We start from the raw sequence: 56,189 nt of genomic DNA, 5'->3' as shown, positions 1-56,189 counted from the left end.
ACCGCCGTGAAAGGGCGGTGTCCTAGGCCACTAGACGAAGGGGACGCAAACCTTCGAGCAGGCCCGCCGCAGCAGGCCCTGGCAAATTGGTGGAGCTAAACGGGATCGAACCGTTGACCTCTTGCATGCCATGCAAGCGCTCTCCCAGCTGAGCTATAGCCCCAATTTTACGCCTGGCGGCGCGCACGGCAGTTGCCGATGCGATTTGGCGTCCCCTAGGGGACTCGAACCCCTGTTACCGCCGTGAAAGGGCGGTGTCCTAGGCCACTAGACGAAGGGGACGAACCTTCTACCACACTGACCAGCTTGGCTGCTGATCCCGTTGAAGTCAAAACAACCGACTGCAACCTGTGAAATTTGGTGGAGCTAAACGGGATCGAACCGTTGACCTCTTGCATGCCATGCAAGCGCTCTCCCAGCTGAGCTATAGCCCCACTAGCGTGGCACCGTTTGATTTGGCGCCTTGTCGTGGACGGGGCGCATATTAAGGGCCGCCCCCTACCCTGTCAAACGAATTTTCAAAAAAAGCCGAAAATTTTTCCAAAGCCTTTCAAGGGCTTAGGGGTGGCGCGCGCTGCGGCCACCCGTGAAAAGCGACAGCCGGCCGGTTACAGCCCGTTGAACAGCTTCTCCCACTCCTTGTTTTCCTTCTTCGATACCCCCCCCAGCAGGTCCAGTGCCTGGCGCAGGCGGAAGCGCGTGAGGTCGGGCCCGAGGATTTCCATTGCATCGAGCACCGACACGGAACTGGCCTGGCCGGTGATGGCCGCGAACATCAGCGGCATGGCATCTCGCAGCTTCAGGCCCAACGCCTCGGCCACCTGCTGGATGCATTCGGTGATGCGGTCTTTTTCCCACTGGCGCAGGCTCTCCAGCTTCCACAGGATCAACTGCATCAGCTGCCGCACTTGGTCCGGCGACAGCTTCTTGTGGGCGAACAGGCCCGCATCGGGCGACACGCCCCCTTCGAAGAAAAAGCCCGCCAGCGGTGCTATCTGCGAGAAGGTTTCGACACGGCCTTGAACGTGCGGCGCAATGCGCATGAGGTAGTCGCTGTTGAACGCCCACTCCCGGGCACGCGCGGCAAATTGCTCCACCGGCAACTCACGCAGCCACTGGCCGTTGAGCCATGACAGCTTTTCGATGTCGAAGATCGGGCCACCCAGGGAGATGCGCGACAGGTCGAAGTGCTCGACCATCTCATCGAGCGAGAACTTTTCGCGCTCATCGGGCATCGACCATCCCATGCGACCTAGGTAGTTGAGCATGGCCTCGGGCAGGAACCCCATGCGCTCGTAGAAAGTCACCGACGTCGGGTTCTTGCGCTTGGAGAGCTTGCTCTTGTCAGGGTTGCGCAGCAGCGGCATGTAGCAGAGCTTGGGCTGCTCCCAGCCGAAGTATTCGTAGAGCTTGATCAGTTTGGGCGCCGATGGCAGCCATTCCTCGCCACGCAACACGTGGGTGATGCCCATCAGGTGATCGTCGACCACGTTGGCCAGGAAGTAGGTGGGCAGGCCATCGGCCTTCATCAGCACCTGCATGTCCATGCGGTCCCACGGAATTTCCACGTCGCCTCGCAGCATGTCAGGCACGACACACACGCCTTCGCTGGGCACCTTCATACGAATGACGTGCGGCTCCCCTGCGGCCAGCCGGCGCTGCACCTCTTCGGGGCTGAGCAGTAGCGCACGGCCGTCATAGCGTGGGGTTTCGCCCCGGGCCATTTGCTCGGCGCGCATCTGGTCGAGCTCTTCTGCGGTACAAAAGCATGGGAAGGCATGGCCTGCGTCGACCAGTTGCTGGGTGTAACGCTTGTAGATCTCGCTGCGCTCGCTCTGGCGGTACGGGCCATGGGGGCCACCGACATCCGGGCCTTCGTTCCACTCGATACCCAGCCAACGCAAGGCATCGAAGATCTGTTGTTCGGATTCACGCGTAGAACGCAGTTGGTCAGTGTCTTCGATACGCAGGATGAATTCGCCGCCATGCTGTTTGGCGAAGCAGTAGTTGAACAGGGCGATGTAGGCCGTGCCAACGTGGGGGTCGCCGGTAGGCGATGGCGCGATGCGGGTGCGAACAGTGGTCATGGCGATCTCGGAAAGCAAGGTGATGGCGCGAAGCTCGAGCGAGGCCTGCTACAACAGCCCCGACGCAAACCTGGGATTCTAGCCAAACTACTCCCTGGCGGGCCACCACCGCTTCACCCTGCCATCAGTCGCTCACGCAACTTGGCGATCTCGTCACGGGTGTTGGCCGCCGCTTCGAATTCCAGTTCCCGAGCCTGGCGGAGCATCTGTTCCTCGAGTACGCCGATACGCTTGGCAACCTCCTCCGGCGTGCGCAGCTGGGTTTGCGTGGCGGCCTGCTCGGCCTTGGCAGCGGCCTTGCGCTTTTTGCTACGCCCGCCCGGCACGTTGGCGCCTTCGAGTATGTCGGCGATGTCCCGCACCACGCCCTTGGGCACGATGCCGTGAGCCTGGTTGAACGCCAGCTGCTTTTCTCGACGCCGTTCGGTTTCGTTGATCGCGCGCTCCATGGAGCCGGTCATGTTGTCGGCGTAGAGGATCGCCTTTCCGTGCAGGTTACGCGCCGCACGGCCAATGGTTTGAATCAGTGAGCGCTCCGAACGCAGGAAGCCTTCCTTGTCGGCGTCCAGAATAGCGACCAGCGACACCTCCGGCATGTCGAGGCCTTCACGCAGCAGGTTGATCCCCACAAGCACGTCGAAGGTGCCCAGGCGCAGGTCGCGAATGATTTCCACACGCTCGACGGTGTCGATGTCAGAGTGCAAGTAGCGAACCCGCACGTCATGGTCGGCCAGGTAGTCGGTAAGGTCTTCGGACATCCGCTTGGTGAGCGTGGTGACCAGCACACGCTGGTCCAGCGCCACGCGCTGGCGGATCTGCGAGAGCAGGTCGTCGACCTGGGTGCTGGCGGGGCGCACTTCGATCTGCGGGTCGACCAACCCGGTGGGGCGCACCACCTGCTCGACAATGCGGCCGGCGTGGTCGGCCTCATAGGGCCCGGGCGTAGCCGACACGAAGATGGTTTGCGGGCAAGCCGATTCCCATTCCTCGAAACGCATGGGCCGGTTATCCAGCGCCGAAGGCAAGCGAAACCCGTACTCCACCAAGGTCTCTTTGCGCGACCGGTCGCCTTTATACATTGCACCGACTTGCGGCACGCTGACGTGCGATTCGTCGATGACCAGCAGCGCATCGGCCGGCAGGTAGTCGTACAGCGTGGGTGGCGGCGCACCTGCCGGGCGACCTGAGAGGTAGCGGGAATAGTTCTCGATGCCGTTGCAGTAGCCCAGCTCCAGCATCATCTCCAGGTCGAAGCGGGTGCGTTGCTCAAGGCGCTGGGCTTCCACCAACTTGTTGGCACCGCGCAGGTACTCGAGCCGTTCCTGCAGCTCGACCTTGATGTTTTCCACCGCCCCCAGCAGCGTTTCGCGTGGGGTGACATAGTGGCTCTTCGGGTAGAAGGTGAAACGCGGCAGCCGGCGGATCACCTCGCCCGTCAGTGGGTCGAAGGCGGAGATGGTTTCCACCTCGTCGTCGAACAGCTCGATGCGAATGGCTTCGAGGTCGGACTCTGCCGGGAAGATATCGACCACGTCGCCGCGCACCCGGAACGTGGCACGAGCGAAGTCCATTTCGTTGCGGGTGTACTGCAGCTCGGCCAAGCGCCGCAGCAGCTCACGCTGGTCCATGCGGTCGCCACGGTCGACATGCAGCACCATGCGCAGGTAGGTTTCCGGGCTGCCCAGGCCGTAGATGCACGACACGGTCGTCACGATGATGGTGTCGGGCCGCTCAAGCAGTGCCTTGGTGGCCGACAGGCGCATTTGCTCGATGTGGTCGTTGATCGAGGCATCCTTCTCGATGAAGGTGTCCGATGACGGCACGTACGCCTCGGGCTGGTAGTAGTCGTAGTAGGAAACGAAGTACTCGACCGAATTGTTGGGGAAAAACGCCTTGAATTCGCCATACAGCTGCGCGGCGAGGGTCTTGTTCGGCGCCAGCACCAGGGTGGGGCGCTGCACCTGGGCAATGACGTTGGCCACGCTGAAAGTCTTGCCGGAGCCGGTGACGCCCAGCAGCGTCTGGTGGGCAAGGCCTGCATCGATGCCTTCGACCAGCTGGCGGATGGCCTCGGGCTGATCACCTGCGGGCTTGTATTGCGTAACCAGCTCGAATTTCGACATCAAGACCTCGTCGGCGCCCCAGGGGCGGCACGGTTTAAAAACTGTATCCATGAACAGTACTCACCCACAATGGACAGCGTCAACCGCCCAACTGCTTCATGGACTTTCGCCCTACGCGCCGGGCTGGTGAAAAAAACCTGGTAAAACCAAGTGCTACCGGTCGCGCACCCCCCTGCCCCACTCTATACTCTTGCACCGTTCGCGCGCGCTGCGCACCTGTTTACCCACACGAGCCACGGTCACTCAAATGAGCCTGTTTTCCGCTGTCGAATTGGCACCCCGCGATCCTATTCTGGGCCTTAACGAAGCATTCAACGCCGATACCCGCACCGACAAGGTCAATCTCGGCGTGGGCGTATACTGCAATGAAGAGGGGAAGATCCCCCTGCTGCGCGCCGTGAGCCAGGCCGAGCAGGCACGTGTGGCGCAACAGGCCGCTCGTGGCTACCTGCCGATCGATGGCATCCCAGCCTATGACCAGGCGGTGCAGAAGCTGCTGTTCGGCGCTGGCTCCCCGCTGCTGGCCGAAGGCCGCGTGGTCACCACCCAGGCAGTGGGCGGGACCGGGGCACTCAAGACCGGGGCAGACTTCCTCAAGCGCCTGAGCCCCGACGCCGTGGTAGCCATCAGCGACCCAAGCTGGGAAAACCACCGTGCACTGTTCGAAAGCGCAGGTTTCCCGGTGCGCGAATACCGCTACTACGATGCGGCCAGCCATGACGTGAACCGCTCGGGCATGCTCGAAGACCTCCAGGCTCTGCCGGCCGGCTCGATCATCGTGCTGCACGCCTGCTGCCATAACCCCACCGGGGTCGACCTTTCGCCTGCAGACTGGGAAGCCGTGCTGCAGGTCATCAAGGCCAAAGGGCACATCCCGTTTCTCGACATGGCCTATCAGGGGTTCGGCGAAGGTATCTACGAAGACGCCGCAGCCCTGCGCCTGTTCGCCGATTCGGGCCTGGAGTTTTTCGTTTCCAGCTCTTTCTCCAAATCGTTCTCGCTGTATGGCGAGCGCGTAGGTGCACTGTCGATCGTCACCGAATCCCGTGAGGCCGCGGGCCGGGTGCTCAGCCAGGTCAAGCGAGTGATTCGCACCAACTATTCCAACCCACCTACCCACGGTGCCACCATCGTTGCGAGCGTGCTCAATTCTCCCGAGTTGCGCGCCCTGTGGGAGCAGGAGCTGGGCGAGATGCGCCAGCGCATTCGGGGCATGCGTGCGGCATTGGTGGAGCGCCTGGCCGCTCATGGCGACTTCAGTTTCGTTGCGCGCCAGGCCGGTATGTTCTCCTATTCCGGCTTGAACGCCGCCCAGGCCCAGCGCCTGCGCAGCGAGTTCGGCATCTACGCGCTCGACACCGGCCGTATCTGCGTTGCCGCGCTGAACAACCGCAACATTGATGCCGTCACCCAGGCCATCGCCAAGGTTCTGTAAGTGGGGCGTGGCGAGGGGGAGTGCGGTTGACTTCCCCTTGCCAATCAGTAAGATAGCCACCGTTGTTCCGCGATAGCTCAGTCGGTAGAGCAAATGACTGTTAATCATTGGGTCCCTGGTTCGAGTCCAGGTCGCGGAGCCATCTTCCTTCCTCCTGTTTGTCCTCCTGTTGTCTTTTTGCTGTGCGAACTTGCCAAACTGGCGAGGGCGTTCCACAGTTGTTCGAGCAAACCGTTCCTACTCAACCGCTCGCAAGGCTTCGCTTCAGAGCCTGCTCAAGAGGCATGAGCCTGCGCCCGTACGTGCGGCCAGTTACCCCGCAGCGCAGCCTGAACCCGTTTTTGTGGTAGATCACAATGCATAACAGTCGCCAGGCAGGCATCAGTTTCGCCAAGCGGGTCTTCATGCCTCGCGCGCTGGGTTGCTTGCTCAGCTTCGTCTACATCGCTGTAGTCATTCAGGGCACCAGCCCCCCGGAATGGGTATGGGGCGCCATGCTGATCAATGGTTTTGTCTGGCCATGGGTAGCGCAGTCGTTGGCGCTGCGCTCGCAACACCCCTACCGTGCCGAGATGCGCAATCTGATGCTGGATTCGCTGTTCGCGGGGGCCTGGGTTGCGGTAATGCGCTTCAACCTTCTGCCAACTGCGCTTCTTCTCTCGATGATCGCGATGAACAACGTGGCAGCCGCAGGATTCGGCTTCCTGTTGCGCGGGCTCGTTGCCAAGACGCTCGGTGCCCTGGCCATGTGCGGGCTAATCGGTCTGGAGGTGAGATGGCGCACCAGCCTGGAGGTGATGATCGCCAGCCTGCCGATGCTGGTGATCTACCCTCTCACGGTGGGCTGGACCAGCCATGCTCTGGCCGTGAAGTTGTTCCAGCGCCGCAAGGCATTCGACATCATCAACAGTTACGGCGACAACAGCAGGCTATTGGCCTACAACCCGTGGATGAGCGAGTTGGCGGCGGATCACCAGCGGTGCCGGCGCAGCAACGGCCACTCCACGGTGGCGATCATCAGCATCAACGGCCTGGCTGACCTGCACCGGCGCCATGGCCACTGGGTAGCCCAGGCCATCAGCGGGCGGCTGGGGCATATCGTGCTGGCTGAAACCCGCGGTGCCGATGTGGTCGGCAGCAACGGGGCTGACGAGTTCTTCATCCTGTTCCCGGGCTTGCGGGAGCGAGCGGCCGCCCAATGCCTGAATCGCATCCGCGAGCAGTTTTCCCGCTTCGGCCATGCCGATGCCGAGCTACCCTTGTTGTCAACGAGCGCGGGGCTGGCCGAATACAGCTACCTTCAAACGGGCGAGTGGGAGTGGTTCGACAGCGCCCGCCAGGCAATGGAGGCAGCACGCCAGCTACCTTTGGCTGCCCCCTTGGCTGCTGGTTGACGAATCAGAACTAGACCAGAACCGTACCAGACCTGGAATGAACATCGCCGGTAGGCGTCTGACAGGTGGCCAGGTGAACGCCGCGGCCTCTTTCTCGACAAAAACACGGAGTTGCCATGAAATCATTGTCTCGCATTGCGCTGTTATCCCTTGCCCTGGCCGCCACCCATGCCATGGCAGCACCTGCCACGGTTGGAAAGACCGACAAAGGTGACGTGCTGGCCGACCCCCAGGGCATGACGCTGTACACCTTCGATAACGATATGCAGGGCATGTCGATGTGCGACGGCCAGTGCGCAACGAATTGGCCGCCGTTGAAGGCCCAGAGCGGCAGCCAACCCGAGGGCGATTGGTCGACCATCAAGCGCAGCGATGGCAGCCTGCAGTGGGCCTACAAGGGCAAACCGCTGTACACCTGGGCCAAGGACACCAAGGCGGGCGATACCACGGGCGACAACGTCAAGAACGTCTGGCACGTAGCCAAGCCGTGATGCACGGGGCCCGGCTATCGTCAGCTGGCCGGGCCCAACGCGAAGAAACAACCGCCGCTCCATACGCCAAGGCAGTCAAGGCCATTTGAGCGGCCGGGCACTGCCAGCTCCACCAGCTCATAGAACACATTGCGATGAATTAACGCGTCGAACTCGCCCCGAACCCGCACATAGGGTGATGGCTCACCGGTAAGGGGGTCGGTCTCGACACGTACCGGGTGTTCGGGGCCTGCCTCGAAGACGTTGTCGCAATTGTCGGTAAAACGCAGCGTTTGCGCTTCCCCCTGGCCCATCACCTCCACCCCTATCGCAACGAAGGGTGCATCCTCGACCTGGATACCGACCTTTTCGACCGGCGTAACCAAGTACCACTGCTCGCCTTCACGCTTGAGAATGGTGGAGAACAGCCTCACCATCGCCTTGCGACCGATGGGTGAGCCCAGGTAATACCAGGTGCCATCCCGGGCAATACGCATGTCGATCTGGCCGCAGAAATCGGGATTCCACAAATGCACTGGAGGCAGCCCGCGCTCGGCGGTGGGAATTTGCCCCAGCAAATCATTGGCCTTGGCCGGGCCGCTCATGGTGCCTCCTTCTATCGGCTGATACCCAGAAGGCTACGAGCGTAATCCTCCATCGGCGGCCCGAGCAAATCGGCTGGCTTGTGATTGTACAGCGTCAGCAAACCACCCCGGGCGCGAATGGTCGCCGTATCGATCAGGTAGCGGGTATTGGTCTCGATGACCATCATCTGCACGACGCCGTGGTCCACGCCGAGACGATCGACCGCCTCCTGGTCTTGCCATTCATCCGTGTTGCCGATGCGATCGTCAGCTGCGGCGAAACGTGTGTAGAGCAGGTAGTTGGCACCGAAGCTACGCGCTTCGGCAAGGGCCTGTTCAAGGCCCAGGGGCTGGGCAGAGCGGCGCACCATTGGGAAGTACTGGACGAAACCTGTGAAGGCCTCCTCGGCCACCACGTTGGGGCGTGGGTAATTGCTGCCGGGTGGGGCGAAGGGGCCTTGGGCGATGTAGATAAATGAGTCGGGCTGTAGCCGGAAATTGTTGATGCGCCGGGTCTGGCTGTGATCGAGCACACCCGCATCGCTGAGTTGATCCTTGGCCACCTGCCCCATGTCGCTTACGCTCATGCAGCCGCCCAGTGCCAATACCGCTACCATCACCCACGCCGTGCGCATCGTTCCTCCCGAGGCCGGTGTCGGAAAACCGGCGAATGCCCCGAGGATGCAGCTTTCAAGCCAATGCGCTAAACGCTCGGCTCACCGTCTCGGCGGCGGCGGTTGCCCATCCGCACGCCGATGTCCATCAGAAACTGGAAAAAGCCATCCTGGTCTTCCAGCACATTGCTCCAGAACGGCGAGTGATACAGGGCTACCGCACCGTGCACCAGCGCCCACGCCGCGCAGTAGTGATAATACGGCGGGACATCCTCGAGCTTGCCTTCGTCGATGCGCCCTTTGATGAGTTGGGTCAGGCGATCGAAGTTGGAGGCGCGGATAGTGTGCAATTGCTCGACGAGGTCGGGCACTTGATTGGCCTTGACCACCTTTTCTTCGAGGCGGTCGAACAACCGATATCGCTGGGGGTCGCGCATGCGAAATTCGAAATACGCCCGCGACAGTGCTTCACGGTCACGGTCGACGTCCGCTGAATGCAGCAATGCATTGAGATCACGTTCGTAGTCGAGCATCAGCCGCAGGTAAACCTCGGCTTTGGAGCGAAAGTGCTTGTAGATGGTACCTTTGCCGATCCCGACGGCATCGGCGATCATCTCGACGGTGACGCTGTCTTCTCCCTGTTCGAGGAAGAGTTTGAGCGCGGCATCAAGGATTTCTTGCTCACGGCGGCGAAATTCACGGACTTTACGCGTTTCTTTCTGCATCGGCTGCATAACGGGACTGTTCACGTTAGAAGCCGCCATTATGCCTGCTTGGCGCTAAATTGCACGGGTGTTACATATGTCGACCTTTTTAGAAGAATTCCCCCAGGCCGAAGGCTTGCTGTACCTGAACCATGCGGCCGTCGCCCCTTGGCCGCGGCGCAGCGCCGAAGCCATCAGCCGATTTGCCCAGCAGAATGTTGCCTTGGGCGCCCGTGATTACCCCCAATGGGTCAGCGTCGAGGATCGCCTGCGCGCGCGGTTTCAACGCCTTCTGAACGCACCGTCCGTGGATGACATCGCGCTGGTGAAGAACACCTCCGAAGCGCTCTCGTTTGTTGCTCAAGGATTGAACTGGGCAGCGGGCGACCAAGTGGTGATCAGCGACGAAGAGTTTCCTTCGAACCGCATCGTATGGGAGGCACTCCAGCCCCTTGGCGTCGAGGTAGTGAAGGTCAGCCTGACGGTGGAAGACCCTGAAGCAGCGCTGCTCGCAGCATGCGGGCCCCGCACTCGCCTGTTGGCAGTCAGCTGTGTGCAGTATGCAAGCGGCCTGAAGCTGGACATGGCGCGCCTCGGGGCAGGCCTGAAGGCCCAGGGCATCCTGTTTTGCATCGATGCCATCCAGCAGTTGGGCGCGCAACCCTTCGACGTGCAGGCCTACGATTGCGATTTCGCCATGGCCGATGGCCATAAGTGGCTCCTTGGCCCGGAAGGGCTGGGCGTCTTCTATTGCCGCGAACGGGTGCGCCCTACCCTGGCCTTGCGCGAGTTCGGCTGGCACATGGTCGAGCGCATGGGCGACTACAGCCGCACTGACTGGGAACCTGCACGCAGTGCGCGACGGTTCGAATGCGGCAGCCCCAACATGCTGGGGACAATGGGCCTGGAAGCCAGCCTTGGCCTGTTGGAAGAAGTCGGCATGCCCGAAGTGGCGCGGTTGATCGAGGCGCGTATCCAACAGCTCAGCGAGGGGTTGTCGGCCATCCCCGGCGTGCAGCAACACCAGCCGGCGGACCCCGCACGACGTGCCGGCATCCTGACATTCAGCGCCGCTGGCAAAGACCACCAAGCCTTGTGGCGTCAGCTGATGGATGCTGGCGTCGTGTGCATCCCACGGGGCAAAGGCATCCGCTTATCACCGCATTTCTATACGAGCCCGGCGATCATTGACCAGGCCTTGGGGATCATCGACAAGCTTGCGCGTCAATGAGTGCTCAAAAACCCCGGGCTGATTCCGAAACTGTTTAAAAAACGTACAGCGGCGGGGATGAAAACGGCCCAAGGCTGGCCATACTCAAGATGTTGGCCACCTTCCCCCCAAAGGGTTGGCCGATAAAGGTGACGACGGACCGCGCACCTTTGCACTACTCCTAATGGTCTTAACCCGGACTCCTCCCCCAGACTCCGGGTTTTTTTTGCCCGCTCAGGTCAGCCGTGCCAGAGGAAAAAGCCGCTTGAAATTCTCGGACGTCTGCTCGGCCAGGTGTTCGAACCGAACCCCGCGCAGCATCGCCAGGTACTCGGCTACCTCACGCACGTATTGGGGCATGTTGGGCTTGCCGCGGTAGGGGATCGGGGCGAGATACGGCGAGTCGGTTTCCACCAGCAGGCGGTCCGCTGGCACCTGCCGCGCGACGTCCCGGAGGGCATCGGCATTGCGGAACGTCACGATTCCCGACAGTGAAATGTAGTAACCCATGTCCAGTGCGGCCTTGGCCATGTCCCAGTCTTCGGTGAAGCAGTGCAGCACACCAGCCTGAGGCAATGCGGCCTCTCTTAGCAGCGCAAGGGTGTCGGCGCGCGCAGCCCGGGTGTGGATGACCACCGGTTTGCCCGTAACGGCCGCTGCTTCCAGATGCAGTCGAAACGAGGCCTGCTGCACTTGGGCCGCTTCAGGTTCGTAATGATAATCCAGGCCGGTCTCACCGATCGCGATCGCATGCGGGTGGTTCAAGGCATCGAGCAGCCAGTCCAATGTGGGCAGGCCGCCCGGGTTCACGTCCAGAGGATGAACGCCCACTGAGCAATCCACATCGGCGTACCGCTCGGCCAGCGCCTTGACTACCGACGCGTTGCTGGCACTGACGCCAATGCAAAGAAAGTGGCTCACACCCCTCTGGCGCGCCGCCTCAAGGGCAGCATCGAGGGAACCGGCATGGGCGGTGAGGTCGAGACGATCCAGGTGGCAGTGTGAGTCCACCAGGCGAAAAGCGGTGTCAGGCATTGATCTCTTACATCGTATGGGTGGGCCGATCGGACTTCAGTGCCCCGGCCAGATAGGTTTCGATTTTGCTGCGGGCCGTATCGTCCCCGTCATTGAACTGCACACCGACGCCTGCCGCGCGATTACCTTGCGCGCCTCTTGGCGTGATCCAGGCGACCTTGCCGGCGACGGGAATTTTTTCTGGCTCGTCCATCAGGTTGAGCAACATAAAGAGTTCGTCGCCAAGCTTGTAGCTCTTGCTGGTAGGAATGAAGAGGCCGCCGTTGCGAAGAAACGGCATATAGGCAGCGTATAACACGGCCTTGTCTCTTATGGTCAACGACAGGATACCGTTGCGAGGCCCTGGCGAAGCTGGTTGATTCATGAGGATCCCTTGGTTGACGACCCACTAACCCTGGCGCGGCAAACCGGCCCATTGAACCAGAAGGGCCTCCAGCAGCAAGGCTCGGTTCAGGTTGGCCTTGGCCAAAACCTTCTGGCGGTGTTGCAACAGCCAATCCTGCATTTGCATCACACCGGCCTGGGGGCTTTTCTGCGCTAGATATTGCAGTACCTTGCGCATATCGCTCAAGCCTAGCCCCTGCTCGTCTTCCGTTAATTGATAGCACAGGATACGGTGCGCCCAATCGCAGAACCAATCGAACAGCAGCAACAGTGGCACATTGCCCCAACTCTCGGCCAATTGGCTAGCCCCTTGCTGTTGCTTGAGCAGCTTCTTAATGCCTTCGACCACCAAAGCGCGCATTTCGCGCACTTTTTCGTGATGCATGCGCAGCGCTACCAAAGGTGAACCCGCTGCCAGCGCCAAGAGCACTTCACGCTCCTCTGCCGGCTCGTCGGGCAAACGCTCGGCCAGCCAGGCCTGGCTATGCGCCTGGCCGGGCAAAGGGCAAGCCTGTTGAACGCAACGGCTGCGCACCGTAGGCAACAGGCGGCTAGGCTGGTGGCTCACCAGAATCATCACCGTATCGCCTGAAGGCTCTTCAAGGCTCTTGAGCAGGGCATTGGAGGCATTGATATTCATGGCCTCGACTGGCTCGATCAGCACTACCTTGCGGCCGCCCAGCTGAGCGGTCTGCGCCACGAATGCGACCAGCTCCCGCACCTGGTCGACGCGAATGGCCTTGTCGGCTTCTTCCGGCTGGAGCAGGAAATGATCTGGATGTGTGCCAGCGGCAAGCAACAGGCACCCTTTGCACTGGCCACAGGCCTGGCCTTGAGGTCGCTGGCAGAGCAGTAACCCGAGCAACCGCTCGGCGAAGGCACGCTTGCCGATCCCTGCCGGCCCATGCAACAGATAGGCATGGGCGTGCTGGCTGCGGCCAGCATATTGGTGCCACAACGTTTCCTGCCAGGGGAACGCCTCAGCCACGGGCACGCTCCAGTATGCCCGCAAGCAACCCCATGAGGCTGGCCTGCACCTGGGCCAGCGGCTGGGCTGCGTCTATCAGCTGATACCGTTCAGGGCTTGCCTGGGCCCGGTCGAGGTAGGCTTGGCGCACGGCGTCGAAAAATGACCGCCCTTCTTGTTCGAATCGATCCAGCCGGCCCCGGGCAGCGGCACGTGCGAGGCCGATGTCGACAGGCAGATCGAACACCAACGTAAGATCTGGCTGCAAGCCCTGCTGCACGAACTGCTCTAGAGTAGCGATGCGCTCGAGCGCTACGCCACGGCCGCCGCCCTGATAGGCATAGGTTGCGTCGGTGAACCGGTCACACAGCACGATGGCCCCGTTGGCCAGCGCGGGCCGGATAACCTGCGCCAGATGCTGGGAACGCGCGGCGAACATCAGCAGCAGCTCGGCGTCGGTCGCCATGACCTCATCGCTAGGCGCCAGCAACAGCTCACGGATGCGCTCCGCCAGCGGCGTGCCTCCCGGCTCGCGGGTCAGCACAACCTCATGCCCTGCCTCACGCAGATGCTGGGCCAGAAACTCGCGGTTGGTGGTTTTGCCGGCACCCTCGGGGCCTTCCAGGGTAATGAACAGGCCAGTCACGTGGGCATCCTCATGGTTGTTTCGCAGGGTTTGCAGGCTCGCCTGTTTCCCCAGGTTGTTCGTCGTTGCTCGGGCCCGTGCTTGGCGAACCGGCATCGGGCGCCTCGGCGGGAGCCAATGGTGCGGGGCTGGACCGGTAGCCGGCTCGGCGCTTCAACTGGTACTCGCGCACCGCATCATTGTGATCGTCAAGCGTTTCAGAAAACACATGGCTGCCATCGCCTCGGGCGACGAAGTACAGGCTGCGCCCTGCGGTCGGGTTGAGCGCGGCATGCAACGCCTCGCGGCCGACCATGGCTATCGGGGTGGGCGGCAGGCCAGGGTTGAGGTAAGTGTTGTAGGCTGACGGTGCCCTGAGATCGGCGCGGGTGATCTTCCCGTTGTAGCGCTCACCCATGCCGTAGATCACGGTAGGGTCGGTCTGAAGCAGCATGCCGGCCTGCAGGCGCCGGATGAACACACCGGCGATTTCGCCGCGCTCCTGCGGTACACCGGTTTCTTTCTCGACCAGTGATGCCAGGATCAAGGCCTGATAGGGGTCGGCCAGCGGCACATCGCTGGCGCGATTCTGCCACTCCTGGGCGAGCACAGTATCAAGCCGGTCATAAGCCTGGCCTAGCAGCTCCAAATCGCTGGTACCTTTGACGTAGCGGTAGGTGTCGGGGAAGAAGCGGCCTTCGGGAAACACCGACGGATGGCCGAGCTTTTCCATGACCTGCTCGTCGCTCAAGCCCACGAGGGTTTGCCGCAGTTTTTCCTGTTTGGCCAGTGCCGCCCTGACCTGGCGAAAAGTCCAGCCCTCGACCAGGGTGAGGTTGTACTGCACCACTTCGCCCCGTTGCCACAGGCCGATCAGGTCGCGCACCGTCATGCCAGGGGTAAGGCGATACTCGCCGGTGTGCAGGGTCATGCCGTCGGCATTGAAGCGCCAGTACCAGCGCAGCCAGAAAGCATCGTTCAACGTGCCGCTGCTTTCAAGGCGGCGAAACATACCCACTGGCGAAGCACCTGCGGGTACGTCGATCAATTGTTCGGCAGTTAGCTGCAAGGGTTGGTCGACCGATGACTTGACCTTCCATGCCGCGCCACCCAGCGCGAGGGCCACCAGTAAAAGGATACCCTCGAGCACCATCAGCAATTTACGAATCACGAATCAACTATCCAGAAGGGTGTGGGTCAGGCGTTGCAGTTTACGAGTCACGCCTCCGACCGGCCATCGATTGTCACCACAGGCAACAACTGGCCATATGCCGTAGACGCCATTGCAGACGAACACCTCATCTGCCGTTTGCAGGTCGGCCAGGGTGAGGTCAGCCACATGGGCCTGCAGGCCTTGGGCAGGCGCCTGGGCCAGGAGTTCGTCGCGCAGCGTGCCGCAGACCCCGCACCGGGAAAGGTCGGGGGTCAGCAGCGAACCGTTGCTGACCAGAAACAGATTGCTGAATACGCCTTCGACGATTCGGCCATCGGTATCACGCATCAGCCCTTCGGCGAATTCACCGCCCTGCCATTCGGCACGCGCCAGCACCTGTTCAAGGCGGTTGAGGTGCTTCAGGCCCGCCAGGGCCGGTTGCAGGGCCAGCCGGGTGGTGCACTCGAAGAGACGAACGCCACGCTCGGCATGGCTGGCAGGCCACGCCGGCAAGGGTGAAGCTTGCAGGATGCGCACAACCGGGGCGTCGGGCGCCACTGCGTAACCGCGCGGGCTTTCGCCACGGGTAAGAATCAGTTTGAGCACGCCCTCGCCCATTGCCTGGGCGTAAGCCAGCAGCTCACGCTCGATGAGCGCCAAATCAGCCGGCAACCCCAGGCGAGCGACACCTCTGGCCAAGCGTGCGAAGTGCCGCGCCAGCAAGTGGGGTCGGCCACCGGTAACCTTGATGGTTTCGAACAGCCCGTCGCCATAGGCCAGGCCGCGATTGCCCAACCCCAGGGTAGCCTGGGGTTGGCCGTCGACCCAAGCGTGCATCAGCCCTCGAACCGCCGGAACACCAGCGTGCCGTTGGTGCCACCGAAACCGAAGGAGTTCGACACGGCGACCTCGATTGGCATCTTGCGTGCTTCGTGAGGCACGAAGTCCAGATCGCAACCTACGTCGGGCTCATCAAGGTTGATGGTGGGCGGAGCCACCTGATCACGCAATGCGAGCACCGTAAAGATTGCCTCGACCGCGCCAGCCGCGCCCAGCAGGTGGCCGGTCATCGACTTGGTGGAGCTCACCGCCAGGCGCTGGGCATGATCGCCAAACACCGACTTGATTGCATTTACCTCAGCCAGGTCTCCGGCAGAGGTGGAGGTGCCGTGGGCGTTGATGTACTGCACGCTGTCGGGGGCCAGCTGTGCATCGCGCAGGGCATTTGCCATGCATCGGGCTGCTCCAGCACCGTCTTCTGGCGGAGAGGTCATGTGGAAGGCGTCGCCACTGGTGCCGAAACCGACCAGCTCCGCGAGAATGATCGCGCCACGGGCACGAGCGTGCTCCAGCTCTTCAAGCACCAGAGCGCCTGCACCGTCGGAGAGCACGAAGCCATCACGGCTCTTGTCCCAAGGCCGGCTGGCACGTGCTGGCTCGTCGTTACGGGTCGACAACGCACGCGCAGCACCGAACCCGCCCATGCCCAGCCCGCAGGCCGCCATTTCGGCGCCACCGGCGATCATCACATCCGCCTCGCCATAAGCGATGTTGCGTGCCGCCATGCCGATGCAATGGGTGCCTGTGGTGCAGGCGGTGGAGATCGCGTAGTTGGGACCTTGGACGCCCAGGTGGATCGAGAGGAAACCGGAGATCATGTTGATGATCGAGCCAGGCACGAAAAACGGCGAAATACGCCGAGGCCCCTGCGCATGCAGTGTGCGGCAGGTGTCTTCGATATTGGTCAGGCCACCGATGCCCGACCCCATGGCCACACCGATACGCTCCCGGTTGGCGTCGGTGATTTCCAGGCCTGCATCGCGCACGGCCTGGAAGCCCGCCGCCAAGCCGTACTGAATGAACAGATCGAGCTTGCGCGCTTCTTTCGCGGAAATATATTGCTCGACGTCAAACCCTTTGACCGAGCCGCCAAAACGGGTTGAAAAGGCAGAAAGGTCCGTATGTTCGATCGGACCGATGCCACTGCGGCCTTCCAGAATGCCCTGCCAACTGCTGGCCACATCAGTGCCCAACGGCGACAGCATGCCCATCCCGGTTACCACGACGCGTCTACGCGACACAGTGCTCTCCTTCAAAAACAAAAAGGCTACGCCTTTCAAAGAAAAAACCGCACGCCGGATCGGCAGTGCGGTTTTTTCCGACAGAAAGCGTCAGCGACCAACTATCAGCCCTGGTGGGCGTTCACGTAGTCGATAGCGGCTTGAACGGTCGTGATCTTCTCGGCTTCTTCGTCTGGAATTTCGGTTTCGAATTCTTCTTCCAGAGCCATCACCAGCTCAACGGTATCAAGAGAGTCGGCGCCCAGGTCTTCAACGAAGCTCTTTTCCGGGGTTACTTCGTCTTCTTTGACGCCCAGTTGCTCGGCGACGATTTTCTTGACACGTTCTTCGATGCTGCTCATACCTAATTTTCACTCCTAATGGACACTATGTCAGGCAACTGGCCGGGGGTAATTTTATAGGAAGAAGGCGGCTTTTCAAGTTCAAAGCGCTTCTGCCTAACCCCTTGGAACCAATGGCCCAAAATTTGGGTTCAGCTTTATAACGGATTTCAGGCGATAGGTGGGACATTTTTTCGAACGCCTGTTCTCCGAACGCTACATGTACATACCACCATTGACGGGAATGGTCGCACCTGTGACGTAGCCTGCACCTTCGGATGCCAGGAAGGCAACCACGCTGGCGATTTCCTGCGCCTGGCCCAGACGACCGGCAGGAATCTGCGTCAGCAGTGCTTGGCGCTGGGCCTCTGGCAGCTCGCGGGTCATGTCGGTGTCGATGAAGCCAGGGGCTACTGAGTTAACGGTGATGTTACGCGAGCCTACTTCACGAGCCAGGGCACGGCCGAAGCCTTCGAGGCCAGCTTTGGCAGCGGCGTAGTTGGCCTGGCCAGCATTACCCATGGCACCGACCACCGATCCGATGTTGATGATGCGGCCCCAGCGCGCCTTGGTCATGCCACGCAACACGCCTTTGGACAGGCGGAACAGGCTATTGAGGTTGGTCTCGATGACATCGGTCCACTCATCGTCTTTCATGCGCAGCATGATGTTGTCGCGAGTGATGCCCGCGTTATTGACGAGGATTGCCGGTGCGCCGAAACGCTCTGAAATGGTGGCGAGCACCGCCTCGACCGAGGCTGCGTCGGTGACGTTCAGCGCAAGGCCGGTGCCTTCGATGCCGTTTTCCTTGAGGCCGGCGGCGATTCGCTCGGCGCCGGATTCCGTCGTGGCGGTACCGATCACGATGGCGCCCTGACGGCCCAGCTCATGCGCGATCGCCTGGCCGATGCCACGGCTGGCGCCGGTAACCAGTGCCACTTTACCTTGCAGGCTCATGCCCGTTTCTCCTGTATCAGGCCAGCGCCGCGCGGGCGGCGGCGAAGGCGTCTGGGGTGTCGAGGTTGAACGTGTTGACGCCTTCGGCGCAACGTTTGTTGAGGCCTGCCAGAACCTTGCCGGGGCCGCATTCGACCAGCTGGGTGGCACCTTGGCCGGCCAGCCAGGCCACCGATTCGACCCAGCGTACCGGCATGTACAGCTGAGCCAGCAAGTTCTGCTTGAGGGCCTCCAGATCACCTGGCACTTGCGCGGTAACGTTCTGCACCACGGCAATTGCAGGGGGCTGCCAGGCCAGGGCTTCGATGGCGGCTGCGAATTTCTCCGCCGCAGGCTTCATCAGCGCGCAGTGCGAAGGAACGCTGACCGGCAACGGCAACGCACGCTTGGCCCCTTTGGCCTTGCACGCCTCCATGGCCCGCGCTACTGCCGAAGCGGACCCGGCGATCACCACCTGGCCGGGGGAGTTGAAGTTCACTGCGCTGACCACCTCACCCGCTTCGCTGGCGGCACAGGCGGCGATCACGTCTTCATCGCTGAGCCCGAGAATCGCGGCCATTGCGCCCTGCCCGGCCGGCACGGCTTCCTGCATCAGTTGCCCACGGCGCTCGACCAGTTTCACCGCATCGGCCAGGCCAATGCTGCCGGCAGCGACCAATGCGCTGTACTCGCCCAGGCTGTGCCCAGCGACGTACGCAGGTTGTGCACCGCCCTGAGCCAGCCAGAGACGCCACAAGGCGATGGAGGCGGTGAGAATGGCCGGCTGGGTTTTGTCGGTCTGGTTGAGCAGCTCGCCGGGCCCGTGCTGGCATAGAGCCCAAAGGTCGTAGCCCAGCGCGCTGGAAGCTTCCTGGAAGGTGTCGGTCACCAGGCTGTGTTGCTCGCCGAGGTCGGCCAGCATGCGCAGCGCCTGGGAGCCCTGCCCGGGGAAAACGAATGCGATGGATGCAGACATTGAAACAGGCCTTTGTTGGAATTCATTGGCTCGCGCAGGCTCTTGGCCATGCCCGAAAAACGATGTTTGGATGCAAGCTTCGAGTCGCCGGTCACAATTGAAGCACGCCCCCGCCCAGACGCTAAAGCAAAAACCCACCGATACTGTGGCGCAGCCGCTCCGGCAGGTTGTCGCGCACCTGCACCTGCGCTCGCGCAATAGCGCTGCGCAAGCCCTCTACACCTGCCGCACCATGGCTCTTGACCACGATGCCTTGCAGCCCGAGAAAGCTCGCGCCGTTGTGCCGGGCAGGCGCAAGATCCTGGCGCAGCCGCTTGAGCAGCGGCAACGCCATTGCACCCGCCAAGCGAGCGATCAGGCCATCGGTGAACAGCCCCTCGATACGGGCACTGATCATCGAGGCCAGGCCCTCGCTCGCCTTGAGCATCACATTGCCAACAAACCCGTCGCACACCACCACATCGGCTTCGCCGCGGTACAGCCCGTCCCCTTCCACGAACCCGATGTAATTGAGCGCTGTAGCCTGTTGCAACAGCGCAGCCGCAGCCTTGACCTGCTGGTTACCCTTGATGTCTTCGGTACCGACGTTCAGTAGTGCTACCCGCGGCCGCGCGACACCTGCCGCCTCGGCCGCTACCGCGCCCATCACTGCGAACTGGTACAGGTGCTCGGCGCTGCAATCGACATTGGCGCCCAGATCCAGCAGGTGGCACATGCCACTGCGGGTGGGAATGGCGGCGACCATTGCCGGGCGATCTACCCCCGGAACCGTCTTGAGCACATGCCGCGAAAGCGCCATGAGCGCCCCTGTGTTGCCGGCACTGACCACCGCGTGCACCTTGGCATCACGCAACAGTTGCAGCGCTACACGCATCGAAGAGTCAGGCTTGCCACGCAGGGCTTGAGCAGGTTTGTCGTCCATACCGATCACTTCGCTGGCAGGTACGACATGCAGGCGAGAACGATCAACCCCCCGGTGGGTGGCGATCAGGGACTCGAGCAATTGAGGTTGACCGACAAGGGTCAGATAAAGCGAGGGAGAATCAGAAAGGCAGGCGACACAAGCCTCGACAATGTTGCGGGGACCGAAGTCCCCGCCCATTGCGTCGATCGCGATGATCTGAGCGGACAAGGATTACTCGTCGGCGCCCTTGTCGATCACTTTGCGGCCACGGTATACGCCTTCAGGCGATACGTGGTGACGCAGGTGCACTTCGCCAGTGGTCTTTTCGACCGACAGAGCGTTTGCAGTGAGGGCGTCGTGCGAACGGCGCATGTCACGTGCAGAGCGGGATTTTTTGTTCTGCTGAACAGCCATAGTGATTAACTCCTAAACGTTTGGGTCACGCTTTAACTGCGCCAAGACACTGAACGGGTTGGACCGTGGTACCTCGTCCTCGCCAGGCTCGGGCTCGTCGGCGCCCGCCGGCTGCTGGCATTCTTCCGGATGATGAGCGGGAACGATCGGGAGGGCGAGCAACAGCTCGTCTTCCATCACACCCCGCAGATCCAAAGGATCCTCGCCCAGTTCCAGCACGTCGTAGCCTGACGGCAGCGACTGTGTATTCGCCCCAGCCTTGACCACAGCGTAGGTACACTCGCTATCGACAGGCAGGGTGACCTGCTCGAGACAACGCTGGCAAACCATTTTGACCTCGGTATGGAGGTCGCTGTGGATCACCAAGGTACCGTCTTCGTCTCGATCGAAAACGAATCGGGCCTGCACCGTACCGACAGCGTCGGACAGCGGTTCGCAGAGTCTCTTCAAATCAGCCAGCGGAACACTACCTTCGACGGTGGCGTTTCGATCGGCCAATTTGCGCGGATCAACGTGAGGTGGAATCGGGTCATTCAACATAGGCGCGCCATTCTAGGGATGCCCCTTGCGGGTGTCAAAGGAAATTCGGCCATCGGCGCTACGCCGGGCGAAGTGTAGAATCTTTCCTTTTATATAAGGAGGCTAGCATGCCACCGATCGTACTGGCGTCCAGCTCGCCCTATCGGCGCGAGCTGCTGGCGCGACTGGGGCTGCCCTTTCAGTGCCACTCCCCGGACATCGACGAAAGCCCTTTGGCAGGCGAACCGGCGCTGGCACTGGCGCTGCGCCTGGCCGAGGCCAAGGCGCGAGCACTGGTGGCAAGCTATCCACACCACCTGATCATCGGCTCAGACCAAGTCGCCGTGGTTGGCGAGCGGATACTGGGCAAACCGGGCAACCACGCCGCGGCAACCGAGCAGCTACTCGCCTGCAGCGGCAAGCCGGTACGTTTCTTGACTGGCCTGGCACTGCTCGACAGCCGTCACGGTGAATGCCAGCTAGACTGTGTGAGCTTTACCGTGCATCTGCGCATGCTCGATGCAGCAGCTGTAGAGCGCTACCTACACGCCGAGCAGCCTTACGACTGCGCCGGCAGTTTCAAGGCCGAAGGGCTAGGTGTGAGCCTCTTCGCGCGCACCGAGGGGGAAGACGCCACCAGCCTGATCGGCTTGCCGCTGATACGGCTGGTCGACATGCTCACCCACCACGGCGTGCAGGTACCCTGAGTCAGCGCAGCGCAGGCCCCTGGAAGCCAGCCCACAACGCAATGCGTTCAGCCACGCTGGCGCCAAGCTTCTTGGAGAAGCGGTCCAGCGGCGACTCTTCCTTGGTGAAGTCGACGATATCCTTGGCCTTGATCAGGTCGCGAGCCACGTAACTACTGCTACCCAGCCCGTCGATCAGCCCCAGCGGAAGAGCCTGCTCACCCGACCAGATCAAGCCAGAGAACAGCTCGGGGTGGTCCTTGTCTTTCAGGCGATCGCCTCGCCCTTTTCTGACCTGCGCGATGAACTGCTGGTGAGTGGTATCGAGCACACCTTGCCAGAAGCGAGTTTCGTCCTCCCGTGCGGGCTGGAAAGGGTCGAGAAAGGCCTTGTGCTCGCCCGAGGTATAAGCGCGGCGCTCGACGCCCAGCTTTTCCATGGTACCGACAAAGCCGTAGCCGGCGGCGGTCACGCCGATGGAGCCGACCAAGCTTGCCTTGTCGGCGTAGATCTCGTCAGCGGCGCTGGCGATGTAATAGGCGCCCGAGGCGCCCAGGTCGGTGATTACCGCATACACCTTGAGTTCCGGCCGCTGCGCACGCAGCCGGCGGATCTCGTCATAGATGTAGCCTGCCTGCACCGGGCTTCCACCTGGGCTGTTGATGCGCAGGATCACGCCCTGCACCTTGCTGTCTTCGAAGGCCTTGCGCAGGCTGCCAATGATATTGTCGGCACTGGCCTCCTCTTTGTCGGCGATCACGCCCCGCACATTGATCAGCGCGGTGTAGCCGGCAGCGCTGGAGGCGCCGCTGTCGATCTTGCTCCAGGGCGAGAACAGCGCCAGCATTCCCAGCAGGTAAACGAACGTCAGCAACTTGAAGAAGATCCCCCAGCGCCGGGACCGCCGCTGCTCTTGCACACTGGCCAGCACTGCTTTTTCCAACAGCTTCCAGCTGCGGTCATCCTGGGGAGGGGTGGCGCCATCCTCGGCGCGTGGAGCTTTCCATTCGTCGGCCATTGCGTTGCCTGTTCAGGTGAAGATAATCAATGCCGCCCGGCCAGCCAGGGTTCCAGTGCCTGGAACACCTCGATGGCGTGAGTTGGCTCGTATTGGCGCAGGGTATCGAGCTCAATGGCGCCATAGCCGACCGCCACACTGGCAACCCCGGCGTTGTGGGCCATCTGGATGTCGAACGCGGAGTCTCCGACCATCACCGCTCGAGCCGGTTCTACCCCGCAATGCTCCAGAATCTCGTACAGCATACGCGGCGCCGGCTTGCTAAGGGTCTCGTCGGCAGCACGAGTAATGTCGAAGAACGTTGCGAGGCCATGTGCACGCAGCACCCTGTCCAGCCCGCGACGCGCCTTGCCGGTGGCGACAGCCAGTTTGTAACCCTGCTCGCGAAATTGCTGCAAGCCATGTGCAACCCCTGGAAACAGCGGAGACGGCACGGCGTCCATGGCCATATACCGCTCCGCGTAGCGCTGGCGAAAGGCATGCAGTGCAGCATCGTCGAGCATCGGATGCAGCTGCCCGATCGCCTCGCTGAGTTCAAGCCCGATGATGCCCTTGATGGCTGAAGCCGTGCACGGCTGCAGGCCGCCGGCTACCGCGGCATGCTCCATGGCGTCGACGATGCGGCCGATCGAATCGGCCAGCGTGCCATCCCAGTCGAAGATGATCAGGTCGTATTCACGCACCGGCCAGTTTCTCCACAGTGCCATGCCACATTTCGTCCACCGGCGCCTCCAGGCGCAACACCTGGCCATCAGGCATGGGCACGTTCAGCGCATAGGCATGCAGGAACAAGCGCTTGCCGCCCAGCTCGCGGATTTCACGGCTGAAGGCTTCGTCGCCGTACTTGGGGTCTCCGGCGATGCAATGGCCGGCATGCAGGCTGTGCACGCGGATCTGGTGGGTACGCCCGGTGACGGGGCGCGCCTCGACCAAGGTGGCGAAATCGCCGAAACGGCGCAGCACCTTGAACAACGTCAGCGCTTCCTTGCCTTCGGGGTTGACCTCGACCATGCGCTCACCGGAACGCAAGTTGCTCTTGAGCAGCGGGGCATTGATCTGCTTCTTCGCTGTTGGCCAATGCCCACGAACGAGTGCCATGTACCGCTTGTCGACGCCATCTCCGCGCAACGCCTGGTGCAAGTGGCGCAGCATGCTGCGCTTCTTGGCGATCATCAGCAGGCCCGACGTGTCGCGGTCGAGGCGATGCACCAGCTCCAGCTCGTCAGCCTGCTGCGGTCGCAGTTGGCGAAAGGCTTCGATCACACCGAAGCTCAGCCCGCTTCCGCCATGCACGGCGATACCGGCAGGTTTGTTCAGTACGATCAGGGCTTTGTCTTCGTGGACGATAGCGGCTTCCAGGCGCTGCAACAGCCCCTGTGCCACTGGTACGGGCTCATCCTTTTCCGGCAGGCGCAGCGGCGGTACGCGGATGATGTCGCCGGCCTGAAGTTTGTACTCGGGCTTGATACGCCCCTTGTTGACGCGCACTTCACCTTTGCGCAGGATGCGGTACACCAATGTCTTGGGAACGCCCTTGAGTGCGGTGAACAGAAAGTTGTCGATGCGCTGGCCGGCAAGTTCGGCTGGAACTTCAAGCAGTTGCACGCTGGAAGTGGGAGTCGGGGTCGTATTCATGCGGCGCATCATAGCAATTTTTCATGCAATTGAAGCACTTAAACATTGCTGATATAGTCGCGAACGCCGCCTGTTGCGGCCGAAGAGTAAAGTGAGGCCAAAAGCCTGCGATCTCTTCATGTTACGTAAGGACGTAAGGCCGTCCCACGGGGCTTGATCCGGTTGCGAACCCATGGCTCGCCCGGCCCCGCGAAAGCCCGGAAACGCCAGCACGCATGTGGCTCACGCATATCGTCGCCCGCCGCTGGCAGCTGTCTCCGGTCCAAGCAGGTTCAAGTTTCGGAAAATGCAAAGCCTTGGTTTTTCCAGAGCGCGAACCCACTGATTCTGGTTTCGCGATAAATACCACCCCGTTGCGGATTCAGCGCGCGGTAGCACCCGAATTATCAGGGATACGTGTAGGGTGGAGATGTACAAGCGTGGAGCGAATGCCTCGCCCCGCCAGGAAGCGGCCAATTGGTCCTCCGGCGGCGAGCCGGGCAAGTTCTGGCACCTGGGGTGCCCGCGTTCCACGGTTTGATTCCTCCTCCTGGCTGAGTGCTTTTTGCGAACACACAAGCAGGACGCGTCATTCCGCCGGCAATGGCATATGGCCTTGCCGGGCGGCCCGGGCAGTACTACGCCCCGACGCACCTGAACACCGACCGTGAGAAGTCGTGTGTGCCGAACGCCGTTTCCGGCAGCCCGGAAACCGACGGTACTACATGAAAAGAATGCTGATTAACGCAACTCAACCCGAAGAGTTGCGTGTTGCCCTGGTAGATGGCCAGCGGCTCTACGACCTGGATATCGAATCCGGCGCGCGCGAGCAGAAAAAGGCCAACATCTACAAGGGGCGCATCACCCGCGTCGAGCCTAGCCTTGAAGCCGCTTTCGTCGACTTCGGCTCGGAACGCCACGGTTTTCTGCCGCTCAAGGAAATTTCCCGCGAATACTTCAAGAAGGCACCCGAAGGCCGGGTGAACATCAAGGAAGTGCTCAGCGAAGGCCAGGAAGTCATCGTCCAGGTCGAAAAGGAAGAGCGTGGCAATAAGGGCGCAGCCCTGACCACCTTCATCAGCCTGGCCGGCCGCTACCTGGTGTTGATGCCCAACAACCCGCGCGCCGGTGGCATTTCTCGCCGCATCGAAGGCGAAGAGCGCAATGAGCTGCGCGAAGCCCTCAACGGGCTTCAGGCGCCGGCCGACATGGGCCTGATCGTGCGCACTGCAGGCCTTGGCCGCAGCAGCGAAGAAATGCAATGGGACCTCGACTACCTCCTGCAATTGTGGGGCGCGATCAAGGAAGCCTCAGGCACCCGTGGCGCCCCTTTCCTGATCTACCAGGAAAGCAACGTCATCATCCGCGCCATTCGCGACTACCTGCGCCAGGACATCGGCGAAGTGCTGATCGACAGCATCGAGGCCCAGGAAGAAGCCCTGACGTTCATCCGCCAGGTCATGCCGCAGTACGCCAGCAAAGTGAAGCTGTACGAAGACAGCGTTCCGTTGTTCAACCGCTTCCAGATCGAAAGCCAGATCGAAACCGCGTTCCAGCGCGTAGTCGAGCTGCCGTCCGGCGGCTCGATCGTGATCGACCCCACCGAAGCGCTGGTTTCGATCGACATCAACTCGGCGCGCGCCACCAAGGGTAGCGACATCGAGGAAACCGCCCTGCAGACCAACCTGGAAGCGGCCGAGGAAATCGCCCGCCAGCTGCGTCTGCGTGACATCGGCGGCCTGATCGTCATCGACTTCATCGACATGACCCCGGCCAAGAACCAGCGTGCAGTCGAAGAGAAGGTACGCGAGTGCCTGGAAGCCGACCGCGCCCGCGTTCAGGTCGGCCGTATTTCGCGCTTCGGTTTGCTGGAAATGTCCCGCCAGCGTCTGCGCCCATCGCTCGGCGAAAGCAGCGGCATCGTTTGCCCGCGCTGCAGCGGCACCGGCATCATCCGCGACGTCGAATCGCTGTCGCTCGCCATTTTGCGCCTGATCGAGGAAGAGGCCCTGAAGGATCGCACCGCCGAGGTACGCGCCCAGGTGCCGATCCCGGTCGCAGCCTTCCTGCTCAACGAAAAGCGTAATTCGATCACCAAGATCGAGCTGCGCACGCGCGCGCGAATCATCATCCTGCCGAACGACCACCTGGAAACCCCGCACTTCGAAGTCCAGCGCCTGCGCGACGACAATCCCGACGTGCTGACCAACCAGTCCAGCTATGAAATCGCTTCGGCCGAAACCGAAGAGCCACAACCGATCGCCTCCACCCGCACCCTCGTGCGCCAGGAAGCGGCGGTCAAGACCGCCCCACCTCGTGGCAACGCGCCAGTCCCGGCCGAAGCCGCCGAGCCGGCACCCGCTGCAGCCCCCGCCGCCGCCCCAGCCGTGGTGGCCGAGCCGAGCCTGTTCAAGGGGCTGGTGAAGTCGTTGGTGGGCTTGTTCGCAGGGAAGGAAACTCCAGCCCCAGCGCCGCAAGTGGTCGAGAAACCCGCAACCGAGCGCCCGGCGCGTAATGAAGAACGTCGCCAGGGTCGCCAGCAAAGCCGTAGCCGCAATGGTCGCCGCGATGGCCGCGATGAAGATCGCAAGCCTCGCGAGGAGCGCCAGGAACGCACCCCACGCGAAGAGCGTGCACCTCGTGAAGAGCGAGCTCCCCGTGAAGAACGTGCACCACGTGAGGAGCGTGCGCCGCGTGAAGAGCGCCAGCCTCGCGAAGAGCGCGCCCAGCGCGAGGATCGCCCACAGCGCCAGAGCCGCGACGACCGGCCTCGCCGCAGCCGCGACGATCGCCCTCGCGAACTGCGTGAGCCCCTCGATGCGACCCCAGCCGAAGGCGCAGCAGCCGCTGCTGTGGCAGCTGTGGTAATGGAGGCTGCCGAACAGCCTGCCCGCGAAGAGCGCGCCCCGCGCGAAGACCGCCCAACTCGCGAAGAGCGCACGCCGCGCCCACCGCGTGAAGAGCGCGTACAGGAAGACGCCGAGCAAGCCGAAGACGAGCACCTGAACGATGAAGGTCAGGAAGGTGAAGAAGGCGCTGAAGGTGATCGCCCTCGCCGCCGCTCCCGTGGCCAGCGCCGCCGTAGCAACCGCCGCGAGCGTCAACGCGATGCAGGCGTCGAAGGTGTGGAAGAGCCCGGTACCGAAACTGCCGTGGCCGCCGCAACTGAAGCAGCTCCTGCCGCTGCTGCTGGCGTGATCAGCGCCGTCGCCGAGGCACAGGCTCATCAGGCCGCCGAGCGCGCCACTGCAAGCACCGAAGCCGAGCCAGTGGCACCTGCTGCACAAACCGCTGCGCAGGTGGTATCGGAAACGGTATCCCAGCCGGTATCGGCAGAGGTGTCAGAACCAGTGGCAGAACCGGCCCCAGAGCTGGCCTCCCCCGAGATCGTCGCAACACCGGTCGAGCACGCTGCCACTGTTCTCGAATCTGCACCCGAGCCTGTGGAACCGATCACAGCCGAAGCGGCTCCTGAGCCACTGCCTGAGCTCACACCAGCAGCCTTCGAACCAACCCCGGCGATCGAGCTGCCTGCTGCAGCCGAAACACCTGAGCCCGTTGCTGCGAGCCAGGAAGAGGCGCCGGCCCAGGTCCAGGCACCGGTTGAGGTTCAACCACCTGAGGTTCAACCACCTGTAGAGGTTGCGGTAGAAGTACCTGCGCCTGTGGCCACCAGCGGGGGCCGTGCACCTAACGACCCACGTGAAGTCCGCCGCCGCAAACGTGAGGCAGAACTGGCTGCAGCCGCAGCCCGCGAAGCCGAGCAAGCGGCTGCCCTGGCAGATGCCAAAGCTCTGGCCGAGGCACAGGCGCCCGTGGAGGCAGAAGTGCCAGCACCGGTGACCATCGACCCGCCAGCCGGTGAAAGCCAGGCAGCGGCTGCTGAGCTGGCAAGCGAGGCGCCGACCGTGGTTGAGGCCGACCCGGTGGTGCAGGATGTGCAGCCGGCCGAGGTGGCAAACGAAGAGCAAGACAAGGCGCACAAGCCTCAGGTGTAACCACCTGGTGAAATGAAAAACCCCCGCCAGCGTTGCTGCCGGGGGTTTTTTAATGCGCCAAGGCAACCCTGGATGCACACACTTTGCGGGTGCTGAAGCCCTTGGCGTTCACGGCGCTATCGAGCAGCGTTGTTCCGTAGGAGTTGTCCACTGCGCATAGCCACTTTTCTGAAAACTGTCGGAACACGTAAGTCGCCCTGCGCAATATCTCGGTTTTAACACCCGCCTTATCTGTGGCTTGTAGCCGGGTCTCCATAATAACGAGCGCTACGTCCCCCCCTCGTATGACCTGCATCTCCCCTTGGGTGACAACGATGCTGTTATTGAAATGCTCCGCAATGGCGACAAACGCCCGGCGGATGCTTTCCTTACCTGTGACGGTCAATCCTGGCTTGACCACCAGGCAGGCATCCTCGGCATAAAACTTCATCAGTTCGTCGAAGTCTTCGGCGGTGATGGCGCGATCAGCGGCCTCGATGGTCTCTTTGAGCATTCGGGTAAAGGCGTCCATTTCTGGCTCCCTGAAGTCGCCGCAGAGCAGGCATGAAAAACCCCGCTGCTGAGGCGGGGTTTGGCATATCGCGCGCAGCCCCACCACCTAGGTGAAGGTAGTGATAATTGCAGTTGCGCACGGGAAACGGTGAGTGGCCATGGCATAAAGCTGCCGCATGAAGCCAAGGAAATCAACTGCTCTCATGCTGCATGGGCCTTCGCGATACCGGTGACATGAAAAAGCCCCGGCACAAGGCCGGGGCTTCTGGTTACAGCTCAGGGTGCCGGGTGGCTTACATCATGCCGCCCATACCGCCCATGCCGCCCATGTCTGGCATGCCGCCACCGGCTGCCTTGTCTTCCGGCAGGTCAGCGACCATGGCTTCGGTGGTGATCATCAGGCCACCGATGGAAGCTGCGGCTTGCAGGGCCGAACGGGTTACCTTGGCAGGGTCCAGGATGCCCATTTCGATCATGTCGCCGTATTCGCCAGTTGCGGCGTTGTAGCCGTAGTTGCCCGAACCTTGCTTGACCTTGTCGACCACGACGCTCGGCTCGTCACCGGCGTTGGCGACGATCTGGCGCAGCGGGGCTTCGACAGCGCGGCGCAGCAGCGCGATACCGACGTTCTGCTCTTCGTTGTCACCCTTGAGCGAGGCGATAGCCTGCAAGGCACGAACCAGAGCAACGCCACCGCCAGGCACCACGCCTTCTTCGACGGCTGCACGGGTCGCGTGCAGGGCGTCTTCAACGCGGGCCTTCTTCTCTTTCATCTCGACTTCGGTGCCAGCACCGACCTTGATCACAGCAACGCCGCCGGACAGCTTGGCCAGGCGCTCTTGCAGTTTTTCACGGTCGTAGTCAGAAGAAGTGTCGGCGATCTGGGCACGGATCTGAGCGACGCGAGCCAGGATGTCTTCCTTGGAACCAGCACCGTCAACAACAGTGGTGTTTTCTTTGGACATGGTCACGCGCTTGGCGTTACCCAGGTGCTCCAGAGTGGTGCTTTCCAGGGTCAGGCCGATTTCCTCGGAAATCACGGTACCGCCGGTCAGAACGGCGATGTCCTGAAGCATGGCCTTGCGGCGGTCACCGAAGCCAGGTGCCTTGACGGCAGCGACCTTGACGATACCGCGCATGTTGTTGACCACCAGGGTGGCCAGCGCTTCGCCTTCGACGTCTTCAGCGACGATCACCAGCGGGCGGCCTGCCTTGGCAACGGCTTCCAGCACAGGCAGCAGTTCGCGGATGTTGGAGATCTTCTTGTCGACCAGCAGCAGCAGCGGGCTGTCGAGCTCGGCAACCATAGTGTCTGGCTTGTTGACGAAGTACGGGGACAGGTAGCCACGGTCGAACTGCATGCCTTCGACGACCGACAGTTCGTTCTCCAGGCCCGAACCTTCTTCGACGGTGATCACGCCTTCGTTACCAACCTTCTCCATTGCCTTGGCAATGATTTCACCGATATCGGTATCGGAGTTGGCGGAAATGGTACCGACCTGAGCGATGGCCTTGTTGTCAGCGCATGGCTTGGACAGGTTTTTCAGCTCGGCGACGATGGCGATGGTTGCCTTGTCGATACCGCGCTTGAGGTCCATCGGGTTCATGCCGGCTGCGACCGATTTCAGGCCTTCGCTGACGATGGCCTGGGCCAGTACGGTTGCGGTGGTGGTGCCGTCACCGGCCTCGTCGTTGGCCTTGGAAGCCACGTCCTTCAGCAACTGGGCGCCCATGTTCTCGAACTTGTCCTGCAGCTCGATTTCCTTGGCGACGGAAACGCCGTCCTTGGTGATGGTCGGGGCACCGAAGCTCTTGGACAGAACGACGTTGCGGCCTTTCGGGCCGAGGGTCGCTTTTACAGCGTCAGCCAGTACGTTTACGCCTACCAGCATTTTCTTGCGAGCGGAGTCACCGAATTTAACGTCTTTTGCAGCCATGATCGTATTCCTTGAATTCTGTAAGTGACAAAGGGGCGGCAGGTCGCCGATCAGCCTTCGATAACGGCCAGGATTTCGTTCTCGTTCATCACCAGCAGGTCTTCACCGTCGACCTTCACGGTGTTGCTACCCGAGTAAGGGCCGAACACAACCTTGTCACCGACCTTCACAGCCAGGGCACGCACTTCGCCGTTGTCCAGGACGCGGCCGGTGCCGACAGCGACGATTTCACCGCGGTTCGGCTTCTCGGCGGCAGAACCGGGCAGCACGATGCCGCCAGCGGTTTTGGATTCTTCTTCGCTGCGACGAATGACAACGCGGTCATGCAGAGGACGAAGCTTCATTAGTCGATCTCCTGTTATGGTTTTGATTGGCCGGCACACCGGCCTTCGGATTCAATTCCCCGGCCCCGGGCCGGTTGCAGCACGCTGTGAGGCGAGCCGCCAAATGATGTCCGGCATCGCTGCCGGAACCTTGCGGTGACCCATAGATGAGGCCGGTGGTATTTATTACAAGGGCGGGCCAAAAAAAATTTTCTGCGCAAAAACTCGGGGCTCCCGAAGGAGCCCCGTGTTCGCTGCAAGCAGCGGTGAGTCAGTCTCGGCGTTCGTATTCGCCTTCGATCACTTCGGGGCGGTGCCGGTGTGGGGGCTCGGGCGCCTCAGGCTGGCCGTCGGCAAACGCACGCTGGCGCCTGGCCTGCTCATAGGCTTTGTCTTGCAGCGTGCGCGCCACCCAGCGCCGAGTGAACGGCAACAGGCACAGCAGGCCCAGCACATCGCTGATGAACCCCGGCACCAGCAACAGGCCGCCGCCCAGCGCCAGCATCAGCCCATTGAGCATCTGAGCGCCGGGCGCTTCGCCGCGCTGCAGGCTTTCACGAGCACTCAGGGCAGTGGCCAGCCCTGCCAGGCGCATGATCAGTGCGCCGAGCGCGGAGCCGGCGATGATCAGAATCAATGCCGGGAAGAACCCGATCGCCGCGCTGACCTGAACGAAAACGAACAGCTCCAGCACGGGGAAAAGAATCAGGAGAAACAGAAAGGCGCGCATCAGTGATGTCCTCGACGCAAGATTGCCTGCGTTAGATGCAGGCGAGTGGCCGAAATTCAAGGTCAGCCCATGGAGCGAGGCGGCCAGGCGTCGGTGTAGGCCAGGGCTACCAAGGCCTCACGTACTTGTTTCGGCGTATTACAGGGTGCGCTGAACGGCAGCCAGTGAAGGCTCTTGCCGATACGCAGGTGGAACCCTTCGCTGTCGATTCCCACCAAGGCCGCCGGTGCATGGGCCGGCAACCCGGCCACGTGCACATAGTGAGCGATGGCCTTGGCATGGTCGGCATTCATGTGTTCGACCATACCCTGTTCCACCTCGCCTGCGAATGGGTTGGGCTGGCAGACCTCGTCCAGCCAGTGGATAGCCCCGAAGCCTCCGATGTAGCGGTACCGCACAGGCTCCAACACCCAAAAATCGAAATCGTGGGCGCGGTGGTAATCGGCCGCGTCCGGAAAGTAACGATAATAGCGCTGCGCAGCCGCCTCGACCTGGGCCGGTTCAAGCAACCGCGCCTGCGCCAGCACGGTCAGCCGAGCCGCGGCCTGGGCATCTTCCGCACCAGGGGCGGCCAGCAGCAAAGAGCACTTAGGGTCAGCCTTCAGGTTACGGGTGTGCTGGGCGATACGGCTGATCAACAGCAACGGCTGGCCTCGTGCATCCAGGCAATAAGGCGCGACGGAGCCAAAGGGAAAGCCAGGCATGGCCTGTGACTGAGTAGCCAGGGCGCCTTGATACTGGCTCAGTAGCAAGGCACGGGCGGCGATGGAGGGGGTGTCGGCCATGGGCAGGGTTCCGGTGTCGAATGCCCTACCCTACCACAGGCCCCGGGCTTACCAGGTAACGCCGAAGCCTGCGGTGTAGCGGCTGCTGCTCAGGTCGTTGTTGTCTTTGGTACCGGTGATGAGGTCTTTTTCATACTTCACGTTCAGCGAAGCCCATTCGGTGACCTTGTAGCGCAGGCCCACTTCGGCATCCAGGCTGTAGTCGGCGGCATCCGACAGCGGCTTGCCCAGTTCACCGGTGCTGAACAGCTCAAAGGTCTTGCCGATCAGGTAGCGGTTGTAGTCCCACTTCAGCGACGCCGAATAGAAGCTGTCGGACGTACCGTCGGAGAACTGATAGCGGTTGTTGTTGATCAGGGAGCCGAGGCTGAAGGCACCGAGCTCGTCATCCCAGAACTGGTAGCCTGGGCCGGTACCGATCTGGCGCTGGCGCGACAGGTCTTCCACGTTGTCGTGCTTGTAATTGAAGCGGGTTTGCCAGAACCACTTGTCGGTCAGGAACCGGTCCAGGGCGTACTCGGCGCTCCAGTTATCAGTGGTGGTCAGCCCGTTTTCTTTCTCGCGGTTGTACTCACCGTCGGCGGTGTGGCGCCACAGGCCATGGCGCGCGCTGGTCTTGAACGCGAGGTTGTAATCATCGGTGTTGTTTTCTGCGCGCTTGAAGTCCAGCGCGGCATCGGCGCTGCCCTTCCAGGTGAAATCCTGCACCAGCGGCCTGGGCTTCATGATCTGCTGGATACTGGCCAGATCCACCGTCTCGGGCGCCCCTCCGTCGGTAATCACCACCTTGCCTTCATCGGCCGGCTCGATGGTCTTGGAGACCGTATTCTCTTCCTTGCGGTCATTGCCCTGCTTGACCAGCAGTTGGCGATCGCTCTGCAGCGTCTTGACCTTTTTCATGTCGATCGGAATCGAGCCACCGTAGTCGGTGGTCAGCATCAATTTGCCGCCGTCGTACACCGTGATGGTGCCCGTCAGGCGATCTCCATTTTTCAACCACACGGTATCGGCAAAAACCGGCGCGCAGGCGGATGCAACGGCGACGCACAAAAGGGTTCTGGACAACATAGGCGAATCGGCTCGGCTAGATGAAGGTTTGGGCATTATCCTTAGGATAACGACAGACTGTGGACTGACCTGATGATGCCCGTTGAGTTCCTGCCCTCGCGCGATAAAAGCGTAACTGGCGCGTTACACGATGCGCGTAAGGCAGCGCTGTACACGGTGCTGGCGCAGGTACCCTCTGGTTGTGTGGTGACCTATGGGCAATTGGCCGAAATGGCCGGGCTAGGCCGTGCGGCGCGTTGGGTGGGGCGCACCCTCAGCCAGTTGCCGGAGGGCTCGGCGCTACCCTGGCACCGGGTATTGGGTGCTGGTGGCAGGCTCTCGCTGGCCGCCGGCAGCCCCAGCGGCGATGAGCAGCGTGCACGGTTGCGGGGCGAAGGGCTCGCCATTACCAACAATCGTGTGGATATCCGCCGGCATGGCTGGCGCCCGACGGATCACTACGGTTAGAGTGCGCCCTTTGTTCGCGTGAATACGAGAGGCCGATGTACCCCCATGCCCGGTAAAACCTGGCGAGCCGCCCTGGCCGCCTACGCCAGCCCGTCGACGCTCGTACTGCTGCTTTTGGGATTTGCCGCCGGCTTGCCCTACATGCTTGTGTTCTCGACCCTGTCGGTATGGCTACGCGAGGCGGGCGTGGCCCGCGAAACCATTGGCTATGCCAGCCTGATCGGCTTGGCCTATGCATTCAAGTGGGTATGGTCACCGCTGCTCGACCAGTGGCGCCTGCCTGGGTTGGGCCGGCTTGGGCGGCGCAGGTCATGGCTGGTACTTGCCCAGAGCCTGGTGACCCTGGGCTTGATCGGTATGAGCTTCTGCGACCCGCAAAAGCACCTGCCCTGGCTGATCGCCATTGCCGTACTGGTCGCCTTCGCTTCAGCAACCCAGGACATCGCAGTGGATGCCTACCGCCTGGAGATCGCCGGCGACAACCGCCAGGCCGCGCTGGCGGCGAGCTACATGGCCGGGTACCGTGTCGCGGCGCTGCTGGCAACGGCCGGCGCGCTCTTCTTCGCCGAGGGCTTCGGCTCAACCGGTTTCGCCTATCTGAACTCCGCCTGGGCCAGCACTTATCTGCTGTTCGGGGTGATGATGCTGCCAGCGTTGCTGACCACCTTGCTGATGCGCGAGCCCGACGTCCCGTTGCCCACGCAACTGTCGGCGGCGCGCTATAACTTCATGCACCAGATTGCCTCGGTGGTGGTGCTGATCATCTTGCTGGTCTCGGTGCCTGCAATGTTCACTCAGCTCTACAACACCGACTTTGCCGCCCTGTTCAACGGCTCCCTGAGCCTGATGGACCTGCTGCTCGAAGACCGCGCGTTCCTGCGCGCGATCCTCTACATCATCCTGACCGCGCTGTGCCTGTCTTCAGTAGGTCGCAAAGGCCTTGCGCCGGTGCTGACGCCGGTGAACGACTTCATGGTGCGCTACCGCTGGCAGGCGCTGCTGCTGCTGGGCCTGATCGCCACCTACCGCATGAGCGACACGGTCATGGGCGTAATGGCCAATGTCTTTTACATCGACATGGGCTTCACCAAGGACCAGATCGCAAGCGTCAGCAAGCTGTTCGGCCTGGTGATGACCCTGGTCGGTGCCGGCGCTGGGGGCTTGTTGATCGTACGTTTCGGGATCCTGCCGATCCTGTTCGTCGGCGGCGTAGCCTCGGCGGGGACCAACCTGTTGTTCCTGATGCTCAGTGACATGGGCCCGAACCTGGAAATGCTGGTAGTCACCATCTCACTGGATAATTTCAGCTCCGGCATGGCCACCTCCGCCTTCGTGGCCTACCTCTCCAGCCTGACCAACCTGAAATTCTCTGCCACCCAATACGCGCTGCTGAGCTCCATCATGCTGTTGCTGCCACGGCTGATCGGCGGCTACTCAGGGGTGATGGTGGAGAAATGGGGCTACCACAACTTCTTCCTCGCCACCGCCCTGATGGGGCTGCCGACGCTGATTCTCATCATCGTCCAGGCGCGTTTTCATCCCAAACCTGAGTGAGCTGCTAGCTACAAGTGGCAAGCCTCAAGCAAAAAAAAGCAGACCTGCACGTTAGTCCAGGTCTGCTTTGACTTGCTGCTTGCCGATTTCAGCTGGCAGTTTGCGAGTTGTTTTCCTGAATGACTCGGACAACCCGCTGTGGGAACGGGATGTCGATGCCAGCCTCGCGCAGGCGGTCACGCACTTCCAGGTTCAGCCGGTTCATCATGCCGCCGAGGTCTGAGGTGTTGGTCCACAGGCGCAGTTGCAAGGTGATCGAACTGTCGCCCAGGCTGGTCACCGCTGCATCGGGGGCTGGGTCCTGCAGCACACGCGGGTCTTTACCGAACTCCAGCAAGATTTCCAACGCTTTCCCAAGGTCTGCATCGTAGTCGACGCCGACGTTGTAGAGGATCTTGCGAGTGGGCTGGCGATTGGTGTTGGTGATGATACCGTTTGACAGCGGGCCATTGGGAATGATGACGGTGCGGTTGTCGGCCGTGCGCAGCACGGTGTGGAAGATTTGAATCGCATCCACCGTACCGGCTACGCCTTGCGCCTCGACCCAGTCGCCCAAGCGGAACGGCCGGAACAGCAGGATCAGCACCCCGCCAGCGAAGTTGGCCAGGCTACCTTGCAGCGCCAGACCGATGGCCAGGCCCGCCGCACCTATCGCAGCAACGAATGACGTAGTCTCGATGCCGATCATCGAGGCCACGCTGATCACCAGCATCACCTTCAACGCGATGTTGGCAATGCTGCTGATAAAGCTCTGCAGCGCCAGGTCGACGTGCCGGATCGCGAGCAGCTTGCCCACGCGCCGGGTCAACTGGTTGATCAGCCACCAACCGATGGCCAGGGTTAGAATCGCCAACAGCACGCGGCTGCTGTATTGCATGATCATGGGAATCCACGATTGCGAGGTGCGAACCAGATGGTCGACTTCGGCGTTCAGGTCCATTCAACTCTCCTATCCAATACCTTCACGACGGGGCCCAACCCCCGCCGTAGTCAGCTTCCGACGCCCAGGCGGCGCCTGCGGTTCCCCGCCGCTCGCCGTGCCCGGCTCAATCGCGGAAGTTGTTGAACTGCAGGGGCATGCCGAATTCGTGGCCACGCAACAGCGCGATCGCCTCTTGCAGGTCGTCGCGCTTCTTGCCGGTAACGCGCACCTGCTCACCCTGGATCGAAGCCTGTACCTTGAGCTTGGCATCCTTGATGTGGCTGACGATCTTCTTGGCCAGCTCCTTGTCGATGCCTTCGCGCAGCACCGCATCCTGTTTCATTTCCTTGCCGGAGGCGTAGGCATCCTTGACCTCCAGGCATTGGACGTCGATCTTGCGCTTGACCAGGCTAAGGCGCAGGATTTCGAGCATCGCTTCGAGCTGAAATTCGGCCTCTGCGGTCAGGCTCACCGTCAGTTCCTTGAAGGTGAAACTGCCCTTGCCACGCAGGTCGTAGCGGCGGTCCAGTTCCTTGATGGCGTTGTCGACCGCGTTGGTCACTTCATGCTTGTCCAGCTCAGACACTACGTCGAACGAAGGCATTGAAGGTTCTCCTGTTTGAAGGTAAATGGGTAATCCGACCATCGGGCGCAAGCACCTCGTGCGCCCGGCTTGACGATACGAATGCCGGCTCATTATAACGGGTGCCAGCATTACGATATGCCTGGGTTTCACGGCAGAAGCTCATGGGACAGCGTCGTGTAGCAGTACTGCGGCGGTTTTCATCCTTTCATTGCGAGCGCTCCATGCCCACCACCCACCTGAGCCTTCTGCTGGTCAACGACGACCCGGCCATCAACACACCCATGGCGACCTTACTTAACGGCGCCGGTTACGAAGACGTGCGCCACTGTGACCACACCGCCGCTGCTCGCCACCTTGAGCTGCGGGCACCGGCTGTGGTGATCAGCAGTGGCCGCCAGGGTGTGGCGCTTACCTCGCAGATTCGCCAGCTCGACGAACGCCATGATCGCTATACCTGGGTCATCCTCGTCGACGAACGCAGCAGTGGCCAACTGCTGGACCCGGCCGCCGGTTTCGGTGTGGACGATGTCATCGACCCAGGCCAGGTGGTCGAACAACTGTTGCCGCGAGTGCACGCTGCCGATCACTTGAGCGGGCTGCTGTTGCGCCTGAAACATGAAAACCGCTTACTGCGCGACAACCTCGCCAGCCTCGAACAGCGCAACCAGGTCGATGCGGTCACTGGCCTTGGCAATGAGCGTTATCTCCGGCAGAAGCTCGGCGACAGCCTGCGCCAGATCCAGGCACGAGGCGGTGCGCTGTGCTACCTGCTGATCGGGTTACGCAACGGCCCTGCCCTCTTGCAAAGCCATGGCCAGGGCTTCCATGACGAGCTGATGCAGTCGGTGGCCCGGCGCCTTCAGCAGATGGTGCGGCCGTTGGATGTGCTGGCGCGCCTGGATGACCATCACTTCGTGCTGCTCACCCTGCCGGCAGATCTTCAGGAATGCGCGCCGAGCAGCTTCAAGCGCCTGTTCGACGGCCTGAACCAGAAAGGGTTCCTGACCCCGGCCGGCGCCATTGAAGTGGAAGCCGGCGTGGCGCTGGTGGGGGTAGACGCCGCCTGCCTGCCCATGGACCCGGCCCACCTCCAGCGCGAAGCCGCCCAACTGTTGTGCCGCTCCCATGCCGCCGGCGTCGTCACTGCCAAGCGCATGGTGCCGGCCGCCTGAGATGGCTCACTGGCATGTACTGGGCGCCGGTAGCCTGGGCGGGCTCTGGGCCTGCCGCCTGGCCCAGGCGAAGCTGCCCGTTACCTTGCTGCTACGCGACGCAGGCCGTGTCGCGCAGTACCAGCGCGCAGGTGGCCTTCGGCTGATCGATGGCCCGAATCATTACCATTGCCCGCTGCCTGCCGAAGACCTGGCCACTTGCGGGCCCATCGCCCATCTGCTGCTGGCCTGCAAAGCCTACGACGCCCTGCCCGCCGCCCAGGCGCTGGCCTCCCGACTGATCCCTGGCGCAACCGTGCTGCTGCTACAGAATGGCCTGGGTAGCCAGCAAGCGGTCGCCGGGGCATTGCCTCAGGCGCGCTGCATCGCCGTATCAAGCACCGAAGGCGCCTGGCGTTCTCCAGAGGGTGTGATCACCCGGGCAGGCACCGGGCAGAACTGGCTGGGTGATGGCGCGCCGCCGCCGGCGTGGCTCGAAGACCTGCGCCAGGCGCGCATTCCGTTCGAATGGACGTTAGCCATCAACACACGGCTGTGGCGCAAGTTGGCGATCAACTGTGCGATCAACCCCCTCACCGTCATACTGGCCTGCCGCAACGGCGAGCTGGCCAGCCATCGTGATGCCGTAGAGCCTTTGTGCCAGGAGCTTGCAAGGCTGCTGCAGGCTTGTGGCCAGAGTGAAGCCGCCACGGGATTGAGCGAAACGGTGTGGCAAGTGATCGCAGACACCGCCGGCAATTATTCCTCCATGCTGCAGGACGTCCGCTCAGGCCGCCCTACCGAGGTGGACTACCTGCTGGGTTATGCACTGAGCCAGGGCCGGCTGCACCGCCTCGACCTGCCGGCCCTCCAGGCCTTGGCCGAGCGCCTGGCGGCGTGCCTGGGCAGCGGTGTTTGATACACTCCTAGCGCCTGCACTCCCTTTTTACCGGACGCCCTCATGCCCCTGCGTCAACGCCTGGAAAACCTGCCTGTCGGGCAGAAATTGCTCGCTGCCCTATTGGTGCTGATGATCACCGTGCTGCTGGTGGCCAACCTCACCTTCATCAGCGCTGCGTACTGGATCTCCCAGGAAAGCATGGCCCCGCAAGCCTTGCAGACCATCGGCCGGCTCACCGGCAACCCGGCACTGGCCGAACGCGCCAGCCGAGACACCGCCAGCGCTCAGAAGCTGCTCAACGAACTCGACAGCTACGCGCCCCTGCGCGCGGCGGCGATCTACGGGACCACTGGTGACCGCCTGGCAATGGTGCAACATGGCAGCCACCTCGGCCTGCCCCCGCGCATCGACGACGTGCAACCCTGGCGCGCCAGCGAGTTTCGCAGCAATCAACTGGTGGACCTGCCCAATGGCGGCCAACTGCTGCTGGTGGCCAGCAGTGAGCTGCCTGTGGCCTTCTACACCGGTACGCTGACCGCCAGCCTCGGCATCCTGGTGTTCAGCGTGCTGTTGTGGATGCTGATCGCCCGGCAGATCCGCCGCCTGATCACCGCGCCCATCTATGAGCTCGAAGAGCTCTCCCGCCGAGTGACCCGGGAAGAGAACTACGCCCTGCGCGCCCAGCCCGGCAACCACGACGAGATCGGTAGCCTGGCGGAAGCCTTCAACACCATGCTCTCGCGCATCGAGGCGCGCGAGCAGCAGCTCAAGCGGGCTCGGGACGATTCTCAGGCCGCTTTCAATGCCGCACAGGGCCTGGCCGAGCAAACCCGCAACAGCAACCGCAAGCTTGAGCTCGAAGTTCAGGTGCGCAGCAAGATCGAGAAAAAGCTCACGGGTTTTCAGAACTACCTCAACAGCATCATCGATTCGATGCCTTCGGCGCTGATTGCCCTGGATGATCAGCTGTACGTTACCCAGTGGAACCAGGAAGCCAGCGCGCTTTCCGGTACCCGCCTGGACGAGGCATTGAACCAGCCGATCTTCCTCGCTTTCGAGCCACTCAAAGCGTTTCTACCGCAGCTCAAGGCCTGCGTGGAGCAGCACCGGGTCGCCAAGATCGACCGGGTCACCTGGCCGCGTGACGACGCTATCCACCACTACGCCCTGACCTTCTACCCGCTTACCGGTGGCGCAGGCCGCGGCGTGGTGATCCGCATCGACGACATCACCCAGCGCCTGTCGCTGGAAGAAATGATGGTGCAGTCGGAGAAAATGCTTTCGGTCGGTGGCCTGGCCGCCGGCATGGCCCATGAAATCAACAACCCTCTGGGCGCGATCCTGCACAACGTGCAGAACATTCGCCGGCGCCTGTCCAGCGAGCTGGCAAAAAATCAGGAAGTGGCCGACCAGGCCGGCATTCCCCTTGCCGAAGTCAACCGCTACCTGAACCTGCGCGAAGTGCCGCAACTGCTCGACGGCATCTACAGCGCCGGTGCGCGAGCCGCCAAGATCGTCACCCACATGCTGTCGTTCAGCCGCCGCAGCGACCGCCAGCTTGCCCCGTGCGACCTGCCTGCGCTGATCGACCAAGCGTTGGAAATCGCCGGTAACGACTTCGACCTCACCGAGGGCTTCGACTTCAAAGGCCAGGCCATCGTGCGCCAGTTCGACCCGGCGCTGGGCCCTGTACCGGCCACCGCCAACGAGCTGGAGCAGGTGCTGCTGAACCTGCTTAAAAACGCAGCACAGGCTATCCACCAGCGGCCCGAAGGTGCTGAACCCGGGCGCATCGTGCTGCGTACCCGGCTCAATGGGCCGTGGGCGGAGATTCAGGTGGAAGACAACGGCGTGGGCATGCCTGAGAGCGTGCGCAAGCGCACCTTCGAACCGTTCTTCACTACCAAGGACATCGGCCAGGGCACCGGCCTTGGTCTGTCGGTGTCGTATTTCATCATCACCAACAATCACAAGGGCCAGATGGAGGTGCAGTCCACGCAAGGGGTGGGCACCTGCTTCACCTTGCGCCTGCCTCTGAAGGCCGCCGAAACGACCCCGGGGAGCTGATACATGAGTTATCGATTGTCGAAGATCTACACCCGCGCCGGTGATCAAGGGCAGACCGGGCTAGGCGACGGCCGCCGAGTGCCAAAGGACCATCCGCGTGTCGAGGCCATCGGCGAGGTGGACACGCTCAACAGCCAGTTGGGGCTATTACTGGCCCAGTTGGCAGGCGACCCGGCGCTGGCTGAGGTGCATGCACTGCTTGCGCCCTGCCAGCATCGGTTGTTCGACCTGGGCGGCGAATTGGCCATGCCCGGCTATCAAGCGCTGGCAGCGGTGGATATCGAGCAGCTCGAAGGGGCGATCGACCGCTGGAACGAAGAGCTTGGCCCGCTGGAGAATTTCATCCTTCCGGGCGGCAGCCTGCGTGTAGCGCAGGCGCACTTGTGCCGAAGCCAGGCTCGCGCCGCCGAACGACGGTGCCAGGCGCTCAATGCCTTGGAGCCCCTCGAAGGGTTTGGGCTGGCCTACATCAATCGCCTCTCGGACCTGCTTTTCGTCGCCGCGCGCATCATCGGCCGGCGTGAAGGTGTCAGCGAAGTGCTCTGGCAATCGCGCCCACCGCGCAGTTGAAGCCCTGCCTCAGGCCATGCCGCCGTTGACGCGCAGCACCTGCGCGTTCACCCACTGGCCGTCGGGGCCCGCCAGGAAGGCCACCGCCCCAGCGATCTCCTCCGGCTGGCCGATACGCTGCATCGGTGCCATCTGGGCGATCTGCTCCAGGGTTTCGGCACTCTTGCCATTGAGAAACAGCTCCGTTTCCACCGGCCCGGGCGCGATGACGTTGGCAGTGATCCCACGCCCGCGCAATTCGTTGGCAAGCACCTTCACCAGGCCCTCGACCCCAGCCTTGCTGGCGATGTAGGGGCCGTAGCCGGGGAACGCCTTGGCGATCACGCTGCTCGATAGGGCGATGATCCGCCCACCTTCCTCCAGCCGCCGCGCCGCCTCGGCCAGCACCAGAAACGCGCCGCGCAGGTTGGTAGCGATCATGCGGTCGAAGCTGCCCACCTGGGCACTGTCGATCGGCGCCATGGCCATGACGCCGGCACTGTTGACCACCACCTGCAGGGGGCCAAAGGCCTGCGCAGCGTCGAACATCGAGGCCACCGCCGCCGGGTCGGCAACATCGCCTTGCACCGCCATCGCGCGGCCGCCGGCGGCCTGAATGGCTTGCACCGTCGCCTGCGCCGCCTGGGCGTTACCAGCATAATTGACGGCGATCGCAAAGCCGTCCTGGGCCAGGCGCAGCGAAATAGCGCGGCCAATACCGCGAGAACCACCGGTCACCAACGCCACCGGGATCGTGTCTTGTGTCATATCGGGCCTCTTCGGAATTGAATGCAAGGCCAGTGTGGCCTATTTCAGCCAGGGCGATAAATGCAGCAGAATGGGCAACACTGTTCAATGAGCCTCAACAACGCCATGGACCGCCTCACTTCACTGCAGTTGTTCACCCGCATCGTGGAAGCCGGCAGCTTTACCCGTGCCGCCGAGGGCCTGGGCATTCCACGGGCCACTGCCACCCACGCGATCAAGCAACTCGAGGCCAGCCTTGCCACCCGCCTGCTCGAACGCAGCACTCGCCACGTGCGCCCTACGCCAGAGGGGCAAGCTTTCTACGAACGCTGCGTGTTCATTCTCGATGAATTGTGCGAGGCCGAGTCTTCCCTGCGCAATGTCGCGCGCAGCCCCGGCGGCCCGCTTCGGGTAGACATCAGCGGCACCCAGGCCTCACGCATCTTGCTGCCCCACATCGCCCAGTTTCACGAGCGCTACCCGCGAATTGCACTGACGGTGGGCTGCAGCGACAGGCTGGCGGACTTGATCAGCGAAGGTATCGACTGCGTCATCCGCGCCGGCACGCCACGCGACTCGGCGCTGGTGGCCCGGCCGCTGGCAAGCATGCCGCAGGTGATCTGCGCCAGCCCCGCCTACCTGAGTGCGCACGGCATCCCGTCCCATCCCGATGAGCTGGCCAGCCATCAGGCCGTGCGCTTCGTGTCGGGCAATGGCAGCGACTACCCTTTCGAGCTCTATGTCGATCAGGCGCTTCGAACCTTCCCCGCCAAAGGCTGGATGGCTGTCAACGACGCAGAAAGCTACGGGGTGTGTGCCCTCCAGGGCTGCGGGCTGGTGCAATTGCCGCGTTATCACGTCGAGGATGACCTGGCTGCCGGCCGCTTGGTGCAAGTGCTTGCCCAATGGCAGAGCCCGCCGATGGCAGTGACCGCGCTGTACCCCTATCGGCGGCAACTGTCGGCACGGGTGCGAGTGTTCATCGACTGGGCAAGGCACGTGTACGAGGAACGCTTCGGCCCCCTGCCCCCAGCCGCTATGGATAGTTCGGTATCTCGCCCAAGCGCCTGATGCCGTCGAAGTGCTCAGGGTCACGCAAGAAAGCCAGCATGACCTGGCGCCAGGTCGGGTCGGCGAACGTCTGCACATGGCCGCCTCGGGTGAGCTGCAGCACGCGAGGGGGTGGCAGCGCCTTGTACAACTCGATGCCGTTGTGCAGCGGCACGATGGGGTCGTCCAGGCTCTGGAACACAAGCTTTGGCAAACCCGTCAGCTGGGGGGCGCTGCTCACGGCGCTGTCGCCATCGGGAATCACCCAGCTCAGCGGCACCTGCAATGGCCAGGTTGCCCAGGCACTGGCCAAGGCGGTGCGGGCCGCGCCCCGGTAGCTGGCCGGTGCGTCGTCGAGCACCAGTGCGGCGAAGCGCTTGCGCTGCTCAGGGTGGGTCGCCAGGTAATGCACCGCCATCGCGCCGCCCAGGCTCTGGCCGAGCAGTACGCGAGGCGTGCCTTGCACTTGAGCCCGAGCATCCAGCCACGCCATGGCGGCATCGATGTCCTGGTAGATAGCAGGTAAGGCCGGCTTGCCTTCGGACCGGCCATAGCCGCGGTAGTCGAGCATCAGCACCTGGTAGCCCTGCGCGGGCAGCCAGGCCACGCCGCCCAGGTGCCAGGCCAGGTTGCCACCGTTGCCGTGCAGGTGCAGCACCGTGCCGTTGAGCGGCACCCCCGGCTTGGCCGGCAGCCACCAGCCACTCAACCGAAGGCCGTCGGAAGTGGTCAGCGTCACAGGCTCCCAGGCGAGCTTGGCGGCACTCGGCGTGATGGGCACCTGGCGCTCGGGGTAGAACAGCAGGCCGCTGCACCCAACCAACGCCAGCATCCAGCCGGCGCTAAAGAATATTCGAATAATCCGCTTCAATGCGGTCCAGGCTCAGGTGGTTGAGGAAGTTGGAGAAACACATCCACGCTGACAGCGCGTTCATGTCGCGAAACTGTTCGGGCAGGTATTTCGGCGGCGCTACCAGGCCTTCTTCGACCAGCTGGCGCAAGGTACGCATGTCTTCAAGGGTAGTCTTGCCGCAAAACAGCAGCGGCACCTGCTCCAGCTTGCCTTTGCGCACTGCGAGCTGGATGTAGTTGTAGACCATGATGAAGCCTTTCAGATAGGACAAGTCCTTGGTAAAAGGCAGCCCGGCGGGCACCGAGCCTCGAAATACCCGGCTGGCATTGGCATAGCTCTCCGGCATGCCGAAGCCCTGCTCGCGGAAGAAGCCGAACACTTCGAGAAAATCCGCACCCTCCTCCACCATGTGGATCGCCCGGGTGCGGTTGGTCAACTTGCGCAAGCGGCTGGGGTAGGAGGCGAACGCGATTACCTCCATCAGGATTGCCAGCCCTTCCTGGGTCACTGTCGAAGACGGCGGCCCCTTGGCCAGGAACGTGCAGATCGGCTGGTTCAGGCCATTGAGCGTGGTCCCGACATGCACCAGGCCCTCATGCACCTCCAGCGCCCGAACGTCCCGCTCGTTGAACATCGCATCGGCACGCACCTTGATGTAGTCGGCCCCGGCGGCGGCGTCGGCAACGATGCCATCGGACTCGAACACACGGATGGTGTCTTCGGCCTCGCCGAAGGTGCGGTTGAGCCGGCTTTGCAGCAGGCTCACGGCGGCCTTGGCATCAAGGGTTTTGGGCTCATCTTTCAAATCGCCACGGCCGTCGATGTTATCCAGGTAGTTCGACAGCATCATCGCCAGGTCTGCCAGGGTGGGGTCACCGGCGTGGAAGGCATCGGAGGCGGCCCCATACAGCTCCTGCGAGATCAGCCCGAAATCCTCGGTGCCGCGCGCTTCGAGCATGCGCACCACCATGCGGTATTCCTTGCACATGCGCCGCATGATCTGCCCGACCGGGTTGAACTGGCCCAGGTGGCGAGTGACATCGCGTTCGATGCTCTGGAATTCCTGCTTGACTGCCGTGGCATCGAAGCCGAGCGGGCGCCCCTGGTAATAGGCGCGGTCGACCTCAGGCAGCGCCTTGCCTTTGGCTGCCAGGAAGGCCTGCTTGACCTTGTCGTCCCATTTCACGGCGTCCAGTACCCGAATGGGTGCCTGGGCAGCGACGATCCGGTCGGACAGCGCCCGCACCGTTTGCTGGTATTCGTCCAACGGCGGCTCCTGGTTCAGTTGCGGCTATCGCGCCGGTAGCGGGCGATTTCGTTGAAAGCATCGGAATGTGCCGGGTCGTCGAGCCAGGCGAACACCTGTTGCGCCGAGCTGCTGACGGCCACGCCGTCGCCCTGCTCATTGGAAAACGGCTGCCCGGCCAGTTCGCCTCCGGCGATGGCTTGCTTGATTTCATCCACGCTCAGGTTGTAGACCACCAGCTCACCTTGTTCGTTGAGCTCGAAGCCCACCAGCGCGCGACGACCGCCAAAGGCCGCAGGCAATACGGTGGTTGCATACCAGCGCTCGCCATGATGGCTGACGCGAAACACGGCCTCTTCACGTGGCCCCTGGCCTGCCCCGGAACTGACCGCACGATACTGACGCTCGCCGACCTTGCGGATTTCAAGGTTCACATGCTCGCCCCAGGCATCGCGGGCCACCCAATGGCCCAACAAACCCGGAGGGGCCTTTTCGCCGCCCGTCAGCGGGGCATCGAAGGTGGCCAGGCAGCCGCCCAGCAACAGCAACGCAATGCACGCCAAACCTGTTCGCAACAGCGCCATAACGACCTCCTGGGGGTCAGGCAGAAGCCAGTACCAAATGCATGTAGCGGGTAATGGTGGCCAACGAAGGGTCGTTGACCGCCGGTAGTTTGCCAGGCGGCAGCTCCGCCTCGAGAAGTGCCTGATATTCCATGCGAGCAATGATCGCGCTGAGCACTTGCGCATCCTGCTCGGGCTGCGGGGAGCCCAGCACGTTGAGGATCTGGCAGGCCCCGCTGAGCAGGATAGCTTGATAATCCACCACCAACCCTGCCAGGCGCGACGTGAGCAGGGCTTCCTGGCGAAACGCCTGCTCGGCCATCAGGTAATCGCGCCGGGAGGCGACCTGCTTGCGCACGTAATCAGTGACCATCTGCGCGATCTCGTCGGCCAGCCGAGCCTTGGCTGCGGGGCTGCCATCGCCCTCGGCGATCAGGTCAAGCAGGATGGCTTCGGTGGTTTCCCATAGCTTGGCCATGTATTCGGCGCTGCGCTCAACGTAGCGGGCGAAGGTGTCAGCCAGCAGGTCTTCGATGTCCTTGAAGTAGTAGGTGGTGGCCGACAGCGGCACGCCCGCCTCGGCAGCCACCGCACGGTGGCGCACCCCCCTTACCCCATCGCGCACCACGATGCGCATGGCCGCATCGAGAATCTCCTGGCGTCGCTGCTCGCTGCCTTGGCGGCTGGCCTTGCGGCCCTGATAACGCACGTTGCTGGCAACGGTGTTGGCGACATTGGCGGCGCCGGGTTGGCTTGCGACGTTCACGATCCTTTGAGTCCTCGGTGATGGAGTGCCGTTCCGTTTATGGCAAGGCGCCATTTTGCCGGAATCGGTGGGCGGCGGCGAGCACCACCGCCACTCAGGCCGCGGGCCAGAACCCTCGAATGCCTGCCACACCCTGCGCGCCGATTTCCCAGGCACGTGCCTGGTCGGCCGGGCTCATGCCCCCAAGCAGGAACACCGGCCGGCCGAAAGCAGCGACCAGCCGCCGCGCCGCGTCCCAGCCCAGCGGCTGTGCCTCCGGGTGCGTCTGGGTCGCTTGCACAGGGGAAAGTGTGACGAAGTCCACGCCTATGCGCTCGGCGAGCTCAAGCTCTTCGGCACTGTGGCAGGACGCTGCCAACCAGCGGTGTTTCGGGAAGGGCCGGCCATTGCTGGCGTATTTGCGCAGTTGCTCGGCAGTGAGGTGCCAGCCGGCGGCAGGGAAGTCGCCGGTCCACTCCAAGGGCCCTTTCAGCATCAGTTGTGCCTTGCCAGCGCACAGCCCTACTGCATCCACGGCAAGGTCTCGGTACTGGGGGTCATAGATGTTCGGCGCGCGCAACTGCACAAGCCCGGTGCCCTGCGCTACCGCCGCCTGGATACCCTTGAGCAGCGCCGGCCCTTCCAGGCCCTCCGGGGTGATCAGGTACTGCGATGGCAGCTTCGCTGCCGCGACGATCGGCTCATTGGCAGCTGGGAAATCATAATCACCCAGCGCGCGCGGGCTCACCCAGGCCAACGGCTGGCCTTCTGCGCCGTGGGGCTGGCCGCTGAAGGCGGACACTTCCCACACATCGAGCAACACCTGCTTGTCGGGATAATCGTGAGCAATGGTGATCAGCGGCCGAGCCTGGGTTGGCTCGATGCCCAACTCTTCCCGCAACTCACGCGCCAGCCCGGCTTGCGGCGCCTCACCGGCTTCGAGCTTGCCGCCGGGAAATTCCCAGAGCCCGCCTTGGTGCTGCGAGTCACTGCGCCGGGCAATCAGGATTCGGCCATCTTCGCCGCGAATCACCGCAGCGACTACATGTATACGTTTCACGTTTCCTCCAGGCCAGCGGCTTGCCAGGCCTTGAAGGCCGGCCACTGGTAGATGGTGTCGGCCCACACCGCAAGCTCGCCAGGCAGCGCGACCTGATAGCTGCGTAAACGCACCGCGATCGGCGCGAAATAGGCATCGGCCAGGCTCTGCTCGCCGAACAGCCATGGGCCGTCGCTGGTGCGCGCGGCGCGGCACTCGGCGAGCAGCTCGAACATGCGGTCCAGGTCGGCCTGCAGCTGCGCCGAGACGTCCTGCAGCGCAGCATCGTGCTGCAGGTCGAAGGGCATGGCCTGGCGCAAGGCGGTAAAGCCACTGTGCATCTGGGCGCAAGCCGACCGCGCCATGGCCCGTGCGGCGACACTCTCCGGCCATAGGCCGGCGTGGCGTTCGGCCAAATACTCGGCAATGGCCAGGCTATCGGCGATCACGCCATGGGCGGTCTTGAGAATGGGCACCTTGCCTGCACCTGAGTGGGTAAGCAGGCGTGCACGGGTATCGGGCCGGTAGAGCCGCACGAGGATCTCCTCGAAAGGCTCACCGGCCATCTGCACGGCGAGCCAGCCGCGCAGCGACCAGGACGAATAACGTTTATCGGCAATGACCAGCTGCATGGCGAACTCCTTGTCGCGTGGGGCTCAGGTACGGTACTCGGCGTTGATCTTCACGTATTCATGGGACAGGTCGGTGGTCCAGATGGTCTCGGAGCACTCACCACGGCCCAGCTCGATGCCGATGGTGATTTCCTCGCGAGCCATCACCTCCGCGCCCTGCGCTTCGGTATAGCTATCCGCTCGGCCGCCCTGCCGTGCGATACACACATCACCCAGGTACACATCGATCTTGCTGACATCCAGCTCAGGCACACCGGCGCGGCCAACCGCTGCCAGAATGCGGCCCCAGTTCGGGTCGGAGGCGAACAGCGCGGTCTTGATCAGCGGGGAGTGAGCCACGGCGTAGCCGACATCCAGGCACTCTTGATGATTGCGACCGCCCTTGACGTTCACGGTAACGAACTTGGTTGCGCCTTCACCGTCGCGCACGATGGCCTGCGCCACCTCCATGCACACCTCGAACACCGCCTTTTTGAGCGCCTCGAACACAGGGCCCCGGGCTTCGGTCACCTCGGGCAGGTTGGCCTTGCCGGTGGCAACCAGCATGCAGCAGTCGTTGGTGGAGGTATCGCCGTCGATGGTGATGCGGTTGAACGACTTGTTGGCGCCGTCCAGGATCAGGTCTTTGAGCACCGCCGGGGCTACCTTGGCGTCGGTGGCGATATACCCAAGCATGGTGGCCATGTTCGGGCGGATCATCCCGGCGCCCTTGCTGATACCGGTCACGGTCACCGTCACACCTTCGTGGGTAAACTGGCGGCTGGCACCCTTGGGCAGCGTGTCGGTGGTCATGATGCCGATGGCGGCTTCGGCCCAGTTGCCCTCCGAGAGGTCGTCCAGAGCGGCCTGCAGCGCCCCTTCGATCTTCTCGACCGGCAGCGGTTCGCCGATCACACCCGTGGAGAACGGCAGCACGGCGCTGGCGTCGACACCTGCCAGTTTCGCAAGGCTTGCACAGGTGCGCTTAGCCGCCTCGAGACCAGGCGCGCCGGTGCCGGCGTTGGCGTTACCGGTGTTGGTCAGGAAATAGCGAACCTCGCCGCTCACCCGTTGCTTGGCAATGATCACTGGCGCTGCGCAGAACGCGTTGAGGGTGAACACACCCGCGACACTGGAGCCTTCGGCGCAGCGCATCACCACCACGTCTTTACGGCCCGGGCGCTTGATACCCGCCGAAGCGATGCCGAGTTCGAAGCCGGGGACCGGGTGCAGAGTGGGCAATGGGCCAAGACCGACAGCCATGGAAACGCTCCTTAGTGAAATGGACAAGACGTGGCGAACAGGATAGTAAAACGCCGCGGCGGCAGAGCCGGCGCGGCGAACGGGCAAAGCGCGCTCGAGGTTACTCGATGCGGCCGTGGCAGTGCTTGAACTTCTTGCCCGAGCCGCACCAGCACAGCTCGTTGCGCCCAAGCTTCTGGTCGTTGCGGGCCGGCGCCTGAGCAGTGGCGACCGCTACGGCGACGTCATCACCCTCCTCTAGCGCTTCAGGCTGTTCCAGGCCAGGGGCCTCGGCGTGCTGGAACTGCATGCGCTCAGCCAGTGCTTCGGCTTCGCGGCGCAGGCGCGCTTCTTCCTCGGCAGGGTCTTCGCGGCGCACTTGAACGTGCGAGAGTACTCGGATGGTGTCGCGCTTGATTGAATCGAGCAGTTCCTGGAACAAGGCGAAGGATTCGCGCTTGTACTCCTGCTTGGGGTTCTTCTGTGCATAGCCGCGCAGGTGGATACCGTGGCGCAGGTGGTCCATGGTGGAGAGGTGGTCTTTCCACAGGTCGTCGAGCACACGCAGCAGGATCTGCTTCTCGAAGGTGCGCAGCGCATCGGCGCTGGCCTGGTCTTCTTTTTCCATGTAAGCGGCCAGGATCTCGGCCAGCAGTTTTTCGCGCAGGGTTTCTTCGTAGAGCTTGTCGTCTTCGTCGAGCCATTGCTGGATCGGCAGCTTGACGGCGAAGTCGCTTGCCAGCGCGGCTTCCAAACCGGCGATGTCCCACTGCTCGGGCAGCGATTGCGGCGGGATGTACTGAGCCACCACGGCGTCGAGCGCTTCCTGGCGGAACGCTGCGATGGTCTCGCCGATGTTATCGGCCGCCAGCAGCGTATTACGCATGTGGTAGATGACCTTGCGCTGCTCGTTGTTGACGTCGTCGTACTCGAGCAACTGCTTGCGGATATCGAAGTTGCGGCCTTCTACCTTGCGCTGGGCCTTCTCGATGGCGTTGGTGACCATCCGGTGCTCAATGGCTTCGCCCGATTGCATGCCCAAGGCTTTCATGAAGCTCTTGACGCGGTCGGAGGCGAAGATACGCATCAGCGGGTCTTCCAGCGACAGGTAGAAGCGGCTCGAACCGGCGTCGCCCTGGCGGCCGGCACGGCCACGCAACTGGTTGTCGATACGGCGCGATTCATGGCGCTCGGAGGCGATCACATGCAAGCCGCCCGCTTCCAGCACCTGTTGATGGCGTTTCTGCCAATCAGCTTTGATCTGCGCGATCTGCTCCTCGCTGGGGTTCTCGAGCGCGGCGACTTCCACTTCCCAGTTGCCACCCAGGAGGATGTCGGTACCCCGGCCAGCCATGTTGGTGGCGATGGTCAGTGCACCGGGGCGGCCGGCCTGAGCGATGATCTCGGCTTCCTTTTCGTGGAACTTGGCGTTGAGCACCTTGTGCTCGATGCCTTCCTGGCGCAACAGCGCCGCCATGTGCTCGGAGGTCTCGATGGTGGCGGTACCCACCAGCACCGGCCGGCCCTTGGCCATGCTCTCCTTGATGTCGGCGACGATGGCTGCGTACTTCTCCTCGGCGGTCAGGTACACCAGGTCGTTGAAGTCTTTACGCGCCAACGGACGGTTCGGCGGGATGACCACCACCGGCAGGTTGTAGATCTGCTGGAATTCGAAAGCCTCGGTGTCGGCGGTACCGGTCATGCCCGACAACTTGGTGTAGAGGCGGAAGTAGTTCTGGAAGGTGGTGGACGCCAGCGTCTGGCTTTCGGCCTGGATGTTGACGTTTTCCTTCGCCTCGATGGCCTGGTGCAGGCCTTCGGAGAGGCGACGGCCGGGCATGGTGCGGCCGGTGTGCTCATCGACCAGCACGATCTGGCCTTCCTGCACGATGTATTCGATGTTGCGGTTGAACAGCTTGTGCGCGCGCAGGGCGGCGTAGACGTGGGTCAGCAGGCCCAGGTTGTGCGCCGAGTACAGGCTCTCGCCTTCGGCCAGCAGGCCGACACGGGTCAGCATTTCTTCGATGAACTGGTGCCCGGCCTCGTTGAGCTCGACCTGGCGCGCCTTCTCGTCGATGGTGTAGTGGCCTTCTTCGGTGACCTGGCCTTCGACTTCCTCGACGTGCTGCTTGAGCTGCGGGATCAACTTGTTGATCTCGATGTACAGGCGCGAGCTGTCTTCGGCCTGGCCGGAGATGATCAGCGGGGTACGGGCTTCGTCGATCAGGATGGAGTCGACTTCGTCGATCACGGCGAAATTCAGCTCGCGCTGGAACTTGTCTTCCAGGCTGAAGGCCATGTTGTCGCGCAGGTAGTCGAAACCGAATTCGTTGTTGGTACCGTAGGTGATATCGCTGGCGTAGGCGGCGCGCTTCTCTTCCGGGGGCTGGAACGGCATCACGATGCCGACCGACAGGCCGAGGAACTCATACAGCGGGCGCATCCAGTTAGCGTCGCGGCGAGCCAGGTAATCGTTGACCGTGACCACGTGAACGCCTTTGCCCGACAGCGCGTTGAGGTACACCGCCAAGGTACCGACCAGGGTTTTGCCTTCACCGGTACGCATTTCGGCGATGTTGCCCTCGTGCAGCGTCATGCCGCCGATCAGCTGAACATCGAAGTGGCGCATGCCCATGACACGTTTGCCGGCCTCACGGCACACCGCGAAAGCTTCAGGGAGCAACTGATCGAGCGTTTCACCTTTGGCAAGGCGCTCCCTGAACGCTTCGGTCTTGCCGCGCAGCTGTTCATCCGAGAGAGCGACCATCTGCTCTTCGAGCGCATTGACGGTATTGACCGTCTTGAGCATGCGCTTGACCTCACGCTCGTTCTTGCTCCCGAAAAGTTTCTTCAACAAAGGCGAAAACATATTGGCTGGATCTTCCACACATAGGGATGGAGGGCGGCCCCCAGGAGTCGCCCGAGCAGCCCTCATGGCCGCACGCGAACGAGCATTCTACCCCGAAATGCCGGTGAGGAAAGTGGTGATGACCACGGTACTGGCACAGCGCTTTTACAGGGCGGTTACACAATAAGGGCGTTTGCACGAACTTCAAGGCGGCTGAAACATTCGTCATGAAGCGATGCTCAGGCGAGCGGCCGCGCCTGCGGTTTCTGTTAAGATCAGCCCTCCTCCCTCTCATGCCCAGCTGCTTATGGCCTTTCGCCCACACGCCGCGCGCGAACCGCTGGTTCTGTTGCGTGAAGCGCGCCCGCTCAAGGCGCTGTTCAACCAGACTTTGCGCATTACCCAGTTGCAGCGCCTGCTCGACAGCCAACTGCAGCCCGCCGCCCGTGCACATTGCCGGCTGGCCAGCTGGCGAGAAGGCACCTTGCTGCTGATCGTGACCGACAGCCACTGGGCGACCCGTCTGCGCTATCAGCAACGGCGATTGCTCAGGGATTTGCAGGCAATCCCCGAGTTCGCGGGCCTTAGCCGCGTGCTGTTCAAAGTGAGGCCACCAACGACCCAGGCCCAGGTGGCAGGTTCGTCCTCGGCCTTATCTGCGAACGCAGCTGAAAGCCTTCAGGATACTGCAGAGGGCATCACCAACCCTGCGCTGCGCGCTGCACTGGAGCGGCTGGCCAGTCGCGCTACCAAACGCTGAAGGTGTCGCCCCTAAAAATTGCCCCGCGTTGTTTGGCGCGCCAATAAAAAAGGCCACCGTTGAGGTGGCCTTGAAGTTGTAGCTTAGGAGAGAGTTTGTAACTCAGACCGCAGCAACCGGACGCATATAGGAAATAGGCGCAGTGCTGGCATCTTCGAATGTCACCACTTCGAACGCATCGGGCTCGGACAACAGCTGACGCAGCAGGCGGTTGTTCAGCGCGTGCCCGGATTTGAACCCGTGGTATTCGCCGATGAGGCTCTTGCCCAGCAGGTACAGGTCGCCGATGGCATCAAGGATCTTGTGCTTGACGAACTCGTCTTCATAACGAAGGCCGTCTTCGTTCAACACGCCTTCGCGGTCTACGACGATAGCGTTTTCGACGCTACCGCCCAGAGCACGATTGTGCTTGCGCATGTACTCGAGATCGCTGATGAAGCCGAACGTGCGGGCACGGCTGACTTCCTTGACGAACGAGGTACTGGAGAAATCGACGCTGGCGGTCTGGGTGCGATCCTTGAACACAGGGTGATCGAAGAATATCTCGAAACTGACCTTGAAGCCTTCGAACGGAAGGAAAGTGGCGTGCTTGTCGCCTTCCCGTACGGTGACTTCCCGCAGAATACGGATGAATTTCTTCGGCGCGTCCTGTTCTTCCAGCCCTGCGGACTGGATCAGGAATACGAATGGGCCGGCGCTGCCATCCATGATCGGCACTTCCGAAGCCGAGAGCTCGACGTAGGCGTTATCGATTCCCAGCCCGGCCATTGCCGACAGCAGGTGCTCGACGGTGTCGACCTTGACGTCACCCTTGAACAGGGTGGTCGACATGGTGGTTTCACCGACGTTCAATGCGTAGGCAGGCACCTGGACAACAGGGTCCAGGTCGGTACGGCAGAACACGATACCGGTATCCACAGGTGCAGGCTTGAGGGTCAGGTAAACCTTCTCCCCGGAATGGAGGCCCACGCCCGTGGCACGGATGATGTTCTTCAGAGTGCGTTGTTTAATCATGGCAGTGGCCGCTTCAGCGCAGAGTGCGATCGAGTATCAACAAAGGCTGGGGATCATAACAGACCCCGCCTTTGCTGAACACCAATCACCCTTATACTCCTGATTAGGAAAATCAATCGGCTTGACGACGCAGGAAGGCCGGGATGTCCAGGTAGTCCAGGTCGTCATTGGGATTGATTTTCGCTGCAGTGGCAGCACCGCCGTGAGCCTGGTTGCGCAGCACCGTCGGGCGGTCCAGGTCGCGGTAGTTCACGGCCGGCTGCTCTGGGCGCTGGGCTGCAGGCTGCTGAACCTGTGCGGTTTGCGGAACTGGCGAGGCCTGCAGGGTGTTGTCGACCACCTTGGTGGGCTTCTCGATACGTGCGCCGAGGCCAGTTGCGACCACGGTGACATGCAGCTCATCGCGCATGTCTGGGTCGATGACGGTACCCACCTTGACCATTGCGTGATCGGAAGCGAATGCCTCGATGATGTTACCCACGTCGGAGTATTCGCCCAGCGACAGGTCCGGGCCGGCAGTGATGTTGACCAGAATGCCGCGGGCACCTTGCAGGTTGACGTCTTCGAGCAGCGGGTTACGGATTGCAGCCTCGGTCGCCTCGCGGGCGCGGTTCGGGCCGCTGGCAGCGCCAGTACCCATCATGGCCATGCCCATCTCGCTCATGACGGTGCGCACGTCGGCGAAGTCGACGTTGATCATGCCAGGGCGCTTGATGATGTCGGAAATACCGCGAACGGCGCCGGCCAGTACGTCATCGGCTTTGGCGAAGGCGCTCAGCAGGCTGGCGTCTTTACCCAGGATGGTCAGCAGCTTCTCGTTGGGAATGGTGATCAACGAGTCGACGCTGTCCTGCAGCGCCCGGATGCCTTCATCGGCGATCTGCATGCGCTTGCGGCCTTCGAACGGGAAGGGGCGAGTCACCACTGCCACGGTGAGGATACCCATCTCCTTGGCCACTTCGGCGATGATCGGCGCGGCGCCAGTGCCGGTGCCGCCACCCATGCCGGTGGTGATGAAGACCATGTTGGTGCCTTGCAGCACTTCAGCGATGCGCTCGCGGTCTTCCATCGCAGCCTGGCGGCCGACTTCGGGGTTGGCGCCTGCGCCCAGGCCCTTGGTCACGCCGGTACCCAACTGCAGCACGGTGCGTGCGCCAATGTTCTTGAGCGCCTGAGCATCGGTGTTGGCGCAGATGAACTCGACGCCCTCGATGTTGCTCTTGACCATGTGGTTGACCGCGTTACCGCCGCCACCACCGACGCCGATCACTTTGATGACCGGGCTTTGCGGAATGTTGTCTACGAGCTCGAACATGTTCCCTCTCCTGTAGTTCTATTTAGTTTTTCGCCTACTGCTACTGCTGATGAATCTGAATCAGAAATTGCCTTGGACCCAGCGCTTGATGCGCTCCAGCACCGGGGCCTTGGGTTCCTCGCTGGTGTAGCCACTGTTGCCGGTCAGGCCGGTCAGCGTCACACCCTCGGACTGCTTGTGCAGGCCGTAGGTCAACAACCCTACGCCTGTGGAATAGATGGGGTTGCGGATCACATCGTCCAGCCCGCGCACACTGTGCGGTACGCCCAGGCGCACCGGCATGTGAAAGATCTCTTCAGCCAGCTCCACCGCCCCTTCCATCTTCGAGGTACCGCCAGTGAGCACAATGCCGGCCGGGATCAGGTCTTCGTAGCCGCTGCGGCGCAGTTCAGC

General features: G+C 62.3%; 54 protein-coding genes, 5 tRNA genes and 1 pseudogene (2 of these 60 only partly in view). 15 read left to right on the top strand and 45 right to left on the bottom strand.

Annotated elements, in window-relative coordinates:
• The 6 genes from F474_RS08355 to uvrB form a co-directional block, all read right to left on the bottom strand.
• Positions 1–45, bottom strand: a tRNA-Glu gene (locus F474_RS08355); it reaches 31 nt to the left of the window's first position.
• A gap of 42 nt (positions 46–87) precedes the next feature.
• Positions 88–163 (bottom strand) — tRNA-Ala (locus F474_RS08350).
• A gap of 43 nt (positions 164–206) precedes the next feature.
• Positions 207–282, bottom strand: a tRNA-Glu gene (locus tag F474_RS08345).
• 76 nt (positions 283–358) lie between these two features.
• Positions 359–434: transfer RNA gene (locus tag F474_RS08340), tRNA-Ala, on the bottom strand.
• Positions 435–608: 174 nt separating this feature from the next.
• Positions 609–2,087 (bottom strand): glutamate--tRNA ligase, encoded by a 1,479-nt coding sequence (gene gltX, locus F474_RS08335; protein WP_097089025.1) that lies wholly within the window; start codon positions 2,085–2,087, stop codon positions 609–611.
• Positions 2,088–2,200: 113 nt separating this feature from the next.
• The gene (uvrB, locus tag F474_RS08330) at positions 2,201–4,210 is read right to left on the bottom strand and encodes an excinuclease ABC subunit UvrB (protein WP_097089023.1); all 2,010 of its coding nucleotides are present in this window, start codon (positions 4,208–4,210) and stop codon (positions 2,201–2,203) included.
• A gap of 247 nt (positions 4,211–4,457) precedes the next feature.
• Here uvrB and F474_RS08325 point away from each other — a divergent pair, with 247 nt between their 5' ends.
• From F474_RS08325 to F474_RS08310, 4 genes are all read left to right on the top strand, one after another.
• The gene (locus F474_RS08325) at positions 4,458–5,645 is read left to right on the top strand and encodes an amino acid aminotransferase (protein WP_097089021.1); all 1,188 of its coding nucleotides are present in this window, start codon (positions 4,458–4,460) and stop codon (positions 5,643–5,645) included.
• Positions 5,646–5,711: 66 nt separating this feature from the next.
• Positions 5,712–5,787 (top strand) — tRNA-Asn (locus F474_RS08320).
• Positions 5,788–6,001: 214 nt separating this feature from the next.
• A complete protein-coding gene (locus F474_RS08315) occupies positions 6,002–7,039 on the top strand; it encodes an MASE2 domain-containing protein (protein ID WP_097089019.1) in 1,038 nt (345 codons plus the stop codon).
• A 116-nt stretch (positions 7,040–7,155) separates the two neighbouring features.
• Positions 7,156–7,530 carry a hypothetical protein gene (locus F474_RS08310; protein ID WP_097089017.1) on the top strand — a complete coding sequence of 125 codons (375 nt, stop codon included), beginning with the start codon at positions 7,156–7,158 and terminating at the stop codon, positions 7,528–7,530.
• Positions 7,531–7,550: 20 nt separating this feature from the next.
• On the opposite strand, the gene F474_RS08305 is transcribed toward F474_RS08310, so the two are convergent.
• From F474_RS08305 to F474_RS08295, 3 genes are all read right to left on the bottom strand, one after another.
• Positions 7,551–8,114: a DUF1285 domain-containing protein gene (locus F474_RS08305; protein WP_097089015.1), complete on the bottom strand. Its 564-nt coding sequence runs from the start codon at positions 8,112–8,114 to the stop codon at positions 7,551–7,553.
• 11 nt (positions 8,115–8,125) lie between these two features.
• The gene (locus F474_RS08300) at positions 8,126–8,728 is read right to left on the bottom strand and encodes a DUF4823 domain-containing protein (protein WP_097089013.1); all 603 of its coding nucleotides are present in this window, start codon (positions 8,726–8,728) and stop codon (positions 8,126–8,128) included.
• Between the two features lie 68 nt (positions 8,729–8,796).
• A complete protein-coding gene (locus tag F474_RS08295) occupies positions 8,797–9,432 on the bottom strand; it encodes a TetR/AcrR family transcriptional regulator (RefSeq protein WP_097089054.1) in 636 nt (211 codons plus the stop codon).
• A gap of 76 nt (positions 9,433–9,508) precedes the next feature.
• Here F474_RS08295 and F474_RS08290 point away from each other — a divergent pair, with 76 nt between their 5' ends.
• Positions 9,509–10,642 (top strand): aminotransferase class V-fold PLP-dependent enzyme, encoded by a 1,134-nt coding sequence (locus F474_RS08290; protein WP_097089011.1) that lies wholly within the window; start codon positions 9,509–9,511, stop codon positions 10,640–10,642.
• A 213-nt stretch (positions 10,643–10,855) separates the two neighbouring features.
• On the opposite strand, the gene F474_RS08285 is transcribed toward F474_RS08290, so the two are convergent.
• The 13 genes from F474_RS08285 to F474_RS08225 form a co-directional block, all read right to left on the bottom strand.
• Positions 10,856–11,656, bottom strand: coding sequence for a TatD family hydrolase (locus tag F474_RS08285; RefSeq protein ID WP_097089009.1), 801 nt, complete (start codon positions 11,654–11,656; stop codon positions 10,856–10,858).
• A 7-nt stretch (positions 11,657–11,663) separates the two neighbouring features.
• Positions 11,664–12,020 carry a PilZ domain-containing protein gene (locus F474_RS08280; protein WP_097089007.1) on the bottom strand — a complete coding sequence of 119 codons (357 nt, stop codon included), beginning with the start codon at positions 12,018–12,020 and terminating at the stop codon, positions 11,664–11,666.
• Positions 12,021–12,044: 24 nt separating this feature from the next.
• On the bottom strand, positions 12,045–13,028 hold the full coding sequence (locus F474_RS08275; RefSeq protein WP_097089005.1) for a DNA polymerase III subunit delta': 984 nt from the start codon (positions 13,026–13,028) through the stop codon (positions 12,045–12,047).
• Entirely contained in the window at positions 13,021–13,653 is a 633-nt protein-coding gene (tmk, locus tag F474_RS08270; protein ID WP_097089003.1) for a dTMP kinase, read from the bottom strand. The genes F474_RS08275 and tmk overlap by 8 nt, the downstream gene beginning before the upstream one ends.
• A 10-nt stretch (positions 13,654–13,663) precedes the next feature.
• Entirely contained in the window at positions 13,664–14,803 is a 1,140-nt protein-coding gene (mltG, locus tag F474_RS08265) for an endolytic transglycosylase MltG (protein WP_097089001.1), read from the bottom strand.
• 3 nt (positions 14,804–14,806) lie between these two features.
• Positions 14,807–15,622 carry an aminodeoxychorismate lyase gene (gene pabC / locus F474_RS08260; RefSeq protein WP_097088999.1) on the bottom strand — a complete coding sequence of 272 codons (816 nt, stop codon included), beginning with the start codon at positions 15,620–15,622 and terminating at the stop codon, positions 14,807–14,809.
• Complete coding sequence (fabF, locus tag F474_RS08255; RefSeq protein WP_097088998.1) at positions 15,622–16,866, bottom strand: beta-ketoacyl-ACP synthase II; 1,245 nt, start codon at positions 16,864–16,866, stop codon at positions 15,622–15,624. The genes pabC and fabF overlap by 1 nt, the downstream gene beginning before the upstream one ends.
• A gap of 104 nt (positions 16,867–16,970) precedes the next feature.
• Complete coding sequence (gene acpP, locus F474_RS08250; protein WP_097088996.1) at positions 16,971–17,207, bottom strand: acyl carrier protein; 237 nt, start codon at positions 17,205–17,207, stop codon at positions 16,971–16,973.
• A gap of 195 nt (positions 17,208–17,402) precedes the next feature.
• A complete protein-coding gene (gene fabG, locus F474_RS08245; RefSeq protein WP_097088995.1) occupies positions 17,403–18,143 on the bottom strand; it encodes a 3-oxoacyl-ACP reductase FabG in 741 nt (246 codons plus the stop codon).
• Positions 18,144–18,159: 16 nt separating this feature from the next.
• Positions 18,160–19,098 carry an ACP S-malonyltransferase gene (gene fabD / locus F474_RS08240; protein ID WP_097088993.1) on the bottom strand — a complete coding sequence of 313 codons (939 nt, stop codon included), beginning with the start codon at positions 19,096–19,098 and terminating at the stop codon, positions 18,160–18,162.
• Between the two features lie 121 nt (positions 19,099–19,219).
• Positions 19,220–20,230 (bottom strand): phosphate acyltransferase PlsX, encoded by a 1,011-nt coding sequence (gene plsX, locus F474_RS08235; protein WP_097088991.1) that lies wholly within the window; start codon positions 20,228–20,230, stop codon positions 19,220–19,222.
• Positions 20,231–20,233: 3 nt separating this feature from the next.
• Positions 20,234–20,416, bottom strand: coding sequence for a 50S ribosomal protein L32 (gene rpmF, locus F474_RS08230; RefSeq protein ID WP_026146372.1), 183 nt, complete (start codon positions 20,414–20,416; stop codon positions 20,234–20,236).
• A gap of 12 nt (positions 20,417–20,428) precedes the next feature.
• Entirely contained in the window at positions 20,429–20,956 is a 528-nt protein-coding gene (locus F474_RS08225) for a YceD family protein (RefSeq protein ID WP_097088990.1), read from the bottom strand.
• A 107-nt stretch (positions 20,957–21,063) separates the two neighbouring features.
• On the opposite strand from F474_RS08225, the gene F474_RS08220 reads away from it, so the two are divergent.
• Complete coding sequence (locus F474_RS08220) at positions 21,064–21,642, top strand: nucleoside triphosphate pyrophosphatase (protein ID WP_097088988.1); 579 nt, start codon at positions 21,064–21,066, stop codon at positions 21,640–21,642.
• A gap of 1 nt (position 21,643) precedes the next feature.
• Here the strand turns inward: F474_RS08220 and sppA are convergent, their stop codons facing one another.
• Genes sppA through rluC form a run of 3 tightly spaced genes read right to left on the bottom strand, consistent with a single transcriptional unit; the run spans position 21,644 to position 24,274 of the window.
• A complete protein-coding gene (gene sppA / locus F474_RS08215; RefSeq protein ID WP_097088986.1) occupies positions 21,644–22,639 on the bottom strand; it encodes a signal peptide peptidase SppA in 996 nt (331 codons plus the stop codon).
• A 26-nt stretch (positions 22,640–22,665) separates the two neighbouring features.
• Positions 22,666–23,346, bottom strand: coding sequence for an HAD-IIIA family hydrolase (locus F474_RS08210; protein WP_097088982.1), 681 nt, complete (start codon positions 23,344–23,346; stop codon positions 22,666–22,668).
• On the bottom strand, positions 23,315–24,274 hold the full coding sequence (rluC, locus tag F474_RS08205) for a 23S rRNA pseudouridine(955/2504/2580) synthase RluC (protein ID WP_097089052.1): 960 nt from the start codon (positions 24,272–24,274) through the stop codon (positions 23,315–23,317). Before rluC ends, F474_RS08210 begins: the two co-directional genes overlap by 32 nt.
• A gap of 704 nt (positions 24,275–24,978) precedes the next feature.
• Here rluC and rne point away from each other — a divergent pair.
• Entirely contained in the window at positions 24,979–28,251 is a 3,273-nt protein-coding gene (gene rne, locus F474_RS08195) for a ribonuclease E (RefSeq protein ID WP_165830286.1), read from the top strand.
• A 49-nt stretch (positions 28,252–28,300) separates the two neighbouring features.
• On the opposite strand, the gene F474_RS08190 is transcribed toward rne, so the two are convergent.
• The 6 genes from F474_RS08190 to F474_RS08165 all read right to left on the bottom strand — a co-directional run bounded on the left by F474_RS08190 (position 28,301) and on the right by F474_RS08165 (position 33,586).
• Positions 28,301–28,762, bottom strand: coding sequence for an SgcJ/EcaC family oxidoreductase (locus F474_RS08190; protein ID WP_097088979.1), 462 nt, complete (start codon positions 28,760–28,762; stop codon positions 28,301–28,303).
• A gap of 274 nt (positions 28,763–29,036) precedes the next feature.
• A complete protein-coding gene (gene groL, locus F474_RS08185) occupies positions 29,037–30,680 on the bottom strand; it encodes a chaperonin GroEL (protein ID WP_097088977.1) in 1,644 nt (547 codons plus the stop codon).
• A 50-nt stretch (positions 30,681–30,730) separates the two neighbouring features.
• Positions 30,731–31,024, bottom strand: coding sequence for a co-chaperone GroES (locus F474_RS08180; RefSeq protein WP_097088975.1), 294 nt, complete (start codon positions 31,022–31,024; stop codon positions 30,731–30,733).
• 250 nt (positions 31,025–31,274) lie between these two features.
• Entirely contained in the window at positions 31,275–31,733 is a 459-nt protein-coding gene (locus tag F474_RS08175; protein ID WP_097088973.1) for an FxsA family protein, read from the bottom strand.
• A 62-nt stretch (positions 31,734–31,795) separates the two neighbouring features.
• A complete protein-coding gene (locus F474_RS08170; protein WP_097088971.1) occupies positions 31,796–32,518 on the bottom strand; it encodes a HugZ family protein in 723 nt (240 codons plus the stop codon).
• A gap of 48 nt (positions 32,519–32,566) precedes the next feature.
• On the bottom strand, positions 32,567–33,586 hold the full coding sequence (locus tag F474_RS08165; protein WP_097088969.1) for a DUF481 domain-containing protein: 1,020 nt from the start codon (positions 33,584–33,586) through the stop codon (positions 32,567–32,569).
• Positions 33,587–33,661: 75 nt separating this feature from the next.
• Between F474_RS08165 and F474_RS08160 the strand changes: the two genes are divergently transcribed.
• Together F474_RS08160 and F474_RS08155 are read left to right on the top strand one after the other, a co-directional pair.
• Positions 33,662–34,033: an MGMT family protein gene (locus F474_RS08160; protein ID WP_097089051.1), complete on the top strand. Its 372-nt coding sequence runs from the start codon at positions 33,662–33,664 to the stop codon at positions 34,031–34,033.
• Positions 34,034–34,078: 45 nt separating this feature from the next.
• Positions 34,079–35,551 (top strand): annotated as a pseudogene (locus F474_RS08155) (AmpG family muropeptide MFS transporter); the annotation flags it as partial.
• 124 nt (positions 35,552–35,675) lie between these two features.
• Here F474_RS08155 and F474_RS08150 read toward each other — a convergent pair.
• Both F474_RS08150 and F474_RS08145 read right to left on the bottom strand, forming a co-directional pair.
• On the bottom strand, positions 35,676–36,527 hold the full coding sequence (locus F474_RS08150) for a mechanosensitive ion channel family protein (protein WP_097088965.1): 852 nt from the start codon (positions 36,525–36,527) through the stop codon (positions 35,676–35,678).
• 106 nt (positions 36,528–36,633) lie between these two features.
• On the bottom strand, positions 36,634–37,113 hold the full coding sequence (locus F474_RS08145; RefSeq protein WP_097088963.1) for a YajQ family cyclic di-GMP-binding protein: 480 nt from the start codon (positions 37,111–37,113) through the stop codon (positions 36,634–36,636).
• Between the two features lie 203 nt (positions 37,114–37,316).
• Between F474_RS08145 and F474_RS08140 the strand changes: the two genes are divergently transcribed.
• From F474_RS08140 to F474_RS08125, 4 genes are read left to right on the top strand one after another with little or no spacing between them, the layout of a single operon-like run.
• On the top strand, positions 37,317–38,267 hold the full coding sequence (locus F474_RS08140; RefSeq protein WP_097088960.1) for a diguanylate cyclase domain-containing protein: 951 nt from the start codon (positions 37,317–37,319) through the stop codon (positions 38,265–38,267).
• A 1-nt stretch (position 38,268) separates the two neighbouring features.
• Positions 38,269–39,165, top strand: a complete 897-nt coding sequence (locus F474_RS08135; protein WP_097088959.1) for a putative 2-dehydropantoate 2-reductase — start codon at positions 38,269–38,271, stop codon at positions 39,163–39,165.
• A 42-nt stretch (positions 39,166–39,207) separates the two neighbouring features.
• Positions 39,208–41,214: an ATP-binding protein gene (locus F474_RS08130; RefSeq protein ID WP_097088956.1), complete on the top strand. Its 2,007-nt coding sequence runs from the start codon at positions 39,208–39,210 to the stop codon at positions 41,212–41,214.
• 3 nt (positions 41,215–41,217) lie between these two features.
• Positions 41,218–41,784 carry a cob(I)yrinic acid a,c-diamide adenosyltransferase gene (locus F474_RS08125; protein WP_097088954.1) on the top strand — a complete coding sequence of 189 codons (567 nt, stop codon included), beginning with the start codon at positions 41,218–41,220 and terminating at the stop codon, positions 41,782–41,784.
• 9 nt (positions 41,785–41,793) lie between these two features.
• On the opposite strand, the gene F474_RS08120 is transcribed toward F474_RS08125, so the two are convergent.
• The gene (locus F474_RS08120; protein WP_097088952.1) at positions 41,794–42,531 is read right to left on the bottom strand and encodes an SDR family oxidoreductase; all 738 of its coding nucleotides are present in this window, start codon (positions 42,529–42,531) and stop codon (positions 41,794–41,796) included.
• Between the two features lie 87 nt (positions 42,532–42,618).
• Between F474_RS08120 and F474_RS08115 the strand changes: the two genes are divergently transcribed.
• The gene (locus F474_RS08115; protein WP_256577842.1) at positions 42,619–43,581 is read left to right on the top strand and encodes a LysR family transcriptional regulator; all 963 of its coding nucleotides are present in this window, start codon (positions 42,619–42,621) and stop codon (positions 43,579–43,581) included.
• Here F474_RS08115 and F474_RS08110 read toward each other — a convergent pair.
• From F474_RS08110 to secA, 8 genes are all read right to left on the bottom strand, one after another.
• Positions 43,547–44,392, bottom strand: coding sequence for an alpha/beta hydrolase (locus tag F474_RS08110; protein WP_097088950.1), 846 nt, complete (start codon positions 44,390–44,392; stop codon positions 43,547–43,549). The two genes, F474_RS08115 and F474_RS08110, sit on opposite strands and share 35 nt — an antisense overlap.
• A gap of 10 nt (positions 44,393–44,402) precedes the next feature.
• The gene (locus F474_RS08105; protein ID WP_097088947.1) at positions 44,403–45,680 is read right to left on the bottom strand and encodes a flavohemoglobin expression-modulating QEGLA motif protein; all 1,278 of its coding nucleotides are present in this window, start codon (positions 45,678–45,680) and stop codon (positions 44,403–44,405) included.
• 14 nt (positions 45,681–45,694) lie between these two features.
• A complete protein-coding gene (locus tag F474_RS08100; protein ID WP_097088945.1) occupies positions 45,695–46,243 on the bottom strand; it encodes a hypothetical protein in 549 nt (182 codons plus the stop codon).
• Between the two features lie 16 nt (positions 46,244–46,259).
• Positions 46,260–46,991 carry a TetR/AcrR family transcriptional regulator gene (locus F474_RS08095; protein WP_097089046.1) on the bottom strand — a complete coding sequence of 244 codons (732 nt, stop codon included), beginning with the start codon at positions 46,989–46,991 and terminating at the stop codon, positions 46,260–46,262.
• A 91-nt stretch (positions 46,992–47,082) separates the two neighbouring features.
• Positions 47,083–48,027, bottom strand: coding sequence for a Nudix family hydrolase (locus F474_RS08090; RefSeq protein ID WP_097088943.1), 945 nt, complete (start codon positions 48,025–48,027; stop codon positions 47,083–47,085).
• Complete coding sequence (locus F474_RS08085; protein ID WP_097088941.1) at positions 48,024–48,638, bottom strand: glutathione S-transferase family protein; 615 nt, start codon at positions 48,636–48,638, stop codon at positions 48,024–48,026. Before F474_RS08085 ends, F474_RS08090 begins: the two co-directional genes overlap by 4 nt.
• A 24-nt stretch (positions 48,639–48,662) precedes the next feature.
• Complete coding sequence (argJ, locus tag F474_RS08080; protein ID WP_097088938.1) at positions 48,663–49,880, bottom strand: bifunctional glutamate N-acetyltransferase/amino-acid acetyltransferase ArgJ; 1,218 nt, start codon at positions 49,878–49,880, stop codon at positions 48,663–48,665.
• A 100-nt stretch (positions 49,881–49,980) separates the two neighbouring features.
• On the bottom strand, positions 49,981–52,728 hold the full coding sequence (gene secA / locus F474_RS08075) for a preprotein translocase subunit SecA (protein WP_097088935.1): 2,748 nt from the start codon (positions 52,726–52,728) through the stop codon (positions 49,981–49,983).
• Between the two features lie 286 nt (positions 52,729–53,014).
• Here secA and F474_RS08070 point away from each other — a divergent pair, with 286 nt between their 5' ends.
• Positions 53,015–53,467 carry a DciA family protein gene (locus tag F474_RS08070; protein WP_097088933.1) on the top strand — a complete coding sequence of 151 codons (453 nt, stop codon included), beginning with the start codon at positions 53,015–53,017 and terminating at the stop codon, positions 53,465–53,467.
• Positions 53,468–53,569: 102 nt separating this feature from the next.
• Here the strand turns inward: F474_RS08070 and lpxC are convergent, their stop codons facing one another.
• The 3 genes from lpxC to ftsA form a co-directional block, all read right to left on the bottom strand.
• Entirely contained in the window at positions 53,570–54,481 is a 912-nt protein-coding gene (lpxC, locus tag F474_RS08065; RefSeq protein WP_097088931.1) for a UDP-3-O-acyl-N-acetylglucosamine deacetylase, read from the bottom strand.
• 112 nt (positions 54,482–54,593) lie between these two features.
• Positions 54,594–55,796, bottom strand: coding sequence for a cell division protein FtsZ (ftsZ, locus tag F474_RS08060; RefSeq protein WP_097088929.1), 1,203 nt, complete (start codon positions 55,794–55,796; stop codon positions 54,594–54,596).
• Positions 55,797–55,856: 60 nt separating this feature from the next.
• A protein-coding gene (ftsA, locus tag F474_RS08055) for a cell division protein FtsA (RefSeq protein WP_097088927.1) crosses the window boundary here: on the bottom strand, positions 55,857–56,189 show its final stretch. It continues 927 nt past the right edge of the window; 333 of the gene's 1,260 nt are visible here — the last part of the coding sequence; the start codon falls outside the window, past its right edge — the gene reads right to left on this strand; it ends in the stop codon at positions 55,857–55,859.

The organism is Pseudomonas sp. URIL14HWK12:I12, assembly GCF_003097135.1.
In the GTDB taxonomy this organism is placed as follows: Bacteria; Pseudomonadota; Gammaproteobacteria; order Pseudomonadales; family Pseudomonadaceae; genus Aquipseudomonas.
The sequence above is the reverse complement of the archived record's forward strand: the minus strand, read 5'-3'. Positions and strand labels throughout refer to the sequence as shown.

Bases quoted from the DNA above. Each gene is read 5' to 3' on its own strand.
- gltX (WP_097089025.1), bottom strand. From the start codon at position 2,087: ATGACCACTGTTCGCACCCGCATCGCGCCATCGCCTACCGGCGACCCC.
- uvrB (WP_097089023.1), bottom strand. From the start codon at position 4,210: ATGTCGAAATTCGAGCTGGTTACGCAATACAAGCCCGCAGGTGATCAG.
- F474_RS08325 (WP_097089021.1), top strand. From the start codon at position 4,458: ATGAGCCTGTTTTCCGCTGTCGAATTGGCACCCCGCGATCCTATTCTG.
- F474_RS08315 (WP_097089019.1), top strand. From the start codon at position 6,002: ATGCATAACAGTCGCCAGGCAGGCATCAGTTTCGCCAAGCGGGTCTTC.
- F474_RS08310 (WP_097089017.1), top strand. From the start codon at position 7,156: ATGAAATCATTGTCTCGCATTGCGCTGTTATCCCTTGCCCTGGCCGCC.
- F474_RS08305 (WP_097089015.1), bottom strand. From the start codon at position 8,114: ATGAGCGGCCCGGCCAAGGCCAATGATTTGCTGGGGCAAATTCCCACC.
- F474_RS08300 (WP_097089013.1), bottom strand. From the start codon at position 8,728: ATGCGCACGGCGTGGGTGATGGTAGCGGTATTGGCACTGGGCGGCTGC.
- F474_RS08295 (WP_097089054.1), bottom strand. From the start codon at position 9,432: ATGCAGAAAGAAACGCGTAAAGTCCGTGAATTTCGCCGCCGTGAGCAA.
- F474_RS08290 (WP_097089011.1), top strand. From the start codon at position 9,509: ATGTCGACCTTTTTAGAAGAATTCCCCCAGGCCGAAGGCTTGCTGTAC.
- F474_RS08285 (WP_097089009.1), bottom strand. From the start codon at position 11,656: ATGCCTGACACCGCTTTTCGCCTGGTGGACTCACACTGCCACCTGGAT.
- F474_RS08280 (WP_097089007.1), bottom strand. From the start codon at position 12,020: ATGAATCAACCAGCTTCGCCAGGGCCTCGCAACGGTATCCTGTCGTTG.
- pabC (WP_097088999.1), bottom strand. From the start codon at position 15,622: ATGCACGCTTGGGTCGACGGCCAACCCCAGGCTACCCTGGGGTTGGGC.
- acpP (WP_097088996.1), bottom strand. From the start codon at position 17,207: ATGAGCAGCATCGAAGAACGTGTCAAGAAAATCGTCGCCGAGCAACTG.
- fabG (WP_097088995.1), bottom strand. From the start codon at position 18,143: ATGAGCCTGCAAGGTAAAGTGGCACTGGTTACCGGCGCCAGCCGTGGC.
- fabD (WP_097088993.1), bottom strand. From the start codon at position 19,098: ATGTCTGCATCCATCGCATTCGTTTTCCCCGGGCAGGGCTCCCAGGCG.
- rpmF (WP_026146372.1), bottom strand. From the start codon at position 20,416: ATGGCTGTTCAGCAGAACAAAAAATCCCGCTCTGCACGTGACATGCGC.
- F474_RS08225 (WP_097088990.1), bottom strand. From the start codon at position 20,956: ATGTTGAATGACCCGATTCCACCTCACGTTGATCCGCGCAAATTGGCC.
- F474_RS08220 (WP_097088988.1), top strand. From the start codon at position 21,064: ATGCCACCGATCGTACTGGCGTCCAGCTCGCCCTATCGGCGCGAGCTG.
- sppA (WP_097088986.1), bottom strand. From the start codon at position 22,639: ATGGCCGACGAATGGAAAGCTCCACGCGCCGAGGATGGCGCCACCCCT.
- F474_RS08210 (WP_097088982.1), bottom strand. From the start codon at position 23,346: ATGGCACTGTGGAGAAACTGGCCGGTGCGTGAATACGACCTGATCATC.
- rluC (WP_097089052.1), bottom strand. From the start codon at position 24,274: ATGAATACGACCCCGACTCCCACTTCCAGCGTGCAACTGCTTGAAGTT.
- rne (WP_165830286.1), top strand. From the start codon at position 24,979: ATGAAAAGAATGCTGATTAACGCAACTCAACCCGAAGAGTTGCGTGTT.
- F474_RS08190 (WP_097088979.1), bottom strand. From the start codon at position 28,762: ATGGACGCCTTTACCCGAATGCTCAAAGAGACCATCGAGGCCGCTGAT.
- groL (WP_097088977.1), bottom strand. From the start codon at position 30,680: ATGGCTGCAAAAGACGTTAAATTCGGTGACTCCGCTCGCAAGAAAATG.
- F474_RS08180 (WP_097088975.1), bottom strand. From the start codon at position 31,024: ATGAAGCTTCGTCCTCTGCATGACCGCGTTGTCATTCGTCGCAGCGAA.
- F474_RS08175 (WP_097088973.1), bottom strand. From the start codon at position 31,733: ATGCGCGCCTTTCTGTTTCTCCTGATTCTTTTCCCCGTGCTGGAGCTG.
- F474_RS08170 (WP_097088971.1), bottom strand. From the start codon at position 32,518: ATGGCCGACACCCCCTCCATCGCCGCCCGTGCCTTGCTACTGAGCCAG.
- F474_RS08165 (WP_097088969.1), bottom strand. From the start codon at position 33,586: ATGTTGTCCAGAACCCTTTTGTGCGTCGCCGTTGCATCCGCCTGCGCG.
- F474_RS08160 (WP_097089051.1), top strand. From the start codon at position 33,662: ATGCCCGTTGAGTTCCTGCCCTCGCGCGATAAAAGCGTAACTGGCGCG.
- F474_RS08150 (WP_097088965.1), bottom strand. From the start codon at position 36,527: ATGGACCTGAACGCCGAAGTCGACCATCTGGTTCGCACCTCGCAATCG.
- F474_RS08145 (WP_097088963.1), bottom strand. From the start codon at position 37,113: ATGCCTTCGTTCGACGTAGTGTCTGAGCTGGACAAGCATGAAGTGACC.
- F474_RS08140 (WP_097088960.1), top strand. From the start codon at position 37,317: ATGCCCACCACCCACCTGAGCCTTCTGCTGGTCAACGACGACCCGGCC.
- F474_RS08135 (WP_097088959.1), top strand. From the start codon at position 38,269: ATGGCTCACTGGCATGTACTGGGCGCCGGTAGCCTGGGCGGGCTCTGG.
- F474_RS08130 (WP_097088956.1), top strand. From the start codon at position 39,208: ATGCCCCTGCGTCAACGCCTGGAAAACCTGCCTGTCGGGCAGAAATTG.
- F474_RS08125 (WP_097088954.1), top strand. From the start codon at position 41,218: ATGAGTTATCGATTGTCGAAGATCTACACCCGCGCCGGTGATCAAGGG.
- F474_RS08120 (WP_097088952.1), bottom strand. From the start codon at position 42,531: ATGACACAAGACACGATCCCGGTGGCGTTGGTGACCGGTGGTTCTCGC.
- F474_RS08115 (WP_256577842.1), top strand. From the start codon at position 42,619: ATGAGCCTCAACAACGCCATGGACCGCCTCACTTCACTGCAGTTGTTC.
- F474_RS08110 (WP_097088950.1), bottom strand. From the start codon at position 44,392: ATGCTGGCGTTGGTTGGGTGCAGCGGCCTGCTGTTCTACCCCGAGCGC.
- F474_RS08100 (WP_097088945.1), bottom strand. From the start codon at position 46,243: ATGGCGCTGTTGCGAACAGGTTTGGCGTGCATTGCGTTGCTGTTGCTG.
- F474_RS08085 (WP_097088941.1), bottom strand. From the start codon at position 48,638: ATGCAGCTGGTCATTGCCGATAAACGTTATTCGTCCTGGTCGCTGCGC.
- argJ (WP_097088938.1), bottom strand. From the start codon at position 49,880: ATGGCTGTCGGTCTTGGCCCATTGCCCACTCTGCACCCGGTCCCCGGC.
- secA (WP_097088935.1), bottom strand. From the start codon at position 52,728: ATGTTTTCGCCTTTGTTGAAGAAACTTTTCGGGAGCAAGAACGAGCGT.
- F474_RS08070 (WP_097088933.1), top strand. From the start codon at position 53,015: ATGGCCTTTCGCCCACACGCCGCGCGCGAACCGCTGGTTCTGTTGCGT.
- lpxC (WP_097088931.1), bottom strand. From the start codon at position 54,481: ATGATTAAACAACGCACTCTGAAGAACATCATCCGTGCCACGGGCGTG.
- ftsZ (WP_097088929.1), bottom strand. From the start codon at position 55,796: ATGTTCGAGCTCGTAGACAACATTCCGCAAAGCCCGGTCATCAAAGTG.